The sequence below is a fragment of the Marinomonas sp. MED121 genome (genome assembly GCF_000153025.1).
Lineage (GTDB): Bacteria > Pseudomonadota > Gammaproteobacteria > Pseudomonadales > Marinomonadaceae > Marinomonas.
In genome coordinates, this window is record NZ_CH672435.1 from 57,672 (window position 1) to 101,912 (window position 44,241).

The window sequence follows — 44,241 nt, forward strand, 5'->3', positions numbered from 1 at the left end:
AAACCAAGTATCAGCACCTATAGCCAAACAAGCCAATTCAGGCTGAAACTCTGTTACCTTGCTTTGATATGCCCTATTTACCAAACATAGCACTGGAGTTGAGTGCGCCAAAACATAAGACATACGATCTGCAGGCCATTCAGGCTCAATCGGCACATAGGCAGCACCTGATTTAAGCACCGCCAAGATAGAAACCAACATATGTTGATCTCTATCGACACAAAGGGCGACTCGATCACCTTGTTTGATACCGGATTTCTGCAGCTGAACCGCTAAGCGGTCACTGTGCCTATTCAGTTCAGCATAAGTCAGAGGATTTGAGCCCGCTTCTCCACCTTGAACCCCAATCGCATCAGGCTGATTGTTAACCTGCTCGGCAAACTGGCTTAACACACTCTTGCCCTTAGGAATCGACGCAGCCTCTAACATCTCAGAATCAGCCGGTTGCCATAAATCCATCTCAGTCAGCTCAGACTCTGGATTCTCAAGCATCCATTCCAAAATACGCTCAAAGTCATTGGCCATACGAATAACCGTTTCGGGCTGGAACAACTCAGTACTGTATTCAAAGCTTAAATTAAATGTTCCTTCATGGGCTTGTACATCCAGTTTGAAATCACATAGTGCCGTGTCTGGACGGTTATCTATGGCATCTACCTCAAGACCACCTAGCTCTAATTGATCTAGCGCCTTACCAGAGAGGTAATTAAACATGGATTGGAATAGCGGGTTATAGCTTGTCTGACGATCAACACCCAACTGATCAATCAAGTAATCGAATGGCAAGTCTTGATTAGCTTGAGCTTGTTGCGCCTGCTTTGCAATCGATTCTATTAACTTTTCTACACTTTGAGTCGGTGTCAGATCAGCACGCTGTACCAAGGTATTAATGAAGCAACCAAAGATGTCTTGAGTCAGTGCATGGTGGCGGTTAGCCACAGGCACACCAATCAGAATATCCTTTTGACCGCTGTAAGCACCTAATAGCAACTGGAATGCCGCCATGGTAGAGGCAAAATGACTGCGCCCTGCTGCGCGATCAAAGTCAGTCAGTTTTTGGGCAATACTCGCGGACAAGGTGGTCACATAACGTTTGCCTTCACCACTTGGCTGCTCTGGTCTTGGGTAATCACTACTAAGGGATAAAACAGGCAATGCTAATGCCTCATCAGACGTAGATTGCTGTGCACTGTCTTTTGGCTGAAGTAACGTCTTCCAGTAGTCTAGTTGCGATTCTAAATGGCCCTCATCCATCAGCTCTCTTTGCCAAAGAGCATAGTCTGAGTATTGTAATTCTGGCGTGGCCAAAGCAAGGGCTTGGTCATTCACAATGGTTTGATAAATTTTGCAGAACTGGTCAACCAAGAGACGCAAAGACCAAGCGTCAGCGATAATATGATGACAGTTAAATGCCAACACTTGGCTGTGCTCAAGCTCATACAAGCTCACACGTAATAAAGGACCTTGATCCAATGAAAACGGCTGCATGGCATCCGCTTTGAGCGCTTTTTCTAAGATTGCAGATTCAGATAAGGATTCAGATAAGGCTTCATCCTCTGTTTCTAGGTGCGACACAGAAATAGAAATGTCGCCCTTTGGTGAAATCACCTGAACAGGTTCACCCTGCTCAACTACAAAGTGGGTTCTCAGAATATCATGCTCAGAGATAATGCTATTCAGGGCTTGTTCAGCCACAGTCACGCTAAGTTTTTTGCCTTCAGCGGTTTTATGAATTCGAATCGCTGCCGGTAAATTGTAAGCGGCACTTTCTGGGTCCAATTGCTGTAAGAACCACATACGTTGCTGAGACCAAGAGAGTTTCACCTTCACATCTTGATTAGATGACGTGTTATTCCCTTGCAAGGATTTCAACGGTGGCAGTGTATTTTGCCCCTCATTCGCATCAATCCAGCTCGCCAGTAAGGCAATGGTCGGCTGCTCAAATATACTTCGAAGGGGCACTTCTCGGCTCAATAAGCGCGTTAATTGTCCCGCCATTTGAGTGGCTAATAAGGAGTGTCCACCCAGCTCAAAGAAGTTGTCATGGATGCCAATGCGATCCAAGCCAAGCAATGATTGCCAAGTCTCACATAAGGACTGCTGTAATTCCGAAGTAGGCGCAACATAACCTGCCCCTAACTGTTTGTTAAAGTCAACACTCGGTAACTGCTTACGATCGACTTTTCCATTGTTATTACGAGGTAGTTTTGGCAAACAAACAAACGCACTCGGCACCATGTAATCCGGTAAACCTTGGGCCACAAAATCACGCAGTTCGCGCCAGTTATTTTGCTCATTCTGCTCTTTTGCAGCACCATTTAGCGCCTCACCTGCGATGTATGCCACCAGCACCTTACCACGCTTTTTGTCATTAGCCGCAAGTAATACCACTTCATCAACATCTGGGTGCTGGGCCAATCTAGATTCAATTTCACCCAACTCAATTCGATACCCACGAACCTTAACCTGATAATCGACTCGCCCTACATATTGTAAGCTGCCATCTGCTAAATAGCGGGCAAGATCACCCGTACGGTATAAACGCTCGCCATTATTTAAAAACGGGTTAGGTAGGAAGACCCCCGCTGTACGCTCGGGCTCATTAAGATAACCACGGCCAATTCCCGTACCTGCCACGTAAATTTCGCCAATCGCACCAATTGGCACCAACTCAAGTTCAGGGCTTAATAAATAAAGACGGTTATTCGCTGTGGCAGAACCAATGGGCACATGCAGCACCTGGTCACTTAGGCGATCAACAATAGGATAAAAGGCAACATCGTCTGAACACTCAGCCGGGCCATAGGCATTCATTAACGGAATAGACGGATATTGCTCTATCCATTGTTGGGCCAATACAGGCGGTAAGGCTTCACCTGTTGGTAACACCCATCTTAGTGTCGACAAAGACGACTTAGAGCCTGATGTTTCAGTAGCAAGCATACCTTGAATCAAAGCAGGAACTGGCTCTAAGACACTAATGCCACGACGATCAATTTCAGTGACTAGTCGAGCAGGGTCTTGGCTTATACAGTCTGGCAGAATTTCGACTCTTGCCCCAAGAATGGGCGCAATCAAAAACTGCCATACCGAGATGTCGAAACATTGAGAGGCGGTTTGCGCAATGACATCCTGATCGGTTAATTGTAAGGGAGCGAATTTACCCAGCATGTTATTCAACATGCCATTTCGGGTCACCATGGCACCTTTTGGTGTTCCGGTAGATCCTGAAGTGAAAATAACATAGGCTAGGTTTTGCCCCGCCAGTTTGCGATCTGGCGCTTTAGCAGAATCAAAAGCCAATTCGCTGCTAGCAGAAGCTTCATAGCCAGCAGGCGCCTCATAGCTTGTAGACCATTCAGCTCTATCATAGGTTGCGACACTCGGTTTATCGCCATCTAAGCCAGACTCTGACAAGTCACTCTCTGACAAAGCGCTAACAGACAAAGCGCTGGCTGACAAGGCATCTAGGGCCAACTCTTCAAACTGTTTATTTGCCAATACTAAACTTGATCTACTTTGCTTTAAGACTTGAGCAATACGCAATGGAGGATGGCTAGGATCAAGTGGTAAATACGCAGCACCGGATCTTAGCACCGCTAAGATCATGACCAGAAAATCGCTATTACGCTCACCTAACAGGGCAACCACGCTGTCTAGTTTGACACCATGGTGAACCAGTTTTTGAGTCAAGGCATTAACTCGCTGACTCAATGCTTCATAAGTCAGTGTTGTTTCCCCATCACTGACGACGACTTTATTTGGATTAGCGGCAACTTGCGCATCAAAACGCTCAATATAACTCGCGCCTAAATCAAACTTGTCACCTTCAGACCATAATTTTTGCTGCTCAACTTCTTCGGCTTGCAACATAGGTAATTGACTCAAAGTCGCCTTTGAATCAAGCGTCAACATAGACAGCAATAGGGTTTTAAAATGGCCCAACATGATACTTACCGCATCATGGGAGAAATCTTGGCCTTGATAGGTCAATTGCAAATGCAAAGACTCACCAGGAATAATCACCACAGTAATGGGGTAGTTAGTATGGGTTCTGTTAGTCGCGTTCTGGACGATAAACTCAAGGTTTTCCTGACTCAAACCCGCATCCATTGGCGCGTTTTCAAACACGAACAAACTTTGAAATAGATCCTGCCCCTCAACCTCACTCCATTGCTGGATATCAGCCAATGAGCTGGTTTCATGCTCACGCAAAGCCAGGTTTTCCGTTTGCAAGGCACGCAGCCACTCACCTAAAGACGCGGTTGGGCTAACACGCCAGCGCAGCGGCAAGGTATTAATAAACAAGCCAACAATGGATTCCATGCCTTCCATATGAGCCGGACGACCCGCCACAGTCACCCCAAAAAGCAGGTCTTGTTCACCACTGTATCTATTTAGCAATAACGCCCAAGCGCCCTGTATTAGGGTATTAAGCGTCACTTTATTTTGTGCTGCTAAAGCTTGTAGCTTGGCGGTGTCATCAACACTTAGATGCTCGATAAGATCAACAACAGGATCAGCCTCTAAATATTGCTTGGGCTCACGTATCCCAAGAGAAGTGGGGACATCAAAGCCAGCCAGCCTTTGCTGCCAAAAATCTTTGTGGGTGTCAGCAGGCTGTTCACGCAACCAGCGAATAAAGTCTTGATAAGGGCGAGGTTTTGGCAGTGTTACCTGCTCTCCTTTTACAAAAGCACGGTAGTAGGTCAAAAAGTCCATCATGATTAATGAGAAGCACCAAGCATCCATCAAGATATGATGATAACTACGGACAAACTGATAGCGGTTTTCATCCAGTTGAATAAGACGCACACGCATAATCGGCGCTTTATTAAAGTCCAGCCCAGCTTGTCTTTCTTGGGCTAACATCTCATCTAGTTTTTGTTGCTGCGCTTGCTCACTCACCCCGCGCCAATCCATTAACTCAACAGGCAGGTCAACCTCTTTATAAACAACTTGCAAAGGCCGCTTTTGCTGCTTCCAGACAAACGCAGTACGCAATAACTCATGGCGCTGTACCACTGCACTCCAAGCCCGTTGAAATGCTGTTTGATTAAGGGATTCCATCTCCATAACATGGCGATATTGTAGTAGATACATACCTTGTTCAGGGTTCATCAAGGTATGAAATAACAAGCCTTCTTGCATAGGTGCAAGTGGGTAAATCGATTCAATTTTATTCGACAAAGCATTCATTTCTGGTGATGCATGAGAAATTGAAGTCATTAGGTTCTTCATAGTCAGTCTTATGAGAGCTTTCGCTCTCAGGCCTCCAATTCTGCAAGTAAATCAATAAATTCCGCGTCTGTAATATCAGCGTCAGGAAAGTCTATGGCCGTTGCACGACCCGTACTTGGGTGGCAACAATGCTCAATCAGCAAGACCAATTCATTCATATAGTTCTCAGCGATCTCAGGTACACAGGCATAAAGGTTATGGCTGTTTTCGCTATTCTCCTGCTGATTTAACGCTGGGTAGGTCCATTCAAGATGTAACTCACCTGACAAGATCACCGCATTAATATCTAAAACATGAGGTCGTAGCGCCGTCGCCGCTTTCATTCCAGGGCATAAAGGCGTGGATAATGAGAACGGGCTATCCCCCGCCAATCCGTCTTGTTGTCCTAAATAGTTGAAGGACACAAAACTGTGACTTCGCTCATTAAAGATTTGTTTAAAGCTTGGCTTGGCTGCAGCGTCTTGTGAGCCAGTGTCAGCGCCAGAGAGACTTAAATACCTTAATAGGCCGTATTCCAAGCCTTTTTCCGGTAGACGGCGCAGCTGCTCTTTGTTGTGAATTAATGCGGATTCCCAATCCACCACGGCAGACAACTTCTGTGGGAAGCGGCTAGTAAACCAGCCAATACTGGTGGATAAATCCAAGTCACTGTCACCCGATTCTCGTCCATGACCTTCAAGCTCTATGGTCACATCTGGCAATTGCTGCCATTGGCCTAGCACTTTTGCCAAGGCAGTCAGCAATAGTTCTTGCACACGGGTCTTGTAGGCCACATTGGCATCACCTAGCAATTTTTGAGTGAGTTCTTGGCTTAAACTCACACTCACCTGTGCGCTGTTTTCGTAAGAATTATTGGCATCCACTTGCGGTAACTCAGTTTGAATCTGAGCGGCCCAATAAGCGGTGGCAGCTTGCACATCCAGCTGGCTTGCGCGCTCAGCTAGGTAATCTTGCCACTGGTCAAAACGCGCCACATCTGGAGCGGAAAAGGCGTTCGAATGGTTAGATAACGCAGCTTTATAAAAAGCATGAAGATCTTGTAGCAACACCTGCCAACTAACCGCATCCATAATCAAATGATGGGCAACACATAAGAGTTGCTTCGATTTTGACAGCCACACAAATTTAACAAGAGGCGCTTGGTCGAGTTTAAAATCAGATTGCAGTGAGGCCAGTACAGGGCTATTTACATCCTCTGCGTTAACATCATCGCCATCATATTCCTGAACTAAGCGCTCACCCCAGTTTGACTCAATTGGCTGATAAACCTGCTGCCAAGCAGCAAAGGATGGCTCTGATCCTTTAGAAAAGGCCAAACGTAAGCTTGGGTGACGCTCTATCAAGGTCAAAGCCGCTGCACGTAAAGCAGAAATATCCAAATCGATATTAGCGTCAAGCAGAAGCGATTGATTCCAATGGGATAAGCTTTCTTGTGGTCTATCGCCTTGCTGCTCAAAGAACCATGCTTGTATCGGCGTAAGTCCGAAAGGCTCACTAGGAAGAATAATTTTTTGTGATCTTGTTTCAGCCTTAGCTGATGTCGCCTTAGCGGTATTCGCCTCTAGTGCTGCAAGCGCTAGCTCCGCCATGGTTTGATGTTCAAACACCTGCTTTGGTGTCAATGCAATGCCAGACGATTTGGCTTTCGCTATAATCTGCAAACTCAGTATTGAATCGCCACCGACTGCAAAAAAGTTATCCTTTGCGGTGAGATTTGGCTTTCCTAACACCTCTTTAGCAATTTCAAGTAACGCCTTTTCCAGCTGGCTTTCTGGCTTTTCAGGTGTTTTTGCCACCAAGGCAAGCTCGGCAACAGTTTGATGCTCAAAAATGGCTTTAGGTGTGAGAGTGATGTCTTCTTTTTTCGCCTTGGCAATAATCTGCAAGCCTAGAATCGAGTCACCACCATTTGCAAAAAAGTTATCATGTATGGTTAGCGCAGGCTTACCCAGCAAGGTTTGCCAGATAGTCAGTAAGGCACTTTCTGTAGGTGTAAGTGTTGATGCAAGTGATGAGCTTTCGCTTGAATTAGCTTCAACAAGATTGGCCTTTTCAATATAAGCATCGGCATCAGGTAAGGCTTTGCGATCTAGCTTTCCGTTTCCTAAAAGTGGCAAGCGCTCTAGCGGGACCCAAACAGCAGGTACCATATAATCCGGCAATTCAGACTGCATTCTAGCTTTAAGAGAATCCAGCTTTTCATTAATATAAGAAGTCTTACCTTCTCCTTCTCCTTCTCCTTCTCCTTCTCCTTCTCCTTCTCCTTCACCAACTACTATATAAGTGACGAGTCGGTTATTTTGCCTTTCATCAGGCACATTCAGTACGACAGCATCATCAAGGTGCTGCTTCAGCCAAGCTTCCACTTCTCCTGGCTCAACACGATAACCTCGAATCTTAATTTGAAAGTCGCTACGACCAATAAAGTAAAGCACTTCACCCACTTGCTTCACCCTATCGCCCGTACGATACCAAGATCTGCCATCAACCTGATGGAAGCGCTCTTTTGTTAATGCGGCTTGGCCAAGATAGCCATTTGCTAAGGTCGGACCAGAAACGTCTAATTCACCTGCAAAGCCTTGCGGCACAACTCGCCCACACGCATCAACCACTCGTGTTCCTACGTTCGCTAAAGGTCGTCCTAGGGCAATGCTCTCACTCAATAGATCAAGCTTTTGAGCTACGACGCCAATAGTCGTTTCAGTCGGGCCATAGTGGTTAAAAATAGACATGGTCTTTTTACGGACAGAGACTTTGGCAACAAGCTCTGGCGAGATGGCTTCACCACCAAGAATCAGAGCTTCATTCGGTAACCACTCTGAACGCGCTGTTGCCAGCAAGATGCCATTTAAATGAGAAGGCACAATTTTAAGGCAATCCACTGGAGACGATGCTAACTCTTCTGCTAGGGCTTCAGCATCAAAGGCTAAATCTTCTGCTAGCAAACGCAGGGTACGACCACTCAACAATGCCCCGTAAATAGCGGTATAACCAAGATCCGCACCATTACTGGCAAGGGAAGCTAAGCTTGCCTTCTCAGTTAATTGCAAACGATCCAGCACACCAGTGACATAGTGAATCAAGTTAGATTGACTGACTTCCACGCCTTTAGGTTGCCCAGTTGAGCCTGAAGTGTAAATCACATAAGCCACATCCTTTTCACTTGGAAGCAGGCTTTCAGCCAAAGCATCTGTTTGCGAAAGGTCGCCCCTATCTTGAGAAGAAAGAGTAGATTGAGAAGAAAGAGTGCTCTGAGAGGAAAGCATGGTTTGATTTACCCAAAGGCAGGCTTTAGGCAACCAAATTGGAGCAACTATATTTTCTGAACTTTCTGGGCTTTCAGTGTTTTCTGAATGCTCAAAAGCACCCTCATCTTGGCCCACTACCAGCACTAGCTCTGCATCTTGGCAAATAAACTGCAATCGACTATCCGGCCACTTGTGGTCCATCGCCACATAGGTCGCCCCTAAACGCCAACAAGCCAACATAGCGACAAGCTGCTCAACACTTCGCTCTAAACAGATACCGACACGTTTGCCGGAGTTAACCCCTTTTTGCTGTAAAAACACCGCAGTAAGATCAACCTTTTGCATCAAGTCAGCATAACTAAGGGTCTGATTTTCACTTTTTAGAGCAATATTATCTGGCTGTGTTTGAGCAATGTTTGCAAATGCATTCCATGCTGTGTCTGTCACTGGCGCAAGTGTTTCACCCACTAATACCGAAGCCGTATCAGCGGTCGCTAAATCCAGATGATTTAAAGGTTGTGACGCATCTGCAAGCAGCTGATCGATAAAATGAAGAAAGCTATCACGAATACTTTCAACGGTTTCACGACGATACAAGCTATTGCTGTAACGCCATTTACCAAGAAAGCCAGTGCGACTATCGACAACAACTAGGTTCAAATCATGGGCGGCACCGCGCTGCTCTGCTAGCAGCTCGGCCTCCACGATACCTTGCATGCCTGCTTCTGGTCTCTCGTGGTTTAGGGTAAACATATGCTGGAAAACAGGTGATCGACCCGCTTCACGCTTTACGTCTAATTTTTCGACCAAGGCAGAAAATGGATAGCCTTGATGCCTCATTACCTGCTGTGTCTGCTCATCCACTTGCGCGACCCAAGCCTCAAAAGACTGAAGCAAATCAGGTCGACACCTTAGGGCTAATGGGTTAACCAAATAGCCAACTAGACGAGCATCTTCTGAGGACAAACGACCAGAACTTGGGGTACCAATAATAAAATCATCTTGGCCAGATAAACGCCCCATAAACCATTGAAACGCAGACATAAACCAAACATAAGGCGTCACTTGTAATTGACGACATTGCTGTCGTAATTGCGCCCCTTGAGATTCGGACAGATTAAATTGAATCTCTTCCCCGTCTGAGCCCGTTTTAGCACTATGAGGAAAGTCTGTCGGTAAGTTGAGTTGCGGTAAATCGGCCAATTGCGCGAGCCAAAATTGCTCTGTCGCCTCTCCTGTTAAAACACTTTGTTGCTGTTTGGCACACCAGTCACGATAACTTATGGTTTCAACAGACTGAGCATCTAGCTTATCAATGCTTTGGACACCTAATAATTGCACCAGCTCCTGACGCAAAACTTCGAATGACATAAAGTCCGCTGCGATATGGTGAATCACCATGGTGAAGTAAAGCTGCTGCTCATCACTTAAGGTGTTGGCTAATAAGGCTCCACGACACACTTGCCCCTCATCCAGCTTTAACGCCTTGTCCGCTTCACGGGAAATCCAGCCATTAATTTGCTTTTGATTGGCATTATTTAGCGATAGTACAGACAAACTATGGCTATTTTCGCTGCTCTCTATAGCTTCTATACCTTGCTGGCTATCTGGCGCTGCCAACCATTGAACAGGATCCCCATCTCGCTCCCCATAAGGGCTACACAAAATAGGATGACGCTTTAATAATTCAATAAAGGCTTGCTGAACTGCGTCAATCGTTACACAGCTATTCAACTTGATTGCGTAGGCCATGTTATAAGCCGCACTCTCAGGTGCCATGCGATGTAAGAACCAAAGGGATTTCTCATTAAGCCCCAAAGGTCTAGGTGCAAAATAATCTGGCTGCTGAGTAAGCGCCTCAATAATAAGGTCTTTATTAGTCCGTATTTGAGCAAGGAGCGCTTGATCCATGACGCCTTTGGCGGCTTTAAAGGTTAGCTTGCCTTGGCTTAGCGTTAAGGTGACGCCTTTTAACCAACACTCTCTAAGTAATGGAAGGACGGCTTGAGTGCTGTTTGTCTGAGCTCTGCTTGTTTGAGCACTGTTTTTTTGAGGGCTATTTTTTTTAGCGCTGTTTATTTGAGGGCTATTTTTTTTAGAAGACATGATTAAATCTCCCCCTCAAGTAGGCATTCTTCTTCATTTACCTCTAGATCCACTTGATGAGACTTCGAACCGCTTTGTGTCGATGCAAGATAGGTCGCCAACGCTTTGGTGGTTGGATATTGCCAGATTAATTCCGCTGATAGATCCAGATTTAGACGCTGAGACAGCTCATGGGTTAATGTCATTGAATCAACCGAATCAAGCCCTGTTCCAGCCAATTTTTGCTCTGGGTTCACATCATCCAAAGCAACTTGCAAACGCTGTGCGATCCAATAACAGATCCAGTGAGAAATCGACGCTTCATTACCTGACATCAGCTCAGGCTCATTCGATTCCTTTTCCTCAATCGCAGTATCCGCTTCGCCATCCATCTGCCATTGCGCCACTTGAGTTAACGCACCTTGCTCGTATAGATCACGATTTTTAAGGCGCTGAATTTTACCTGAGGTGGTTTTTGCTAATGACACAGGTTTGATTAACACCACAGCAGACAGGCTAATGTCATACTCTTCAGCAACCGCTTGGCGAATACTTAAAATAATGTCTTCATAGTTTTTGTTGCGCATGCCTTGGCGAGTGACTTCTTGCACCAAGACAACCTTATTATCTGTTGTTTGGAACACAGCCCCACCATGTGGCGCTAGGTCTTTATCAACCACCTGTACGCTTGCTTCTATATCTTGAGGGTAAAGATTACGGCCATTAACAATGACGACTTCTTTTGCTCGACCACTGACATAAAGCCAGCCATCTAAAATGAAGCCAAGGTCCCCCGTACGAAGGTAACCCCCATTTTTGTCAACAACATCCTTTGTGGTTTGCGAATAAAAAAGTACGTCATTATTGAATACCTCAGCGTTCACTTCAGGCTTGTTCCAATACCCCTGTGCTACGCTAGCACCGCGAATCCAAATCTCGCCCACCCTGTCATCTGCAAGCACTTGCTTTGTTTCAGGATCCACAATAGACACCGCCATCTGATCATTTAAACGGCCTGAGGAAGGAACATCTACCAGGTTTTCAAACAAGTCTTGCTCATTTAAATCGCCTTCCTTAACCCTTACCAATCTGCCTTTTTGCAACGCCGCCTTATTAAGCTGAACATTTCGATAAGACTGATCAATGGCCGTTGAAGTCACAAACAAGCAGGTCTCTGCCATGCCATAACAAGGCTTTAAAGCATGCTTAGACAAACCACACTCAGCGAAGGTTTGGTTAAATTTTTCCAAAGTCGCTGTATGTATCGGCTCTGCGCCATTTACAGCAAAACGCCAATGACTTAAATCTAAAGTTTGCTTCTGCTCTTCACTGACTCGTGCAACACAATGCTCATAGATAAAATTCGGCCCGCCGCTCAACACGGCTTTATGATCAGAAATCGCCTTAAGCCAAAGGAAAGGGGCTTGCAAAACAACAGGAGGAAGGAGCAACCAAACAGAAGCACCAGCACACATTGGCGCCAAGACAAAGCCCACAAAGCCCATGTCATGATACATAGGCAGCCAACTCACGATATTTCCGCACTCAGTCAATGAGAGCTCTTGAACGATTAGCGCGGTATTCTGTATTAAATTACCATGCCCTAGCATCACGCCTTTTGGTGAACCGGTGGAACCAGAACTGTATTGAAGATAAGCCACCGTCTCAGCATTAATATTTGGCATAACCCATTGTGCTGCTGAGTTTATCGCCTCTTCACCCACCACAAATTGATGACAAGCTTGGTCACTCTCTGCCAACCAAGCTTTCACCTGATCATTATGTTCAGCACTACAAAGCGCGAGACTTGCATCGGCATCTTTTAAAATACTGGTTAAACGCCCCCAGTCACGGCGACGCTGTTGCGGTGCATAGGCTGTTACAGCAATCAGCCCAGCATAAATACAACCAAAAAAGCCCACTATATAGTCGATACCATTTGGCATTAACAACATAGCTCGATCGCCTGGCTCAGATAGCGCCCTCAACTCAACAGCCATAGCACGAGCACGTGTACTCAACTGCGCATAGCTAATCGTTTCAGCGACATCAGAACCATTCGCCAACAAGGTAAAACAGGTTTTATCACCATTAGAGCTTACTTGGTGCTCCAATAGTTCGATAAGATTTGAATAAGAAGGGGTATCAATCAGACAATCCTGATCCATGAAAACGCTCCTACGACCTCCTTTTCTTTAGAGGTCAGTGTAAAAATGACATTGGTGCCCTGATAACTTGGGCTTTAAATACTTAAAATCTGGACAAAGTTCGGCATCTATTGGGCTATTGATTAGACTCAGCCATCGCCACAACCACTTTACGCTCACCTTTAAAGGTGCCTCGGGCATGGGCTGTCAACATGTTATCCAGCATCATTACGTCACCTTCTTCCCACAAGAATTTCACCTCACAGTCATCCATCACTTGGCGCACATGATCTAAATCCTTTTCATCAATGGCACTGCCATCGCCGTAATAAACATTACGCGGCAGGTTCTCTTCACCCACAATCGAGATCAGGGTTTCACGCACATGGGGCTGTAAATTAGAGACATGGAAAAGATGAGCTTGATTAAACCAGACTTTCTCCCCTGTCCTTGGATGAGTGATAGTGGCTTGGCAGACTTGACGAGTACGTAATTCATCATCGTTTAGCCATTCAAATTCAATTTGATTTTCTTTACAGAAGGACTCAACTTGCGATTTGCTTTCTGTGTTGAAGGCTTTTTCCCAAGGCAAGTCCAGACCGTTGCCGTAATTACGAACATACATTAATTTCTTCTGTTCAAAACGGGCACGAATATCAGGGTCGATTAAATTATAAATTTGACGGCTATCGGCAATCGGTGTTTCGCCCCCCTCTTCTGCCACTTTCAATGAGCAGAACCAAATTCTCATTGGCCAACTTAAGGTATAAGCCTGCTCGTTGTGCAAAGGAATCACTTGATGAGAAGGATATTCTGTTGAGGTATATACTTTACCCTCCACGTTGCTACGAGGTGTCGAGGCATAGTCGTAACTTAAGAGCTCTTCACCAAAAGCTTTAGCAAACTCTTGAAAATCCTTTTCCCCAGTAATTTGAAATCCACGTAATAACACGCCACCTACTTTTTCCAACTGAGCGTCGATCACTTGCTTAATATCGGCAAAACAAGTACGCCAGTCCGCCTCTGCTCTAGGCTCTATCACAAGAGGCAAAAGACCTTGGCCTTCCAACTGACAAGTAGAAACACTGCTATCAACCATTTTTTCTTTCTGAATTAGCATCAAAAAACCCTATCAATCTAAAAAATATTTTTCACAAACTCTTCTGCTACTTTTGCTATGTACCAGCATCTAAATGGATATCAGGAGGCGATCATACACAATTTATTCAAAAAACAGAATAAGATTGATTATTATTTGCATTTAAATTATAAACAACACCTCTAATCTCATTTGCATTAAATGTTATTTTTAAATACTCGTTTTTATGGAACAAAATACGGAGAAAAACATGAGCCTTGATAACCCAAACACCACATTCAGTGTCGTCGTTAACAAAGAAGCGCAATATTCAATATGGCCTGAATACAAAGAAATTCCTGCTGGGTGGCGCGAGGTCGGTAAACAAGGGAAAAAAGAAGAATGTCTGAGTTGGATTAAAGACAATTGGACAGATATGCGCCCTAAAAGCCTTCAAGACGCAATGGCAAACCAGTGAGCTAAAACATGATTACGCAGCCATTGCACTCAGTTAGAGCAACATTTTCTAAGTGAATTTTTTATAGTTTGGAGACACAGTGAATTACACCAATAGCGAGATCGTCGTACCTAAGCACGATCAAACAATGTTATCGATCAAGGGCTCAAATAAAGAGCCATTAAATCTAAATGTATTTTTAGAGCAACCTACCCGCGCTTTAAAATCAACTATTCACTTAGAGAATCAAGAAAATAGAGAATCAAACGCGCGTAGTTATCCTCGACGTATCCCTTTAGCCCTAACCAGAGGCCAAGGCATATATTTACAAGACACTGAACAACAAGTCTTCATTGATGGTTTAGCGGCTGCTGGGACCTTAGCTTTAGGTCATAGCCATCCAGAAATCGCAGAAAGCATTACGCAAACATTAAACAGTGGCGTACCTCTTCAAACACTGGATATCACCACCCCAGTAAAAGAAGAGTTCATCGACACCTTGTTTCAACTACTGCCACCTAACATGGCAAAACAAGCACGGGTGCAGTTTTGCAGCCCTTGTGGCGCAGATGCCGTAGAGGCCGCGATCAAGCTTGCGAAGACAGCAACAGGGCGAAATACCATTATTGCGTTTTCTGGCGCTTATCACGGCATGACCCAAGGCACGCTTTCTATTATGGGTAACCTAGGGCCTAAATCTGCGATTGGCGCCATAGTGCCTGATGTCCAATTTATGCCTTACCCTTATGCACCGCGTTGCCCATATGGCCTTGGCGAAGACGGCGTAAAAGCCAGCTTAAACCAGCTTGAAACCATGCTAACTGATCCAGAATCTGGTGTACTAAAACCTGCGGCAATCATACTTGAAGCCGTACAAGGTGAAGCCGGTGCGATTCCTGCAGACAACGAATGGCTAAAAGGCCTTAGAAGACTCACTCAACAGCATGGCATTTTACTCATAGTTGATGAGGTGCAAGCTGGCATGGGAAGAACGGGTGAGATATTTGCCTTTGAACATGCCGGCATCGAGCCTGACATTATCGTATTATCAAAAGCGATTGGCGGCGGCCTACCAATGGCAGTCATAGTCTACAAGAGTGACATTGACCTTTGGAAACCAGGCGCACACGCCGGGACGTTTAGAGGTAACCAACTCGCTCTTGCAAGTGGTCGTGTGGTTATGCGCCACCTGTTAGAAGAAAACCTTCACCTGCATGCAAGAGACATGGGCGCTAGACTAAAGACCCATTTAGCCAAGATCACAAGCCCACTAGTAGGCAATGTTCGTGGTCGCGGCCTTATGCTTGGGGTCGAAATAGTTAACCCTCTCGCAGAAAAAGATAGTCTTGGGCAATACCCAGTGGATGGCGAACGGGCTAGAGCAATACAACAAGAAGCCCTCAAGCTAGGTTTAATCGTCGAACTCGGTGGCCGCTTTGGCTCGACTATCCGCCTGCTTCCTCCGCTGATCATCAAAGAGGAAGAAGTCGATACCATTGCAGAAAGGCTGGCTGAAGCGATTGATATCGTTACCCTTAAAACCACCTGATGAGCTGGTTAAGTGAGGTTTTAAGGCAATCTTAAAACAAAGAAAAAGTGCTCTCCTCCACTTGCCGCTAAGTAGTTTTATTTAGCGGCTTCACTCTAAAGCTAGAACTAAACATCACTTTGGATAAGTACCGTCATGGATGAGCATAATAGACATGATTTCGATCGAAGTGATCATGCTAGATAAGATGTACAAACAGCATATGCAAATAGCTAAGGCTATGGAGTTTAGTGCTTTATTGGATGACACCTGTATTAGTCCGTTTTAGGGGATTTGGTAGAGTGATCAACGAGAGCACTAAATCCAACACCACCACAAATATTTTTTATTAAGTTTAAATAAATACAAGTTTAATTAATTTGTCAGCGTCTGGATTTTACGGCGTAATCAGTAAAAACTTTACCAAAGGGCTCTAAATATTCATTATTTTGAGGAATATAAAAACCCAGCCTACTATTAAATTCGCTTGGGGTTAAATTTTCCCTCTCATAAAGCTCATATAATACTTCTACAACATGACACCCGAATGTTGCCTCAATTTCCCTCGATATATCTGCCTCATGTCCAACCCACACTGAGTGAACTCCTAATTTCACATAATGAGGATGTTCATAAACAAAATTAAGATAAGCTCGTAAATGATTAAATGATTTTTCTTTAGCGTTCCAAATTAAAGTCCATAACATGTGTTTAAGTAAAACAGCATATTCAATCTTTTCTTCAAGATTATTTATCCAATCGAATACTTTATTTGAATCTTGAAAAGTAATGGAAACTTTTTTATGTAGCTCCCAAATTTCTTTAGCGAACCTGACATCAACTAAATTTTGAAATACTTTTACAACATCATGTCCAACAAGTTCGCTTACTTCTGCTCTGGAGTGAATTCCAGAAGCTGGAATCAAGCGAGATTTGACAAAATAAAAAAACGAGCAGTTACTACAATAGCCGATACAACCACTAAATGAACACCAATCAACCCAAGGAGTTAAAGCACCTTTACAAGACTCACAATTGGGGTTGGTCCATTTTTTAATGGAATTACTTTTTGGGTTAAATCCTTGAAGAATTCCCCATTTTACTTGATTCATCGATTTCACCTATAAATAATACACTCGTGTATTTTGAATACTGTCGAGAAAGTTTACAAGAATAGCCATTAATAATTATGAATAGCTCATTGCTATAAAAAAATTTTAAATAAAATTGACTAAAACCTATATTGGCGGGTGTTTGCATTACTTACTGGATCAGAAAAATTTAAGATACCCAAGGACAGGGCCACTGATCAACCATCAACAAGGAGCGTTACAATGGAACAAGTTTTACTGCTATTAATGGATCTAGTTGGAATGGGTGTCACGATAAGCTTTCCAGGAGATTAAGTTAAGTATTAATAGTTAAACCACTTAAAACTGTATATTTATACAGCACATTAATTTATTAGAATGATTCATTTACAGCGTTTACTTGCTATCAAAGCGCGCTTCATTAGAAATGAATTTAAAACTTATAGTTGACAAGAAATAATATTGAGTCATAAATAAAAATCGAATATGTTAACAAAAAAGGATTTTTATATGTGCTCAGATCCAAAACAAACCGCGAATACCCCACAATCAAAGTTTGTAAAACAATGGTTTCGACCATTATTTCAAAGTGTAGAAACAAAGCAGTTTCACTATGACCTGATTACCAAAAGAGTGTCTGATATAAAAAAGAAAAGAGAGCTTTGGAAAGATCATTCCACGTACTTTGATTCGTTTAGTTTCTATTTCGATGAAAGATATAAAAAGGTTAGCTTTTACGAATTATTCTCTGAGCCTGCATTACAAAGATTAAAGCAACATTTGGCTTTAACAACCTCTCCAGTTGCAATGTGGAAAAGTGTATCTCAGGATACGTTACTTTTTAGAGATATATCTAAAGTAGTCGATGTGATTTACCGACAAAGCTTGTTTACGACATTCATTGATTCCAACGTAGTAAAAGTTAATGTCTTTACTAATTGGATTACTAACTACCCCTTAAAGACAACATCAATGGTGTTAGCTACACCTTTTCATTATCTTTTAAGCAATGATAAAAGTCAGTTTATTGATAGCCACAAGAAAGGTCTAATGATGTCTTTTTTACCCGTATTTCCGCTTATAACTGGTGCTTGTATAAATTGGGGATTTAAAAAAGCAGCCTTTAGAACAATCGACTTCGCCTCAAATAAATATCAATTAACGCCTCAATCAGTCAAATTCCTTAAATTTCCAATTAGGCTATATTTTTGGGGAGCGGTAGGTATAGGATTAATGCAATTTATAACTACTGAATATGAAGCTATGAGGCTAGCACCGAAGTATTCACCTTCAAAACTAAATGAAAAATATCTTACAAAAGCCATTATGCCTAAACCAACAACCACTGCGGCGGTACCTAAAGACCCATTGACAGTTTAGCTAAAAGGCTTTTCCTGTGATCGGTTAGTTCAAACTACCAACTTAACTTTACTAGAAGCTAGAAACCAAAAACACCCCAGCTAAGGGGCGTTTTTGTTTAACCGTCTAGCAAAACACTTAGGACATCCAACCTAAAATCTATTGAACCTTGGGATTATAGAGTGGTCAAATTTAAAAAGGGTGTCCATGGAAGAAGTTTGCATTAATAGAATCAATCGGCATTTTTATTCTCCTTTTTATTTGTATTGTCCCAATTTTTCCCCCAAGCTGCTTCACCACATTGAGTACAAACATAATCCCCTGTAGAAGCATCTCGATCATATTCTTTTTCTAATTTTGGGTGCTCACAAGGCTTATCACCCCAATTAAGTCTAAGTTCATTAGATGTTTTCGCTTGCATATTTATCTCCTTGAATATAAGTCACTTTATTAATTGGTATACCAAACTTCAAACGGAAAGAAGTGAAATCAATTTCTTCCATCTACTGTAGAAGCGTGTAAATGTACTATATATTTCCGAAAATATACCAGTGTTAGAGAAATGAATACACATCCATTTAACAATTTAATTAACACTCTCTCAAAGAGCGAAAAAAGCAATAAAAGATCGTTTTCATTTACTTCCCAAGCACTATGTATCGGATTCAACTATTAATTATGCTTAACTTAGTCTTCGTCGCAATCCTGACATTCGAATTCAGGAGTACTTTCCAGTTGAGCCCCTCCAGTTAAGCTAGTGACCTCAACATTAGTAACCACACTTCCTTCCATGCCAGAAGTATAAGTAACAGTTGCAGAGGCTTTTACATTTTCAGCTGTATCTTCAGCAATTAATGTTGCTTGGTATTCTGTAACATCTTCTTTAAATATTGGTGGTGTAACTTCTTTGGCTTCACCTGTTTGAGTAAAGCCATCTAGCTCAAAAGTTTCTCCGTCAGAATTTTTAAATTCAAGAGATGTCGTCTGTTCAACAGTAAATGACATTATGGTCGTCCTTAATTATAATTTTTTGAATACACACTTTAGATGGGGACCTTGTAATTAGATTCAAGTCAGTATTCATTTTAAAACTTCCTTAACACAAAACGCCCCTGCTAAGGGGCGTTTTTGTTTACTCGCCTAGTGTCGGTCCGGTGGCTTGTTTTATATTGTTAATCACTCCATCTACCCAGACTGGGTGCTTTTGTAGTTGGCTGATTTGGATTTGATAACCTCGGATGAGTCTTACCATATCCATGGCGTCTGCTTGAGGGGGGATGATGACAACGGGCTCACTCAACTTCATAGAGCGGACCATGGTATTTAAGAATTGGAGTTTATCTATATCATCATGGACAGCCATTCCTAATTAACTTCGATCTGGCAACATGAAGCACTTGTTAAGTACCTTCTCGTTCAGTTAAATCATATTGATGAAGTACATAAAGACCTAATAAAAGCAGTACAACACTTAGAGGGAGCCAATTCAAAACACGCCATAATCCAAACCAATCTGTTGGATCAATTGCCCACTGAAAATTTATCTTTGCAAGAACATCAAGAAATGATATTTCAATCCATGTATCTGTACGGAGGTATTTGTAAAGCTGAAAAATCAATACCCCAGGTGCAGATAAAGTTATTAATACACCAGAAGTAACATGAAAGAGTCTATCAAACTTAGTTCTTTCTTTAGACACGCATTCTCCTTGAATAGCTTAAAAATTAATATGAACCATAACTATTCCCACATATATTATTTACATGGACATCCATCAGTAATTACATGGACACCCAACCTAAAGTCACTGTGCACCTGGTTCGGTTCTTTTCGCAATTTCTTCATGGTTGCGAACGACACTTGCTATGATTTTTTCTAAGTATGACTCTGCAAACTCAGGATCAAGCCCATATTGCAATGCCAGTTCGTTGACTCTTTTAAACTGAATGGATTCACGATCACCATCCTTTGCAGGCAACCCATTTTTCGCTTTATATTGCCCTACTCTATTGGTAACTTTAAATCGCTCAGAAAACATAGCGACAATTGCGTTATCGATATTGTCGATACTCTTTCTCATATCTTCCAATGTTTCCATTATTACTCCTCTGACGCTTAACGTTCGTTTGAGCATCTCACTTTATCAAGACATTGCATTCTAAAAGAGATTAAGTACAACATCATCTGAATTTTATTCACTTCATCATTTTTAACGATTTATACTTGAGAGCCTGACAAAAAACCAAAGTTAATGACTAATTTTAAGATGTTTTTTTAGTATTTCAGAGTTTAGCCGGAAGCGATTCTCGCGATAACGATATGATTAGTTTTATTAATTTATGTTTTTGAGAATAAAATAAAGCTTAAGTATGAGGTTAATGCGTTTAAGGATTGGGGTCAGTGAAATATCCAACGCCCCCATTTTATCTGACCTAATTACCCTACCCGTTAAAGCAATCCATTCAAAGAAATCAATTCAAGATATTCAGTGAGTTTGAAAGCTAGTTCTTCCGGTTGATTCTCTCTTTCATTACCAATAAAAGAAAATAAAGCGTTGGTTTGAGTCTGGTTGGCTTTGGCGACTTAGATACGAGTCTTGATACTCGCATGCATAGACAAATCAGGTGTCTTTTCTAACTTAGCTCGAACTGGGTTTATTCTTTAATTCAGGTAAGACATAAGCCATACATATATAAGTTACAAAAAGCCGAAACACGTGTTTCGGCTTTAAAAATGTTTCAGAAAAAAAGAGCTTCAGAAAAAAGCTGTTTCAGATAAAGTGCTTCAAAAGAGAATGTCCCTTTTAAAGTTTATGGATAAACCATCACACATATTGCGCAGCACAATAACCACTCGCCCAAGCCCATTGGAAGTTGTATCCGCCTAACCAACCTGTGACATCGAGCACTTCACCAATAAAAAATAAGCCCTTAACGTCTTTTGCTTCAAAGGTTTTTGAAGACACATAGTTAGTATCCACACCACCCAAGGTCACCTCAGCTGTGCGATAACCTTCTGTGCCATTGGGTTTAATCACCCAGTTATGCAGTATGTCGGCGATTTCTTCAAAGGTCTGATTAGCATATTCAGCTAAAACACCTTGCCATTTGTGATCTTCAATTAGCATACTGGCCAAGCGTTTTGGTAATAGCTGGGAGAGCACTTTATCAATTTGGCTTTTCGGGTTCTTTTCTCTCGCTTCAACCAATAATGAGTAGATAGACTCTGCTGGGTAAAGGTCGATTTTAAGCTCATCTCCAGGCAGCCAATGATTGGATATCTGTAAAATAGCAGGGCCACTTAAACCTCTGTGGGTGAATAGCATGGGTTCTGTGAAACGGGTTTTATTGGCCGTAACAGACACATCACAACTGACACCCGCTAAGGGTTCGAATTTCGCTTTCAAATCTGGTTGCAAGGTGATCGGCACTAAACCTGCTCTTGTTGGCAATACTTCAAGGCCAAACTGTTCTGCTATTTGATAACCAAACCCCGTTGCCCCTTTAGAAGGGATGGATAATCCACCGGTTGCAATCACTAAGGACTCGCAAATAAAAGTGCCTTGGCTTGTTTCAACCTCCTTGCTCTCACCTAGGTCTGTCACTTTAACAACCTTGGTATTTAGCGAAAGATTGACACCCGCCCATTCACATTCGGTTAACAAGATAGAGAGCAGGTCTTTTGCACTTTTCTGACAAAAGAGCTGACCTGGAGCTTTTTCAACATACTCTAAACCATGCCTGTCCATAAGCTCGACAAAGTGACTTGGCCCATAACGTTTTAAAGCGGATATGACAAAGTGAGGGTTTTGCGATAGAAAATGTTTCGGGGAGGCATCCATATTTGTGAAGTTACAACGCCCACCACCAGACATGATGATTTTCTTACCTGCCATATTTGCATGATCGATCAAGGTCACAGATCGACCTCGATAAGCGGCATTGGCAGCACACATTAGACCAGAGGCACCCGCCCCTATTATCAGCACATCTATTTTCTTCACTTACACTCACCCTTTTAAAGACAAGGCATTATAGTGATTCGCTCCATGTATTACAGTCTTTTTAAGCAAGCGCTAAAATTTATTTCAAAGGGCGTTAAAGTTATCCACACCTAGTTTAATCAAGCCTCATAGCAGCCACATTTAAATTTCAAATGTCTGAATTACCGAGCTTTTCTCAGCGAGTTTCCAGCAATGAGCAAGGAATAAAGAAATACATTCTAACTTTCTAATTAAAAAGGTGACATCTGATGACTTGACAATAATTCTGTCCACAAAAACCGTGAAAAAATCTGTGGGAATTCCATTTTTTCAATTAAAAAACAATAACTTAAATAACAAAAAAACTTTTTTACCCTAAAGCACTTCTAACTTGTCAAGATTTTAGGAAGCTAGAAATAAAAAAAATATCGTCGTAAAAAAACCTTATTCTGTTTATTTAAACAGTAGTTTTTTTATCAAAAATAGGCATCAGGGCTAACAAAATATAAAGTTTCTAAATTATTTTCATAAAAAATAATTTTTTTTATTCATGTGGATATCTTTAAACATTTTTACTTGATTAATTTACTGTATGTTTATACAGTACTGTATATAAATTCAGCAATCGAGATAAAAAGCATGAAAAAGCCAATCTTTAATGCACCTTTTAGTCATAATGTTTATTTGCTCTTGGGGCTATTTGTTTTAGCCATCTACTCTCCGGCCAAAGATGTTTTCACTTGGGTAAGTAAAGAGTTTAAAAATGAGCAAATTCAGTTAATTGACATCTCTTTTGGCAATAAGCTTCCTTGGCAAAAACAAGCACAAGATTACACTTATTTAGCCACATCAAATAATCAAGCCGCCTATCGTCCACAAATCATTCATACCCGTTTAAAGCTTAGTAATCCTAGCAATGAAAGTAAGTCCTTTAAAAAAATCTGGCTCACCTTTGAACACGCCAACGGCGCCACTGAATACACGACGGATTACAGCCTTTATCATATTAAGACAAGACAAAAGCTCGTGGGCTCTAGTGTAAAACTGGCTGCAAACAGTGAAATTGAATTGCTAGCCTCCTATCGTTTTATCCCTAGCTATCCAAATAGCAAACCACAAAATTTGAAAGTTTCTTGGGAAAATGAATCCTATTTAAGAAAAAAAGGCTGCCAACTTAACTTTGAAAATTTAGCAATGAATGACTTCGGTCAAACTTGTTCAAGATAAGCAAGCAGTTGTTCTAAGGTTGAAAATTAATTCTAAAACGCACTTGATAATGATTTTCATTTTGACTACGATATCCATTAATTAATCAAGCAATCCATCTAATCGGAGTCGTTAAATGAAACGTTTTGTAACACCAATTGCAGCCTGTGTTGCTGCTACTTTACTTACAGCATGTGGTTCACAAGGTGTGCAGCCAAACAAAGCCATTACAGCAAACGATGTTGTTGTTAACTACTCTGATATTGCACATGCTATCTATACAGATTCATTAACGACTGCCCAGTCTCTTAAAGTGGCGGTAGATGCTTTTATTGCAAACCCAACAGAAGCAACACTAGCAAATGCTAGACAAGCTTGGATTGATTCACGTGTCCCTTACCAACAAAGTGAAGTGTATCGCTTTGGTAATGCCATTGTTGATGACTGGGAAGGTAAAGTGAATGCTTGGCCACTTGATGAAGGTCTTATCGATTATGTTGCTACCGATTACGGTACTGACTCTGATGTGAACCCTCTTTACACTGCAAATGTGGTTGCTTCAACCTCTTTGACAATTGCAGGTCAAGCAGTGGATACAAGCAATATCACACCTAGCCTACTAGAAGAACTTCACGAAGCGGATGAAGTTGAAGCCAATGTAGCAACGGGTTACCACGCGATTGAATTCCTACTATGGGGACAAGATTTAAACGGTACTAACCCAGGTGCGGGTGAGCGTCCTGCTACTGATTACGATGTAAATAACTGTACTGGTGGTAATTGTGACCGTCGTGCAGCTTACCTTGTTGCGGCAACTGATTTGCTAATTACCGATCTTGAAGAAATGGCAGCTAACTGGGGGGCTAACGGTGAAGCTCGTCAAGCAATCCTAGACCAGGGTGACAAACAAGGCTTAGCCACAATCCTAACAGGTATGGGTAGCTTGGCTTACGGTGAGCTTGGTGGTGAACGTACTAAGTTAGGCCTAATGCTACACGATCCAGAAGAAGAGCATGACTGCTTCTCTGACAACACTCACTACTCACATTTTTATGATGCCAAAGGCATTCAGAATGTTTACCTAGGTGAGTACCAACGTGTTGATGGTTCTTGGGTAAAAGGAGCATCTTTATCTGCGTTAGTAAGCGCGCAAGATTCTATCCTTGACGCTGAAATGAAAGGCAAGCTTGAAAATACTCAAGAAGCTGGACAAGCTATGGTCGATGCGGCAAAAGTCGGTCAAACATTTGATGTATTAATCGCTATGGGTAACCAAGCAGGTAATCAACTAGTTCAAGACTTTGTTGACTCTCTAGTTGCTGAAACACGTACAACAGAAGAAATCATTCGTTTACTAGAACTTGAAGATATCACTCTTGAAGGTTCTGATAGTTTGGATAACCCAAGCGCGGTATTCTAAGCCATATAAAAGAGACAGCAATTTTGCTGTCTCTTTTTATCTAAACCTTACTTGTTTAACAGCTACCGCCAACCATCAGATGCCGAGCTTACATTGAACACTTTCTACCAGAATACTGGAGCAAGTTTACTTGTTGCCGGTTTTTTTGCATTTTCAGCAAGTCCCGTTTTTGCCAATGACAAAGCGGATAAAAATGCATTTCAGCACCCCTTCCCCAATCTGTCAGCAGAATTGAAGTTCAATCACAGCTTAGGACGTTCCCTATTCGAAAAATTCTGGGTAGCGTCACCCTCATCAACCACAGCAAGTGATGGCTTGGGGCCCTTGTACAATGCTCGTTCATGCCATAGTTGCCATCTAAACAATGCCAAAGGCCATGCGCCTGATCATTTACAAAGCGCCGCTTTTGTCCCCTCATTTTTTGTTAGGTTAAAACGCTGGCCACGACCTGTAGACTTTGACCCCAAAAAGGCAGTCACGGGCGATGCCACTTACGGTACCCAGCTACAAACGCTCTCAACCACTGAGCTACAACCAGAAGCAAATTTAATGGTTGAGTATCAATATTCAACCTTGAACTTTGCTGATGGCACTGCCATTGAACTAAGAAAGCCAAGTTATAAAGTAACTAAACTGGGCTATGGTGACTTTAACTCAGACACCTTACTTTCGGGCCGAGTTTCACCAGCCTTAACCGGTGTTGGGTTAATCGATGCATTAGATGCGACCAGTATCCTGTCTCGTGAAGATATCAATGATGAAAACAATGATGGCATCAGCGGAAGAGCTAATCATGTTTGGGATAAAATCAATCAATCTTGGCAAGTAGGCAGGTTTGGCTGGAAAGCCACAGTAGCGACGTTATCTGAACAAAACCAAAGTGCCTTTAACGGTGATTTAGGCCTTTCAACCCCACTACTCACCTCTGCCTATGGTGATTGCACTAACAATCAAACTGCTTGTTTAAATTTGGCCAATGGCAATAGTGAACATTTGGATAACCTTGAAGTTAGTAATAAGGTCATGTCATTAGTTAACCAATTTTCAGCCCTATCAGCACCTAGTCGAATCAGAAACTTAGCAAATACTCAGTTTATGCAAGGGAAAGCCGTATTCGATCAATTAAACTGTGTCGGCTGTCATACACCCAAAATGACTACTGGCTTGGAAAATGAGTATAACGTATTGTCTAATATCACCTTTTACCCATTTAGTGACTTTTTATTACATGATATGGGTGAGGGTTTAGCGGATAATGGCAACGAATTTGATGCCAAAGGTAACGAATGGCGAACGGCGCCTTTATGGGGAAATGCACTAAATAAGACCACATCGGGAAGAGAAAGCTACCTACATGACGGTCGAGCCAGAAATTTGTTTGAAGCCATTGCATGGCATGGTGGAGAGGCAAAACAAAGCCAGTCTGGTTTTTTACAGCTCGATAAAAAGCAAAGAAGTGATTTAATCTATTTTTTGGAATCTTTATAAATGAAAACCTTGCTAACACTGCCCCTAACATTCGTGTCACTGACGCTGCCTCTGCTTACTTCAGCAAACACACTGAATGATCAAAGCCCTTGGTCAGACACCTTTAATGGCATCAATAAAGAACTGATTATTCCTAATTATGATGCTTTTGCACAATCGGCGTTAGATTTAAGCACAGGTATCCAGTCTTTTTGTCAGCAAGCTGACGAAAATACCCTTGTTCAAACGCAAGCGTTATTTAAAGCAAACTTAAGCGACTGGCAGCAAGTCCAATGGCTAAACTTTGGACCTGTTACTCTCTTTATGCGCTATTACTCGTTTGAATACTGGCCAGATAAAAAAGGCTTAACACAAAGACAATTAACCAGCTTGATAAAAAATGATGTCGATACGCAAGATGATAAATTTTGGCGTTCTGCAAGCATTGCCGTTAGAGGCTTAACAGCAATTGAAGCCTTATTATATCGCCCTCAATTTGATCCTATCAACAAACCTGAATACTGCGACTTACTTGTTCAAGTCGGCGAGCACCACCAGCAAAGCACCGCAAATATCCTCCTTGAATGGCAAAATGGTCAATTAGAGGATTGGATGTATTTAGATGAAGATGAAAGCGGTAATTTAATTACCCTCAGCCTTGAGAAAATGATTCAGCAATGGCTAGAACACATTTCCATGGTCAAAGAGAGTAAAATTGAAACCCCCATAGGTTGGCACGGAAAAACCAATGTCAAATTGGCTGAGTTTTATCGAAGTGAACAATCACTGGTTGCCATCAAAGAAAATATAAAGCTATATAATGCCTTGTATCACGCTGGCTCTAAATCACTTTATGATATGGCCAAGCTTAAAGAGCCAGCACTAGCAGAGCAATTAGATCAGTCTTTAAAGCAAGCCCTTGTTAAGGTTAATGCACTGCCTAGTCATTTTTATTCCGCTTCACTTGCGAAAGATGAAAGAATTAACATGGCTACGCCTGTGATTAAACAGTTATCAAAAAGCCAGAATGAACTACTTAGTCTGGTGACTAAAATGGGATTTCAAATAGGTTTTAATAGTCGCGATGGGGATTAAAGTGATTTCTCGTCGCAATTTAATTAAATCAGGTTTACTGTTTTCTAGCCTTTCCTCTTGGCAACTCCTCGCTCAAGAGGAAAAGCCAAGTCAATTATTTGCTTCAGCCTTTAGCCTAAATAGCCAGCAGCATTTTTTTACGGTGTTTAATGAGGAAGGCAAAGTCAGCTGGCAGCAGGCTTTACCAGATCGAGCCCACGCCCCAATTGTTCATCCAACAAAAGCCTTAATTGCGGTTGTGGCTAGACGACCTGGTTTTTATTTAGACATTTATGATATCCAAACAGGTTCACGCGTCTTAAGGCTCACGCCAGAAGAGAACCACCACTTCTATGGCCATGGTCTTTTTAGTGCGGATGGTCGTAAATTAATTACCCAAGAAAATCATTATCCTAGCGGTGAAGGCCGAATTTTCGTACGTTCACTTGAGTCGGGGCAAGTCATACAGCAATTTCCAAGTTATGGCATCGGCCCCCATGAGTCATCTTTAATAGATGAGAATATCCTTGTCATCGCTAACGGGGGCCTTAAAACTCACCCAGAGAATGACAGGCGTATTCTTAATTTAGACAGTATGCAGGCCAATTTAGCCTTTATCTCACTAGCAACGGGTGAGCTTATTAATAAAATCACCTTACCGGCCAACTTGCACCAACTGAGTATTCGTCACCTAGATGTTAACTCGAAGGGTAAGGTTGCTTTAGGTTTTCAATATCAAGGTGATGAATGGGATGATGTGCCCTTAATTGCAACAGCAGATATGACATCAAAGGCATTTGAATTGTTGGATTTACCCATGACAACCAAAAGACGATTAAAGCAGTATTGCGGCAGTGTCACCTTTGATCAGTCAGGTCACACACTTGCAGTATCTTCCCCTAAAGGTGGGATTGTCGTCTATTGGGATATGAAAACGAATCAATTCATTGGTCAACATAACTATCAAGATGTATGTGGTATTTCTCCAACCTCTAATAAAAATGAATTTCTCATCACCACAGGTAGAGGCAAACGTATTTTTGTGAACCCAATTACTGGCGATAAAAATACCCTAGCTAATACACCAAACTGGCGCTGGGATAACCACATACACAGGTTACCCAGTTAGCTCAAATCCTCTTGTTATTATTGAGAAAAAATCTTAATGCCCACTATTCCTATTTGTTTAAGCATCTGATTTATAGATATTTTTGCAAAATATGAGCAGACCTGTAATATTATGGGCTGGAATTTGTTTTCAAAGAAAAGATTTGGATCTTTTCAGCGCTTTAGCTTACAAAAGTAGATAGATGTTGATAAATTTTTTAAAAGATTTCTTTTTAATTAAAGAAGAGCAACTTGCTCTGCATGATAAGGATACCTTTCGTAAAAGTGCTTTACGCATTCTGCTTATGACGGCCCTATTTTTTGGGCTTGCCATCAACTTAATGACAAGCATTGAAGCTTGGCGGCAAGATAATTTCCTTATCATCGCGATCAACTTAAGCTTTGTCTTACTTACTCTTTTTCTAATCAAAGCCAGCAAACACTACTCAAACAAACTATCCGCCACCTTTTTAATATCTCTCCTGATCTCATCTCTTTTAATGATTCCTCTCATTCAGGATAATCAGACCTTAAAACACGGCCTAGTGTTTTTATATACCTTACCCATACTGTCCAGACTCTTCTTTGGGGTTAAGGCTTCCCTGATAGCCATGGGATTTAATGTCCTTACTTATACTTATATCGTCAGTGACTTTAATATTTCGCTTTTACCTAAACAGTATGACCTCACCCTCCCAAATACGGATATGGCTTTTCACACTGTTGTTTTTGTTTTTATCAACATTGCCATTCCCTTGGCTATCTCTAGGATTTTTTACACCTTAGAAGCCAATGCGAAACAAATGGAAGTTCTTAATAATAAGATAAATAGAAATAATGAGTTATATGAAGAGATATTTGAGCATACAGGTACGGCTACCCTCTTATGTAACCGTAATGGACAAATACTCAAAGCAAACCGCAAAGCAACAAAGCTGCTTGGGTTTAATGATAGTAACCAACTAGAAGAATCATTTATTAATAGGTGGTTAGCACCGATTGGTGAATCGAAAGAACGCTATTTTTGGCAATCAAATGCCAGTAACTGCCAATTAAGATCAGATGACAAGATACATATTGAGTTACATAGATCAAACTTAACAACCCATGGCTATTATGTCATGCACCTGCAAAATGTCACCCACTTAAAAGCAATGAGAAAAGTGCTTGATCACACCCAAGAAAGAAACTCTCGACTGGCTAAGTTTGATGCTCTCACTCAACTCCCTAACCATAGTAATTTCTGCCAGCTGGTAAATCAAAAAATTACTAAGGGCCAAGAACATAAAACAGGGGCGATGTTTATTATACGCATCAGCCAGTTTAAGCTTTTAAACAAACAGTTCGGACAAGAAAAAGCCAACCAAATCATCATCAGCTTTACCCGTAAACTGCAAGAGAACTTATCGGATAAAACCATAACGAGTAGATTGAGAGGGGTAAAATTTGCTTGCTTTATCCCAATTGGTCAAACCTATTTAATTCAGCGAAATTTATCTGCTCTGATTCAATCCGTATTGCCGCCTCAGCTCAAACTCAATGGTGAATCCATTAATTTGGAATATCATGTAGGTATTAGCTATACCCCTTCTGATGGGACCAATGCACAGGAACTCATTGAACACTGTGAAATGGCCTTAGAAAATGCCACCAGCGCCGATCGTCTTGCCTATTATAATCATGCTCGTGAAACGAACTTGATTGAAGAGTACCAACTTGGCACCTTGTTAAGTGAAGCCATTAAGCAAGATGAGATACATCTTTGGTTACAGCCTCAGGTTTCAGCAAGCGGTGATATTGTCTCCTTTGAAGCATTAGCAAGATGGCAACTCAGCAATGGCCAATACGTTTCTCCTGTTGTTTTTATTCGAATTGCAGAAAGTTTAGGCCTGCTACCTAAACTTGCTGAAAACCTGGTGAGGGAGCTTGTTTCATTACTGGCTGTTTGGCATCAAGAACACATTAAAACCCCTGTAGCGATCAATCTCGCTGGCCAAGAATTGATGGATGACACCTTCTTTGCACTTATCATGTCATTAAGCGCGGATTATACTTGGTTAAGTGAAATGCTTGAGCTTGAAATAACAGAAACAAGCAGTGTTATGACCAACCCCCTGATACATAAACGTTTAAAAACCTTGTCCCAATATGGTTTCTCTATTGCGATTGATGACTTTGGTACAGGCCAGGCCTCTCTTGGTCAGCTCATTGATATTCCGGCCAATATTTTAAAAATAGATCGACGCTTTGTGGCACCGCTCCCTTCAGACAAAAGGCACCTTGATATCGTAAAATCAACGATTGAAATGGCAAACTCATTAAATATGAAAGTCGTTGCAGAAGGCATTGAGACCAAAGATCAAGCAGAGCTGCTGGCAGCCTTAGGATGTCATACTTTACAAGGCTATTATTTTGGCAAACCTACCCCAGTATTAGAATGGACAAAAAATGATAACGAAAAAGCCAAACAGCTACGTATGGTTTTTTAATTAAGATTACTCCCCTTCAAAAAATTCATAATATGAAATATAAGAGAGTTTTTTTGCACTTTTTATGCAAATAGTTCTTATTACGTATTTATTAAAATGCCAAATAAGAATAAAGTATCGAGCTCTAAATAGCTGATAGTAATATCTTGACACTTTATTGAACGTTTTTGTTGGTGTTTTTGACCTTTTATGACGTTGTCATGAATTTATGAATACTAAATACTGAGTCTGCCTTGATACTTATGTATTGACTCTTGTAGAACAAAATCGTTGATTTTGCTGGATATTACCTAAGTCATCACAAGAAAGGATTGCTGAATTACCGCAGAGTAATCGCAAGCATAAAAATAATAATGAGGAATTTACTATGTTCAAGAAAACCAAACTGGTTGCTGGTATCTCAATTGCAACCGCTACTTTAATCTCTCAACAAATCTCTGCAGCAGGCTTTGCGGTAAACGAACAAAGTGCAACAGCATCAGGTTCAGCTCTCGCTGGTAACGCTGCAAGTGATACGGATATCTCTTATAGTTACTGGAACCCCGCTTTATTTGCTAACGCAACTGAAACTACCCTTTATATTAATGGCTCTTACATTTCTCCTTCTGTAGAAATGAAAAATCAAACGGCTACTAATAATGCGTCTACCACTATAGGTGGCTCTGGATATTCATCAACACAAGGAAGTTCAGATCCTTCTGATGCAGCGACGATTCCTGCAATTTATTTAGCCGTGCCAGTTAATGAAAAAACAGTATTAGGTGTTTCTTTAAACGTACCTTATGCCATTGCCAGTGACTATGATGACGATTGGGCCGGTCAATACCATGCGACAAAAACAGAAATCTCAGATATTTCATTATCCTTAAGTGCTGCTTATCGATTCAATGACTGGGTTGACGTGGGTGCAAGTATTCAAGCGCACAGCACATCTATGACACTTGAAGCTGAAGTTATTGATGCTGATGATGATGGCTACGGCGTTCAAGAGCTTGAAGATGACTTATCTTTTGGTTGGTCGGTTGGTGTTGCCATGGAACCTCAACCAGGCACACGTATTGGTATTGGTTATCGTAGTGAAGTAGATGTCAACCAAGAAGGTGAAGTAGACTTTTCAGATATTAGTGCTGTAGGACAATCTACTGCGGTTGGCTTGGTTGACTCAGATATCACTGCAGACAATACATTACCTGATCTTTTAACCCTTAGTTTAGAGCAAGAATTAACCGATGATCTAACGCTAGGTTTAACTGCAATGCGTACCGGCTGGAGCTCAGTTCAAGAGCTTAATATCGATTATGATGATGACACAACAAGCCTAAGTAATTCAGTTGTAACCTTTAATTATAAAGACGTCTGGTTCTACTCAGTTGGTTTAACTTATGACTACTCTGAAGACTTAGTTTTAAGAACTGGTTATGCGATAGATAATTCACCATCTGATCCAGATAATCTATCAGCACGTGCCCCAGGTAGTGATAGACAGTGGATTACATTTGGTGGCACATATGATGTTTCTGAATCAACCCAAGTTATGTTTTCTTACATTCACTTGAGTTCAGATCCAGCATCAGTTGACAAAGATGGGACTGGTGAAGATTCTTCACGCGGCTCTTTCTCTGCTGATTACGACATCAGTGCTAACATCTTTGCAGTGGCACTCAACACCACCTTCTAAGAAAAGCACTTAGCAAGATCCCCAAATAAAACCCAGCTTCGGCTGGGTTTTTGCTTTTCTCGGTTAATCAAAACTTTCAAAATGTTTAGACTAAGTTAAAACTTTTTAACCACTTCTTTTCATTTCTTACTTTTCATTGCTTACTTTTATCAAATCTAAGTATTAATACTGAGATCATATTAGGTATTTACCCTCTTAAATTACGTATTCTTGCCAATTTATTTCAGAGGCCTGCTAAGCGATAGTGTGATGGCTTAAGTAAAACCAGCATAAATAAACATATTGCAGGACAATAAAAATAATGAAAAACTTTAAATATAAAACCCTCATTGCGACAACCGCAGTACTGGCTAGTGCCTTCACCATGCCAAGTTTCGCTGCAGATAAAGTGTATAAACTTAAATTGGCTGAGACTTGGTCTGCCAACTTTCCTATCTTTGGTGATGCGCCACGTAACATGGCGCGTATTGCTGAAGAGATGTCAGGTGGGCGTTTAAAAATCACTATAGACTCTTCCAATAAGCACAAAGCGGCTTTTGGGATTTTCGATATGGTTCGCTCAGGTCAATATGACATGGGGCACTCAGCGTCTTACTACTGGAAAGGTAAAGTACCAAACACACTTTATTTTACCACCATGCCATTTGGCATGATTACACCTGAGCAATATGGTTGGTTCTACTACGGCGGTGGTATGAGCCTAATGCAAGATGTTTATAAGCCATTCGGTTTATTATCCTTCCCTGGCGGTAATACTGGTAACCAAATGGGCGGCTGGTTCCAAAAAGAGATCAATTCTGTCGAAGACTTAAAAGGTCTTAAAATGCGTATCCCAGGCTTTGCAGGTGAAGTCATGGCTAAACTGGGCGCTAAACCGACTAACATTGCATCAGGTGAGTTATACACCGCCCTTGAACGTCGTACCATCGATGCCCTTGAATGGGTTGGTCCTTCGTTAGACTTACGCATGGGCTTTCACAAAATCGCACCTTATTACTACACAGGTTGGCATGAGCCAAGTACAGAACTTCAATTCTTAGTCAATCAGCGTACTTGGAAAAAACTACCTGATGATTTAAGAGAAATATTACGTACTGCCATGAAAGTATCAGCCTATGATATGTACATTCAGTCTTACCATGAAAGTGGCGAGAACTGGGCCACAATGAAAACTGAATACCCTAATGTTGAAGTGAAAACATTTCCAAAAGATGTGTTAAAAGCCATGAGCAAAGCCAACCAAGAGTTACTTGATGAGAAAGCAGCAGCTGACCCATTAGCAAAAGAAATTCTTGAGTCACAAGCGGCTTACTTGAAGAAAGCACGTGTTTGGACAAACATTTCTGACCGCGCCTACCTAGATGGCCTTGACGATACTGCCAACTAATTCATATTGCTCTCAAACTAACTAGATTAGGCTAGGCTTAATCTAGTTAGTCTTTACTTTTTCTGCATTCACTTAATTCTTGGTATGTCTATGTTTTTACTCAATCTTGAGCGAGTAATATCTCGTTACAGCATATTGCTTGGCAAGCTCTCTGCCCTACTTTTCATTTTACTGCTTCTTAATGTGTTTTACGATGTTCTCATGCGTTATGTCTTTAATGATGTTTCCATTGGCATGCAAGAGTTAGAGTGGCACCTTTATGCGGCTATTTTCCTGTTAGGTATCCCCTATGGTTTAGCAACAGGCGGACATGTAAGAGTCGATTTATTTTACGAACGCCTATCTATAAAAGGTAAAGCTTGGATTGACCTATTTGGTTGTATTTTGTTTTTAATCCCTTTTGCTGTCCTAGTGGCTTATTATGGCGTGGGCTTTGCCACCGAAGCTTTCAAACTAGGCGAAACCAGCGGCGACCCAGGCGGTCTTCCTTATCGCTGGATTATCAAAGCCGTCATCCCTTTTGCTTTCTTTTCAATTGCCATTAGCGGCATAGGTATGCTGCTGAGATGCATCAACGCGATTCGCGGACTGAGTAAAGCAGGTTTTGATCACGAACCTATTCAACATTAGTCGCGCAACCTCAGCAATAAATATAAAAAGCAGAAAGATTTAGGTAAGAATTATGATTGGTATAATAATGTTTTTTGTAGCACTAGTAATGCTACTTTTTGGATTTCCTGTTGCCTTTACCTTTGGTGGCATAGCGTTAATTTTTGGTGTATTTGCTGAAGGTTTTGATATGTTTGCCTTCATGCCTTTCCGTATTCAAAGCTATATGGAAAACACGGTAATGATGGCCGTGCCTCTGTTTGTTTTCATGGGAATCGTATTACAAAAAACCCAGCTTGCAGAACAATTACTAGAAGCCATGGGGAAATTATTCGGTGGAGTGAGAGGCGGCTTAGCGATCTCAACCATCTTAGTGGGTGCCTTACTTGCCGCATCGACAGGCGTAGTGGGAGCCAGTGTTGTAGCAATGGGCTTAATCTCCTTACCTGTCATGCTTAAGTACAAATACAATAAATCCTTAGCCTGCGGTACGATTTGCGCTTCAGGCACTTTAGGCCAAATTATCCCACCTTCTATCATATTAATCATTTTAGGGGATGTATTAGGCATTCCAGTAGGTGATTTATTCCAAGCAGCTATCGCACCAGGCATGATCTTAATTGGCTGCTACATTGTCTATATTCTCGTCACCACCTTTTTAAATCCAGAATCAGCCCCAGCTATTCCTTACAATGAAGAAGATGGCACACGAAGCGAGCAAATTGTTGCAGCGTTAAAAGCAATCGTACCACCACTAACACTTGTCTTAGTTGTTCTTGGCTCTATTTTCACCGGTATTGCCACACCAACAGAATCTTCTGCACTTGGCGGCGTTGGTGCATTAATTTTAGCCATTCTCTATAAGAAATTTAATCTTAAAATGCTGTTTGACTCCAGTTTAGAAACAGTAAAAGTAACCGCTATGGTCTTTGCCATTTTGATGGGGGCGACAGCCTTCTCTATGGCCTTTAGCTATACGGGTGGTGACTATATTGTTGAAGAGGCATTGCTTTCCCTACCTGGTGAAAAATGGGGGTTCATCATCCTCTCTATGCTTGCTATTTTAATACTCGGGTTTTTCATCGACTTCGTCGAAATCGCCTTTATCATAGTGCCAATTTTAGCCCCTGTTGCTGAAACCTTAGGCATCAATATGGTTTGGTTTGCCATTTTAATCGCAATGAATTTACAAACTTCCTTCTTAACGCCGCCTTTTGGCTTTAGTCTCTTTTACTTAAAAGGGGTTGCACCTAGTTCAATAACCACCATGGACATTTATAAAGGCGTACTTCCTTTTATCGCTATTCAAGTACTCGTTTTAGTTAGCATCATTATCTTCCCTGAGTTTTATGGCATGGGATAATCAAATGATTTAGTATCCAAAAAGGCCTCTACAGATATAGAGGCCTTTTCTGGTTTGAGGGATCTTACTAAAAAAATAAAAATAAGGTTCAAAGTGTGAATTTAAAAATAAAAATTCTGTTATTAACAGTGATTCCCTTGCTGGGCGCGACAGCGATTATTACCTACCTTGGCTTAACCTCAGCGAAAGAGCTTGCCCGTGAAGAGCTTAAAATTTACGAAAACAATCTGATTGACGTAAAAAAAGAAGCCTTAAAAGATCAAGTCGATCTCGCCTTTTCAGCCATACAAGGCGTCTTAGAAAACACCGCCTTAAGTGACCAAGCTGCCCAAGAAAACGTTAAAAGCATCCTAGGCAGCCTGACCTATGGTGATGAAGGTTACTTTTTTGCCTACACCCAAGATGGCATCAATTTAGTTCACCCTATTCAACCTAATTTCGTCGGCCAAAATCTTTGGGATTTTGAAGACTCATCCGGCAATCTTTTGATACAACATTTATTAACCGCTGCAGCGAAAGATGGTGGTGGTTTCCATCGATATATATGGGAAAAACCAAGCAGCATGAGACAAGAGGAGAAGCTCAGCTATGTATCTCAAATTGAGCGCTGGAACTGGATGTTTGGAACGGGCCTCTATCTTGATGATATTTATGCAGAACTGGCTAAAGCTGATGCCACCATCAATGAAAATATCAGAGAAAGTTTTTTTACGGTTCTCGCCATCATTGCTGCCACTTTAATTTTAGTTATTTTAATGAGTCTTGCGATCAATTTACATGAGCATAAGCTTGCGGATGAAAGGCTTAAAGCACTGGTCAAACGCTTTATACGGCTGCAAGTTAGCGAAAGACGAAAATTCTCCCGTGACTTACATGATGGAATAAATCAGCTGTTAGTTTCCTGTAAGTTTCGCATTGAGCTGGCTAAAAATACCTTAATTAAAAGTCACGACATAACCAAGGTAAATGAGCACCTGACAACAGCAGAAACCGTCATCACTCAAAGCATCCAAGAAATCAGACAAATCAGTCATAACTTACGCCCTACCGCTCTAGATGACTTAGGTTTAAAAACTGCACTGGATACGTTATTAGATCAGTTTCAAGAAAGAACAAATATTAGAGTGCAGCGTTATATTCATTTCGACGAAAATAGCGTGTCTGATGAGGCCGAAATAACCCTATATCGATTAGCACAAGAAAGCCTGTCTAATATCGAGAAACATGCTCAAGCCAATAAAGTCTCTTTTCAGCTGACCCTCATTAATGAACAGATTAATTTTGAATGCATTGATAACGGAGTCGGCTTTACCCAAAGCAAACAGATAAACAAAAAAAGGCATACGGGTATTGGCTTAATCAATATGCAGGAAAGAATCGAACTGATTGGCGGGGATTATAGCTGTCGATCACAACCTAATCGTGGCACAAAAATTACCGCCAGATTAGAAAGCAACTTATTAAAATAAAAATCGCTTAATTAACCGTATTTAGGATTTACTTATGCAAACTATCAAGGTTTTGTTAGTCGATGATCATATGCTTGTATTGGACGGACTCAAAGCACGCCTAGAACTTGAAGACAACATTAAGGTAATAGGAATTGCAAATAATGGTATCGAGGCGCTAGAGCAATCTAAGAAGCTAGATCCGGATGTTGTTTTAATGGATGTATCCATGCCTGTATTAAATGGCATTGAAGCCGCTAAGCGCTTTCAAACAGAGCAACCAGATAAAAAGGTGTTGATGCTAAGCATGCATCAAGACAAAGAGTATATCCTGTCAATTATTCAAACAGGCGCAAGTGGTTATGTGTTAAAGGATGTTCCTGCTGCCGAGCTCGTACTGGCTATTGAAACTGTGATTCGAGGCGGGAGTTATTTTAGTAGTGGCGCCTCTCAAGCATTATATCAAGTACAAGAAGATGAAAAGGAAGAGCTAACTAAAAGAGAGCTAGCGGTACTTAAAGAATTAGCCTCAGGGGCAGCAAACAAAACCATTGCAAACAACCTAAGTATTAGTGTGAGAACAGTGGAAACACATAGACAAAATCTTAAGCAAAAGTTGGGCATTCATTCTGCAGCGGGTTTAACAAAATATGCCATCGAGCATAAATTAATTTAACGATAAAGAAAGTTCAGAACCAAAGAGTGTAAATAGCACTATTTACATGAAGCTATTTCAACAAAGTCATTTAAATAAAGTCATTTAAATAAAGTCATTTAAATAAAGTCATTTAAAAAAAGTCATTTCAATTTTTGCTGTGATGATTCTAAAAGATCTGGATGATGGCAGCTGTCTTATTTAATAAAATCATATAGCAAGAAAAGCAAATATTAGCGTTTAGGTAAGCAGTTTATACTGAGTGAAAATTGATTTGAATTAGAAAGATAGAAAATAAGAAAGGATGATAATGGCGGAACAGACGAGACTCGAACTCGCGACCCCCTGCGTGACAGGCAGGTATTCTAACCAACTGAACTACTGCTCCGTTATCATTTTTACTGTTTAGCCACTGCATTTCCCAAAGGAAGTGGTGGGTGTGGAGAGGTTCGAACTCCCGACATTCGCCTTGTAAGGGCGACGCTCTCCCAACTGAGCTACACACCCGTGCTTTTTAAATCTTGCGATCTAAAGGGTATTCATCAATCTTCTACTAGGTAGAGGAAAGTGGCGGAACAGACGAGACTCGAACTCGCGACCCCCTGCGTGACAGGCAGGTATTCTAACCAACTGAACTACTGCTCCATTTCTCATGTTTTTTAACCACTTCATGTAAGTGGTGGGTGTGGAGAGGTTCGAACTCCCGACATTCGCCTTGTAAGGGCGACGCTCTCCCAACTGAGCTACACACCCGTGCTTTTTAAATCTTTCGATCTAAAGGATATTCATCTTAAATTCTATTACTAGAAGATAAGTGGCGGAACAGACGAGACTCGAACTCGCGACCCCCTGCGTGACAGGCAGGTATTCTAACCAACTGAACTACTGCTCCATTTCTCATGTTTTTTAACCACTTCATGTAAGTGGTGGGTGTGGAGAGGTTCGAACTCCCGACATTCGCCTTGTAAGGGCGACGCTCTCCCAACTGAGCTACACACCCGTGCTTTTTAAATCTTGCGATCTAAAGGGTATTCATCAATCTTCTACTAGGTAGAGGAAAGTGGCGGAACAGACGAGACTCGAACTCGCGACCCCCTGCGTGACAGGCAGGTATTCTAACCAACTGAACTACTGCTCCATTTCTCATGTTTTTTAACCACTTCATGTAAGTGGTGGGTGTGGAGAGGTTCGAACTCCCGACATTCGCCTTGTAAGGGCGACGCTCTCCCAACTGAGCTACACACCCATGCTTTTTAAATCTTTCGATCTAAAGGGTATTCATCTTAAATTCTATTAGTAGAAGATAAGTGGCGGAACAGACGAGACTCGAACTCGCGACCCCCTGCGTGACAGGCAGGTATTCTAACCAACTGAACTACTGCTCCATTTTTCATGTTCTTTAACCACTTCATGTAAGTGGTGGGTGTGGAGAGGTTCGAACTCCCGACATTCGCCTTGTAAGGGCGACGCTCTCCCAACTGAGCTACACACCCGTGCTTTTTAAACCTTTCGATCTAAAGGGTATTCATCTTAAACTCTATTACTAGAAGATAAGTGGCGGAACAGACGAGACTCGAACTCGCGACCCCCTGCGTGACAGGCAGGTATTCTAACCAACTGAACTACTGCTCCATTTCTCATGTTCTTTAACCACTTCATGTAAGTGGTGGGTGTGGAGAGGTTCGAACTCCCGACATTCGCCTTGTAAGGGCGACGCTCTCCCAACTGAGCTACACACCCGTCATCAAAGATGATGGTAATAATTATGGTGCCGGCACCAAGAGTCGAACTCGGGACCCCCTGATTACAAGTCAGGTGCTCTACCAACTGAGCTATACCGGCATTACAATTATTAATTTCGTCTATTTATGGTGCCGGCACCAAGAGTCGAACTCGGGACCCCCTGATTACAAGTCAGGTGCTCTACCAACTGAGCTATACCGGCATTACCAATATTACTTTTCACAACCACTTTAAGTGGTGCCGGCACCAAGAGTCGAACTCGGGACCCCCTGATTACAAGTCAGGTGCTCTACCAACTGAGCTATACCGGCATTGCTAAAGTAACTAAACTAACAAGCTTTCACTTATTACCTACCAGAAAGATGGTGCCGGCACCAAGAGTCGAACTCGGGACCCCCTGATTACAAGTCAGGTGCTCTACCAACTGAGCTATACCGGCTTTCATTTTTCTGGTCGGGACGGCAGGATTTGAACCTGCGACCACTAACACCCCATGCTAGTGCGCTACCAGGCTGCGCTACGCCCCGTTAACCTACTTACAACACAGAACCTCAATGAGATGCCCTGTCGTTGTGAGCGGGGCGTATATTACTATAAGGAATTAAAAAGGGAAGGCTTTTTTTCATTTTTTTGAAATTAATATGAATATTGATTATAAAAACAACAAAACCGGCAATTACCGGCTTTGTTATTGATATAAAAGACTATTCTTGCATGTAATTCTCAACTTTGGACTTTAATTTCTGCCCTGGTCGAAAGGTTACAACCGTCCTAGCCGTTATCGGAATTTCTTCACCTGTTTTAGGGTTTCGCCCAGGGCGCTGACTCTTTTCTCGGACTTCAAAGTTACCAAAGCCAGATAGTTTCACTTGCTCACCCTGGATAAGCGTTTCTCTAATCACATCAAAAAAACTTTCAACTAAGTCTTTCGAATCTTTCTTAGATAGCCCTACTTCATCTACTAAGTTTTCCGCAATATCAGCTTTTGTCAACGCACCCATAGAATTACCCCCTAACAACAACCCCTAGCGCCTCTTCAAGAGCGGCTAAAACTTGCTCAACAGATTTGTTTATTTCTTCATCACTAAGAGTGTGCGAAGGATGTTGCCACGTCAAGCCTAAAGCGACACTTTTTTTCGTATCATCAATACCTTGGCCCTGATAAACATCAAATACAGACACGTCTTTAAAGGCCTCTCCTGCATTATCTAAGATGATTTTTTGCAGACTAGCAACCGGTGTCTCACGATCAGCAAGTAAAGCGAAATCGCGACGCACTTCAGGAAATTTAGAAATCACTTTATAAACAGGTAGCTTCCCTGTCAATACCGCCTCTAAATTCAAATCAAAAAGATAAACCGTTTGGTTACAGCCTAAAGATTTTGCAAACTGCGGATGCAATTCACCAAATACACCCACCTCTTCACCCGCGATTATGACTTTCGCAGAACGACCCGGATGTAGATACACCACATCAGCGCGCTCATAGGTCGGCATTTCACCATCATTTAACGCAAATAAAGCTTCAATGTGAGATTTCACATCATAGAAATCAACTTTATCACTATTGTGATACCAAGCCTCTGGTTCACGTGTTCCGGCAATTAACCCCGCCAAACGCTCTTGTTGATCAAGTTGATCCAAGGCATCCACACTACCAATAAAGCGGCGACCTGTCTCAAACATACGAACACGGCTTTGCTGGCGATTCTGGTTATGCAGGTAGGCCTTCATTAAACCAGGGATCAAACTTGGACGCATAACCCCCATTTCAGCAGAAATTGGGTTTTCCAACGGCACAGGCTCAACATCAGGTACAAACTGCAAGCTAGATTCTTTATCAATGAAGCTATAGGTAATAGCCTCTTGGTACCCTTGAGCGACCAAGGTTGCGCGCATTGTCTGGATACTGGTTTGCGCTTCAGCCGCTGGGGTGAAATTCACCGCCGCGGTTGGCATATTTGCTGGAATATTTTCATACCCATAAATACGTGCAACCTCTTCAATCAAATCAGCTTCAATGGCGATGTCAAAACGATGACTTGGTGCACGAGTAACCCAGTGCACATCCGTCACTTCAACCATATCCAAGTCAAGACGCGTCAAAATGTCAGTCACTTGATCTTTCGAAATAGAAACGGCCAAATACTGATCTAACTTAGTACGACGAAGCGTTACTTCATTTGCCTTAGGCAAGTTGTCTTGGCTAACTTGCTCAGTTACAGGTGCCACTTGACCGCCAGCAATCTCAACAATTAAAGCTGTCGCACGTTCAATTGCTTTATTTTGCAGCTGTGCATCCACACCACGTTCAAAACGATGGGAGCTATCCGTATGAAGGCCATAAGAGCGCGCTTTACCCGCCAATGAAATAGGTGCAAAGAAGGCAGACTCTAAAAAGATATCTTGAGTCTCTTCACTGACTCCTGAGCCTTCACCACCCATGATGCCCGCCATAGCCAATGGCTTAGACTTATCCGCAATCACTAGCGTATCCGCTCTTAGGCTAATTTCTTGACCATCTAACAAGGTCAATTTTTCGCCTTCATCTGCCATACGAACAATGATTGACTCAGATAGCTGATTCAAATCAAATGCGTGCATCGGCTGACCCAGCTCCAACATAACATAGTTGGTAATATCAACAATCGGGTCTATTGAACGCACACCACTGCGACGTAACTTTTCAGTTAGCCAAAGAGGAGATTCAGCCTTAACATTCACACCTTTAATCACACGACCAAGATAGCGAGGACAAGCTTGTGGTGCCTGTACATCAACCGCAAATGTATCTTGAATTTGCACTTCTACAGGCACAATATTAACTGGTGTTAAATCAGTTTGATTAAGTACACCGACTTCACGGGCTAAGCCATGAATACTCAAACAGTCACTGCGGTTCGGTGTTAAATCAACATCAATGATCGAATCATTTAAGTCTAGGTATTCACGAAAACCACTGCCGACAGGTGCAGACTCTGCCAATTCCAACAAGCCATCAGAATCATCACTCAAACCCAATTCAGATGCAGCACATAGCATCCCGAAAGATTCAACTTGGCGTAGTTTTGCTTTTTTGATTTTAAAATCTGGACCAAGCACAGCGCCAACTTTCGCAAAAGGAACTTTAATACCTTCACGCGCATTTGGTGCACCGCACACAACTTGAAAGGTTTCTGCACCATCACTTACTTGGCACACTTTCAATTTATCCGCATTCGGGTGCTTTTCTGCAGACAAAATTTGCCCAACAACCACACCAGTAAATTCTTCTGCTACAGCACAAACCTCATCAACTTCTAAACCAGCCATAGTAATCTGGCTAACTAGCTCTTCCGTTTTGATAGCAGGATTGACCCATTCTCTTAGCCAATTTTCACTAAATTTCATATCAATTATCCTGAGTCTTTAATTATTTGAACTGCTTAAGGAAGCGCAAGTCGTTTTCAAAGAACATGCGTAAATCATCAACTCGGTATCTCAGCATTGCAAAACGCTCAACCCCCATACCAAAGGCAAAGCCTGTGTATTTCTCTGAATCTATGCCAGACATTTCCAACACTTTAGGGTGCACCATGCCACAACCTAAAACCTCAAGCCAAGACCCCTCTCCTTTACTGTTAATACGCCAGATATCCACCTCAATGGACGGCTCAGTAAAGGGAAAATAGCTAGGACGAAAACGTGTTTTAACATCATCTTCAAAGAATACATTTAAGAATTGCTGCAACACACCTTTTAGATCGGCGAAAGAAATATTTTCGTCAATCAACAAACCTTCAACCTGATGGAACATAGGTGTGTGTGTTTGGTCAGAGTCGCAACGGTATACGCGACCAGGACACACAATACGAATAGGTGGCTGTGTTTTTTCCATTGTGCGCACTTGCACTGGAGAAGTATGCGTACGCAGTACCGTATTAGCATTAAAATAAAAAGTATCCTGCATAGCACGCGCTGGATGGTGCTCAGGAATATTTAACGCTTCAAAGTTATGATAGTCATCTTCAATTTCAGGTCCCGCAGCAACATCAAAGCCTATGCCGCGGAAAAAATTCTCAATACGCTCTTGCGTACGTGTGACTGGGTGCAGTCCACCCACCTCTTGCCCTTTACCAGACAAGGTAATATCAATCGTTTCGGTCGCTAATTTTGCATTTAACGCCTGGGTCGCTAAAATTTCTTTACGTTTAGCGATTTCAACTTGAACTTGACCTTTGGCCTCATTTACAAGCTGACCAAATTTTGGACGATCTTCAGCGGATACATTCGCAAGTTGTTTTAGTAAAGCGGTTAACTCGCCCTTCTTCCCTAAATAACGTACACGAATCTCATCCAATGCAGATTCGCTATCAGATGCACTGACTGCATTAAGAGC

Annotated in this window: 29 protein-coding genes and 17 tRNA genes (1 of these 46 cut by a window edge); 15 read left to right on the forward strand and 31 right to left on the reverse strand. The window is 41.8% G+C overall.

The genetic code is table 11. The features are described from left to right. The 4 genes from MED121_RS22525 to MED121_RS22540 form a co-directional block, all read right to left on the reverse strand. Positions 1–5,229: the 5' portion of a non-ribosomal peptide synthetase gene (locus MED121_RS22525; protein WP_242603247.1), read on the reverse strand. It extends 4,956 nt beyond the left edge of the window; the window shows 5,229 of its 10,185 coding nt (coding positions 1–5,229); it begins with the start codon at positions 5,227–5,229; its stop codon lies off the left edge, out of view. 38 nt (positions 5,230–5,267) lie between these two features. Then, on the reverse strand, positions 5,268–10,595 hold the full coding sequence (locus MED121_RS22530) for a non-ribosomal peptide synthetase (RefSeq protein WP_009836126.1): 5,328 nt from the start codon (positions 10,593–10,595) through the stop codon (positions 5,268–5,270). A 2-nt stretch (positions 10,596–10,597) separates the two neighbouring features. After that, positions 10,598–12,742 carry an AMP-binding protein gene (locus MED121_RS22535; RefSeq protein ID WP_009836127.1) on the reverse strand — a complete coding sequence of 715 codons (2,145 nt, stop codon included), beginning with the start codon at positions 12,740–12,742 and terminating at the stop codon, positions 10,598–10,600. 115 nt (positions 12,743–12,857) lie between these two features. Next, a complete protein-coding gene (locus tag MED121_RS22540) occupies positions 12,858–13,841 on the reverse strand; it encodes a TauD/TfdA family dioxygenase (RefSeq protein WP_009836128.1) in 984 nt (327 codons plus the stop codon). A 229-nt stretch (positions 13,842–14,070) separates the two neighbouring features. Here MED121_RS22540 and MED121_RS22545 point away from each other — a divergent pair, with 229 nt between their 5' ends. Further along, a complete protein-coding gene (locus MED121_RS22545; RefSeq protein WP_036181718.1) occupies positions 14,071–14,277 on the forward strand; it encodes an MbtH family NRPS accessory protein in 207 nt (68 codons plus the stop codon). A 79-nt stretch (positions 14,278–14,356) separates the two neighbouring features. Further along, complete coding sequence (locus MED121_RS22550) at positions 14,357–15,805, forward strand: diaminobutyrate--2-oxoglutarate transaminase (protein WP_207382865.1); 1,449 nt, start codon at positions 14,357–14,359, stop codon at positions 15,803–15,805. A 362-nt stretch (positions 15,806–16,167) separates the two neighbouring features. On the opposite strand, the gene MED121_RS22555 is transcribed toward MED121_RS22550, so the two are convergent. Continuing rightward, positions 16,168–16,896: a hypothetical protein gene (locus MED121_RS22555; RefSeq protein ID WP_009836132.1), complete on the reverse strand. Its 729-nt coding sequence runs from the start codon at positions 16,894–16,896 to the stop codon at positions 16,168–16,170. A gap of 489 nt (positions 16,897–17,385) precedes the next feature. Between MED121_RS22555 and MED121_RS22560 the strand changes: the two genes are divergently transcribed. Beyond that, the gene (locus MED121_RS22560) at positions 17,386–18,255 is read left to right on the forward strand and encodes a hypothetical protein (RefSeq protein ID WP_036181721.1); all 870 of its coding nucleotides are present in this window, start codon (positions 17,386–17,388) and stop codon (positions 18,253–18,255) included. 211 nt (positions 18,256–18,466) lie between these two features. Here MED121_RS22560 and MED121_RS22565 read toward each other — a convergent pair whose 3' ends face one another. The 6 genes from MED121_RS22565 to MED121_RS22590 form a co-directional block, all read right to left on the reverse strand. Continuing rightward, positions 18,467–18,655 (reverse strand): hypothetical protein, encoded by a 189-nt coding sequence (locus MED121_RS22565; protein WP_009836134.1) that lies wholly within the window; start codon positions 18,653–18,655, stop codon positions 18,467–18,469. Between the two features lie 266 nt (positions 18,656–18,921). Further along, the gene (locus MED121_RS22570) at positions 18,922–19,239 is read right to left on the reverse strand and encodes a hypothetical protein (RefSeq protein ID WP_009836135.1); all 318 of its coding nucleotides are present in this window, start codon (positions 19,237–19,239) and stop codon (positions 18,922–18,924) included. Between the two features lie 127 nt (positions 19,240–19,366). Continuing rightward, positions 19,367–19,597: a hypothetical protein gene (locus MED121_RS22575; RefSeq protein ID WP_009836136.1), complete on the reverse strand. Its 231-nt coding sequence runs from the start codon at positions 19,595–19,597 to the stop codon at positions 19,367–19,369. Between the two features lie 37 nt (positions 19,598–19,634). Continuing rightward, entirely contained in the window at positions 19,635–19,934 is a 300-nt protein-coding gene (locus MED121_RS22580; RefSeq protein ID WP_009836137.1) for a hypothetical protein, read from the reverse strand. Between the two features lie 105 nt (positions 19,935–20,039). Beyond that, positions 20,040–20,333: a chorismate mutase gene (locus tag MED121_RS22585; RefSeq protein ID WP_009836138.1), complete on the reverse strand. Its 294-nt coding sequence runs from the start codon at positions 20,331–20,333 to the stop codon at positions 20,040–20,042. Positions 20,334–21,059: 726 nt separating this feature from the next. Continuing rightward, positions 21,060–22,238 (reverse strand): NAD(P)/FAD-dependent oxidoreductase, encoded by a 1,179-nt coding sequence (locus MED121_RS22590; RefSeq protein ID WP_036181724.1) that lies wholly within the window; start codon positions 22,236–22,238, stop codon positions 21,060–21,062. Positions 22,239–22,856: 618 nt separating this feature from the next. Here MED121_RS22590 and MED121_RS22595 point away from each other — a divergent pair. The 12 genes from MED121_RS22595 (at position 22,857) to MED121_RS22650 (ending at position 38,141) form a co-directional block, all read left to right on the forward strand. After that, the gene (locus tag MED121_RS22595; protein WP_009836140.1) at positions 22,857–23,444 is read left to right on the forward strand and encodes a hypothetical protein; all 588 of its coding nucleotides are present in this window, start codon (positions 22,857–22,859) and stop codon (positions 23,442–23,444) included. A gap of 115 nt (positions 23,445–23,559) precedes the next feature. Beyond that, entirely contained in the window at positions 23,560–24,843 is a 1,284-nt protein-coding gene (locus MED121_RS22600) for an imelysin family protein (protein WP_009836141.1), read from the forward strand. Positions 24,844–24,936: 93 nt separating this feature from the next. After that, positions 24,937–26,331, forward strand: a complete 1,395-nt coding sequence (locus tag MED121_RS22605) for a di-heme oxidoredictase family protein (RefSeq protein WP_165474642.1) — start codon at positions 24,937–24,939, stop codon at positions 26,329–26,331. After that, positions 26,332–27,405: an imelysin family protein gene (locus MED121_RS22610; RefSeq protein WP_009836143.1), complete on the forward strand. Its 1,074-nt coding sequence runs from the start codon at positions 26,332–26,334 to the stop codon at positions 27,403–27,405. Position 27,406: 1 nt separating this feature from the next. Continuing rightward, a complete protein-coding gene (locus tag MED121_RS22615) occupies positions 27,407–28,513 on the forward strand; it encodes a DUF1513 domain-containing protein (protein ID WP_165474643.1) in 1,107 nt (368 codons plus the stop codon). 181 nt (positions 28,514–28,694) lie between these two features. Next, on the forward strand, positions 28,695–30,980 hold the full coding sequence (locus tag MED121_RS22620; protein WP_009836145.1) for an EAL domain-containing protein: 2,286 nt from the start codon (positions 28,695–28,697) through the stop codon (positions 30,978–30,980). Positions 30,981–31,347: 367 nt separating this feature from the next. Next, entirely contained in the window at positions 31,348–32,658 is a 1,311-nt protein-coding gene (locus MED121_RS22625) for an OmpP1/FadL family transporter (RefSeq protein ID WP_009836146.1), read from the forward strand. Between the two features lie 301 nt (positions 32,659–32,959). Then, the gene (locus tag MED121_RS22630) at positions 32,960–34,045 is read left to right on the forward strand and encodes a TRAP transporter substrate-binding protein (RefSeq protein ID WP_009836147.1); all 1,086 of its coding nucleotides are present in this window, start codon (positions 32,960–32,962) and stop codon (positions 34,043–34,045) included. A gap of 90 nt (positions 34,046–34,135) precedes the next feature. Continuing rightward, the gene (locus MED121_RS22635) at positions 34,136–34,675 is read left to right on the forward strand and encodes a TRAP transporter small permease subunit (protein ID WP_009836148.1); all 540 of its coding nucleotides are present in this window, start codon (positions 34,136–34,138) and stop codon (positions 34,673–34,675) included. Positions 34,676–34,727: 52 nt separating this feature from the next. After that, entirely contained in the window at positions 34,728–36,017 is a 1,290-nt protein-coding gene (locus tag MED121_RS22640) for a TRAP transporter large permease subunit (RefSeq protein WP_036181728.1), read from the forward strand. A gap of 95 nt (positions 36,018–36,112) precedes the next feature. Beyond that, positions 36,113–37,486, forward strand: coding sequence for a cache domain-containing protein (locus MED121_RS22645; protein WP_009836150.1), 1,374 nt, complete (start codon positions 36,113–36,115; stop codon positions 37,484–37,486). A 34-nt stretch (positions 37,487–37,520) separates the two neighbouring features. Then, positions 37,521–38,141: a response regulator transcription factor gene (locus MED121_RS22650; RefSeq protein WP_009836151.1), complete on the forward strand. Its 621-nt coding sequence runs from the start codon at positions 37,521–37,523 to the stop codon at positions 38,139–38,141. A 290-nt stretch (positions 38,142–38,431) separates the two neighbouring features. On the opposite strand, the gene MED121_RS22655 is transcribed toward MED121_RS22650, so the two are convergent. From MED121_RS22655 to pheS, 20 genes are all read right to left on the reverse strand, one after another. After that, positions 38,432–38,508: transfer RNA gene (locus tag MED121_RS22655), tRNA-Asp, on the reverse strand. Between the two features lie 43 nt (positions 38,509–38,551). Beyond that, positions 38,552–38,627 (reverse strand) — tRNA-Val (locus MED121_RS22660). Between the two features lie 61 nt (positions 38,628–38,688). After that, positions 38,689–38,765 (reverse strand) — tRNA-Asp (locus MED121_RS22665). A gap of 32 nt (positions 38,766–38,797) precedes the next feature. Beyond that, positions 38,798–38,873: transfer RNA gene (locus MED121_RS22670), tRNA-Val, on the reverse strand. A gap of 62 nt (positions 38,874–38,935) precedes the next feature. Beyond that, positions 38,936–39,012 (reverse strand) — tRNA-Asp (locus tag MED121_RS22675). 32 nt (positions 39,013–39,044) lie between these two features. Next, positions 39,045–39,120, reverse strand: a tRNA-Val gene (locus tag MED121_RS22680). A 61-nt stretch (positions 39,121–39,181) separates the two neighbouring features. Further along, a tRNA-Asp gene (locus MED121_RS22685) sits at positions 39,182–39,258 on the reverse strand. Between the two features lie 32 nt (positions 39,259–39,290). After that, positions 39,291–39,366: transfer RNA gene (locus MED121_RS22690), tRNA-Val, on the reverse strand. Positions 39,367–39,428: 62 nt separating this feature from the next. After that, positions 39,429–39,505: transfer RNA gene (locus tag MED121_RS22695), tRNA-Asp, on the reverse strand. Positions 39,506–39,537: 32 nt separating this feature from the next. Then, positions 39,538–39,613 (reverse strand) — tRNA-Val (locus MED121_RS22700). 62 nt (positions 39,614–39,675) lie between these two features. After that, positions 39,676–39,752 (reverse strand) — tRNA-Asp (locus MED121_RS22705). Positions 39,753–39,784: 32 nt separating this feature from the next. Then, positions 39,785–39,860: transfer RNA gene (locus MED121_RS22710), tRNA-Val, on the reverse strand. A 26-nt stretch (positions 39,861–39,886) separates the two neighbouring features. Then, positions 39,887–39,962, reverse strand: a tRNA-Thr gene (locus tag MED121_RS22715). Positions 39,963–39,989: 27 nt separating this feature from the next. After that, positions 39,990–40,065: transfer RNA gene (locus MED121_RS22720), tRNA-Thr, on the reverse strand. A 33-nt stretch (positions 40,066–40,098) separates the two neighbouring features. Continuing rightward, a tRNA-Thr gene (locus MED121_RS22725) sits at positions 40,099–40,174 on the reverse strand. Between the two features lie 52 nt (positions 40,175–40,226). Continuing rightward, positions 40,227–40,302: transfer RNA gene (locus tag MED121_RS22730), tRNA-Thr, on the reverse strand. A gap of 11 nt (positions 40,303–40,313) precedes the next feature. Then, a tRNA-Pro gene (locus tag MED121_RS22735) sits at positions 40,314–40,390 on the reverse strand. 177 nt (positions 40,391–40,567) lie between these two features. Further along, positions 40,568–40,864, reverse strand: a complete 297-nt coding sequence (locus MED121_RS22740) for an integration host factor subunit alpha (RefSeq protein ID WP_009836154.1) — start codon at positions 40,862–40,864, stop codon at positions 40,568–40,570. A 4-nt stretch (positions 40,865–40,868) separates the two neighbouring features. Further along, positions 40,869–43,253 (reverse strand): phenylalanine--tRNA ligase subunit beta, encoded by a 2,385-nt coding sequence (pheT, locus tag MED121_RS22745; protein ID WP_009836155.1) that lies wholly within the window; start codon positions 43,251–43,253, stop codon positions 40,869–40,871. Between the two features lie 22 nt (positions 43,254–43,275). Further along, positions 43,276–44,241: phenylalanine--tRNA ligase subunit alpha (gene pheS / locus MED121_RS22750; RefSeq protein WP_009836156.1), on the reverse strand; the 966-nt coding region annotated here is incomplete at its 5' end.

Bases quoted from the DNA above. Each gene is read 5' to 3' on its own strand.
- MED121_RS22650 (WP_009836151.1), top strand. From the start codon at position 37,521: ATGCAAACTATCAAGGTTTTGTTAGTCGATGATCATATGCTTGTATTG.
- MED121_RS22535 (WP_009836127.1), bottom strand. From the start codon at position 12,742: ATGGATCAGGATTGTCTGATTGATACCCCTTCTTATTCAAATCTTATC.
- MED121_RS22575 (WP_009836136.1), bottom strand. From the start codon at position 19,597: ATGGCTGTCCATGATGATATAGATAAACTCCAATTCTTAAATACCATG.
- MED121_RS22545 (WP_036181718.1), top strand. From the start codon at position 14,071: ATGAGCCTTGATAACCCAAACACCACATTCAGTGTCGTCGTTAACAAA.
- MED121_RS22530 (WP_009836126.1), bottom strand. From the start codon at position 10,595: ATGTCTTCTAAAAAAAATAGCCCTCAAATAAACAGCGCTAAAAAAAAT.
- MED121_RS22600 (WP_009836141.1), top strand. From the start codon at position 23,560: ATGAAACGTTTTGTAACACCAATTGCAGCCTGTGTTGCTGCTACTTTA.
- MED121_RS22620 (WP_009836145.1), top strand. From the start codon at position 28,695: ATGTTGATAAATTTTTTAAAAGATTTCTTTTTAATTAAAGAAGAGCAA.
- MED121_RS22635 (WP_009836148.1), top strand. From the start codon at position 34,136: ATGTTTTTACTCAATCTTGAGCGAGTAATATCTCGTTACAGCATATTG.
- MED121_RS22560 (WP_036181721.1), top strand. From the start codon at position 17,386: ATGTGCTCAGATCCAAAACAAACCGCGAATACCCCACAATCAAAGTTT.
- MED121_RS22610 (WP_009836143.1), top strand. From the start codon at position 26,332: ATGAAAACCTTGCTAACACTGCCCCTAACATTCGTGTCACTGACGCTG.
- MED121_RS22640 (WP_036181728.1), top strand. From the start codon at position 34,728: ATGATTGGTATAATAATGTTTTTTGTAGCACTAGTAATGCTACTTTTT.
- MED121_RS22630 (WP_009836147.1), top strand. From the start codon at position 32,960: ATGAAAAACTTTAAATATAAAACCCTCATTGCGACAACCGCAGTACTG.
- MED121_RS22570 (WP_009836135.1), bottom strand. From the start codon at position 19,239: ATGTCATTTACTGTTGAACAGACGACATCTCTTGAATTTAAAAATTCT.
- MED121_RS22595 (WP_009836140.1), top strand. From the start codon at position 22,857: ATGAAAAAGCCAATCTTTAATGCACCTTTTAGTCATAATGTTTATTTG.
- pheT (WP_009836155.1), bottom strand. From the start codon at position 43,253: ATGAAATTTAGTGAAAATTGGCTAAGAGAATGGGTCAATCCTGCTATC.
- MED121_RS22565 (WP_009836134.1), bottom strand. From the start codon at position 18,655: ATGCAAGCGAAAACATCTAATGAACTTAGACTTAATTGGGGTGATAAG.
- MED121_RS22625 (WP_009836146.1), top strand. From the start codon at position 31,348: ATGTTCAAGAAAACCAAACTGGTTGCTGGTATCTCAATTGCAACCGCT.
- MED121_RS22585 (WP_009836138.1), bottom strand. From the start codon at position 20,333: ATGGAAACATTGGAAGATATGAGAAAGAGTATCGACAATATCGATAAC.
- MED121_RS22555 (WP_009836132.1), bottom strand. From the start codon at position 16,896: ATGAATCAAGTAAAATGGGGAATTCTTCAAGGATTTAACCCAAAAAGT.
- MED121_RS22740 (WP_009836154.1), bottom strand. From the start codon at position 40,864: ATGGGTGCGTTGACAAAAGCTGATATTGCGGAAAACTTAGTAGATGAA.
- MED121_RS22540 (WP_009836128.1), bottom strand. From the start codon at position 13,841: ATGCTAATTCAGAAAGAAAAAATGGTTGATAGCAGTGTTTCTACTTGT.